The organism is Streptomyces sp. NPDC058646 (genome assembly GCF_042716875.1).
In the GTDB taxonomy this organism is placed as follows: Bacteria; Actinomycetota; Actinomycetes; order Streptomycetales; family Streptomycetaceae; genus Streptomyces.
Window position 1 is genome coordinate 1 of record NZ_JBHXRK010000003.1, and the last position, 57,358, is coordinate 57,358.

46 protein-coding genes (1 of these 46 cut by a window edge) are annotated in these 57,358 nt (G+C 73.2%); 16 read left to right on the plus strand and 30 right to left on the minus strand.

The features are described from left to right. Positions 1-98: adenosylhomocysteinase (locus ACFWUZ_RS05125; protein WP_384368050.1), on the minus strand; the 98-nt coding region annotated here is incomplete at its 3' end. Positions 99-477: 379 nt separating this feature from the next. Here ACFWUZ_RS05125 and ACFWUZ_RS05130 point away from each other — a divergent pair. Both ACFWUZ_RS05130 and lepB read left to right on the plus strand, forming a co-directional pair. After that, positions 478-2,547 carry a fructose-specific PTS transporter subunit EIIC gene (locus tag ACFWUZ_RS05130; protein WP_384367295.1) on the plus strand — a complete coding sequence of 690 codons (2,070 nt, stop codon included), beginning with the start codon at positions 478-480 and terminating at the stop codon, positions 2,545-2,547. 128 nt (positions 2,548-2,675) lie between these two features. Next, a complete protein-coding gene (lepB, locus tag ACFWUZ_RS05135; protein ID WP_384367298.1) occupies positions 2,676-3,359 on the plus strand; it encodes a signal peptidase I in 684 nt (227 codons plus the stop codon). A 69-nt stretch (positions 3,360-3,428) separates the two neighbouring features. Here the strand turns inward: lepB and ACFWUZ_RS05140 are convergent, their stop codons facing one another. The 6 genes from ACFWUZ_RS05140 to ACFWUZ_RS05165 all read right to left on the minus strand — a co-directional run bounded on the left by ACFWUZ_RS05140 (position 3,429) and on the right by ACFWUZ_RS05165 (position 9,575). Next, on the minus strand, positions 3,429-4,364 hold the full coding sequence (locus tag ACFWUZ_RS05140; protein WP_384367301.1) for a cation diffusion facilitator family transporter: 936 nt from the start codon (positions 4,362-4,364) through the stop codon (positions 3,429-3,431). A gap of 72 nt (positions 4,365-4,436) precedes the next feature. Beyond that, complete coding sequence (gene manA, locus ACFWUZ_RS05145) at positions 4,437-5,594, minus strand: mannose-6-phosphate isomerase, class I (protein WP_384367304.1); 1,158 nt, start codon at positions 5,592-5,594, stop codon at positions 4,437-4,439. A gap of 40 nt (positions 5,595-5,634) precedes the next feature. After that, positions 5,635-6,768 (minus strand): SIS domain-containing protein, encoded by a 1,134-nt coding sequence (locus ACFWUZ_RS05150; protein WP_384367307.1) that lies wholly within the window; start codon positions 6,766-6,768, stop codon positions 5,635-5,637. A gap of 76 nt (positions 6,769-6,844) precedes the next feature. Next, a complete protein-coding gene (locus ACFWUZ_RS05155) occupies positions 6,845-7,030 on the minus strand; it encodes a Trm112 family protein (RefSeq protein WP_384367310.1) in 186 nt (61 codons plus the stop codon). Between the two features lie 635 nt (positions 7,031-7,665). Beyond that, positions 7,666-9,036, minus strand: coding sequence for a phosphomannomutase/phosphoglucomutase (locus ACFWUZ_RS05160; RefSeq protein ID WP_384367313.1), 1,371 nt, complete (start codon positions 9,034-9,036; stop codon positions 7,666-7,668). A gap of 77 nt (positions 9,037-9,113) precedes the next feature. Next, a complete protein-coding gene (locus tag ACFWUZ_RS05165; RefSeq protein ID WP_384368053.1) occupies positions 9,114-9,575 on the minus strand; it encodes a DUF3499 domain-containing protein in 462 nt (153 codons plus the stop codon). 46 nt (positions 9,576-9,621) lie between these two features. On the opposite strand from ACFWUZ_RS05165, the gene ACFWUZ_RS05170 reads away from it, so the two are divergent. Further along, positions 9,622-10,104 carry a metallopeptidase family protein gene (locus ACFWUZ_RS05170; RefSeq protein ID WP_384367316.1) on the plus strand — a complete coding sequence of 161 codons (483 nt, stop codon included), beginning with the start codon at positions 9,622-9,624 and terminating at the stop codon, positions 10,102-10,104. A 74-nt stretch (positions 10,105-10,178) separates the two neighbouring features. On the opposite strand, the gene ACFWUZ_RS05175 is transcribed toward ACFWUZ_RS05170, so the two are convergent. The 3 genes from ACFWUZ_RS05175 to ACFWUZ_RS05185 form a co-directional block, all read right to left on the minus strand. Continuing rightward, on the minus strand, positions 10,179-11,669 hold the full coding sequence (locus tag ACFWUZ_RS05175) for a DUF5719 family protein (protein ID WP_384367319.1): 1,491 nt from the start codon (positions 11,667-11,669) through the stop codon (positions 10,179-10,181). After that, positions 11,666-15,286: a glycosyltransferase gene (locus ACFWUZ_RS05180; protein WP_384367322.1), complete on the minus strand. Its 3,621-nt coding sequence runs from the start codon at positions 15,284-15,286 to the stop codon at positions 11,666-11,668. Before ACFWUZ_RS05180 ends, ACFWUZ_RS05175 begins: the two co-directional genes overlap by 4 nt. Positions 15,287-15,503: 217 nt before the next feature. Next, positions 15,504-15,767 carry a WhiB family transcriptional regulator gene (locus ACFWUZ_RS05185; RefSeq protein ID WP_003983763.1) on the minus strand — a complete coding sequence of 88 codons (264 nt, stop codon included), beginning with the start codon at positions 15,765-15,767 and terminating at the stop codon, positions 15,504-15,506. Between the two features lie 628 nt (positions 15,768-16,395). Between ACFWUZ_RS05185 and ACFWUZ_RS05190 the strand changes: the two genes are divergently transcribed. The 3 genes from ACFWUZ_RS05190 to ACFWUZ_RS05200 are packed head-to-tail and all read left to right on the plus strand — an operon-like array spanning position 16,396 to position 19,217. Then, positions 16,396-16,932, plus strand: a complete 537-nt coding sequence (locus ACFWUZ_RS05190; RefSeq protein ID WP_384367325.1) for a cysteine dioxygenase — start codon at positions 16,396-16,398, stop codon at positions 16,930-16,932. Positions 16,933-16,959: 27 nt separating this feature from the next. Continuing rightward, entirely contained in the window at positions 16,960-17,919 is a 960-nt protein-coding gene (gene cofD / locus ACFWUZ_RS05195) for a 2-phospho-L-lactate transferase (RefSeq protein ID WP_384367328.1), read from the plus strand. Further along, on the plus strand, positions 17,916-19,217 hold the full coding sequence (locus ACFWUZ_RS05200; RefSeq protein WP_384367330.1) for a coenzyme F420-0:L-glutamate ligase: 1,302 nt from the start codon (positions 17,916-17,918) through the stop codon (positions 19,215-19,217). The genes cofD and ACFWUZ_RS05200 overlap by 4 nt, the downstream gene beginning before the upstream one ends. A gap of 40 nt (positions 19,218-19,257) precedes the next feature. Here the strand turns inward: ACFWUZ_RS05200 and ACFWUZ_RS05205 are convergent, their stop codons facing one another. Both ACFWUZ_RS05205 and ACFWUZ_RS05210 read right to left on the minus strand, forming a co-directional pair. After that, positions 19,258-20,265: a DNA-3-methyladenine glycosylase family protein gene (locus tag ACFWUZ_RS05205; RefSeq protein WP_384367333.1), complete on the minus strand. Its 1,008-nt coding sequence runs from the start codon at positions 20,263-20,265 to the stop codon at positions 19,258-19,260. A 441-nt stretch (positions 20,266-20,706) separates the two neighbouring features. Next, positions 20,707-22,083 carry an N-acetylmuramoyl-L-alanine amidase gene (locus ACFWUZ_RS05210; protein WP_384367336.1) on the minus strand — a complete coding sequence of 459 codons (1,377 nt, stop codon included), beginning with the start codon at positions 22,081-22,083 and terminating at the stop codon, positions 20,707-20,709. A 139-nt stretch (positions 22,084-22,222) separates the two neighbouring features. Between ACFWUZ_RS05210 and ACFWUZ_RS05215 the strand changes: the two genes are divergently transcribed. The 4 genes from ACFWUZ_RS05215 (at position 22,223) to ACFWUZ_RS05230 (ending at position 28,195) form a co-directional block, all read left to right on the plus strand. Then, entirely contained in the window at positions 22,223-22,972 is a 750-nt protein-coding gene (locus ACFWUZ_RS05215; protein ID WP_384367339.1) for a TIGR03089 family protein, read from the plus strand. Positions 22,973-23,224: 252 nt separating this feature from the next. Continuing rightward, positions 23,225-24,466, plus strand: coding sequence for an LCP family protein (locus tag ACFWUZ_RS05220; protein WP_384367342.1), 1,242 nt, complete (start codon positions 23,225-23,227; stop codon positions 24,464-24,466). 221 nt (positions 24,467-24,687) lie between these two features. Further along, positions 24,688-26,415 (plus strand): LCP family protein, encoded by a 1,728-nt coding sequence (locus ACFWUZ_RS05225; RefSeq protein ID WP_384367345.1) that lies wholly within the window; start codon positions 24,688-24,690, stop codon positions 26,413-26,415. 64 nt (positions 26,416-26,479) lie between these two features. After that, positions 26,480-28,195: an LCP family protein gene (locus tag ACFWUZ_RS05230; protein ID WP_384367348.1), complete on the plus strand. Its 1,716-nt coding sequence runs from the start codon at positions 26,480-26,482 to the stop codon at positions 28,193-28,195. Between the two features lie 81 nt (positions 28,196-28,276). Here the strand turns inward: ACFWUZ_RS05230 and ACFWUZ_RS05235 are convergent, their stop codons facing one another. Next, positions 28,277-29,302, minus strand: coding sequence for a glycosyltransferase family 2 protein (locus ACFWUZ_RS05235; RefSeq protein WP_384367351.1), 1,026 nt, complete (start codon positions 29,300-29,302; stop codon positions 28,277-28,279). A 315-nt stretch (positions 29,303-29,617) separates the two neighbouring features. Here ACFWUZ_RS05235 and ACFWUZ_RS05240 point away from each other — a divergent pair, with 315 nt between their 5' ends. Then, positions 29,618-30,997, plus strand: coding sequence for an LCP family protein (locus ACFWUZ_RS05240; RefSeq protein WP_384367354.1), 1,380 nt, complete (start codon positions 29,618-29,620; stop codon positions 30,995-30,997). 25 nt (positions 30,998-31,022) lie between these two features. Here ACFWUZ_RS05240 and ACFWUZ_RS05245 read toward each other — a convergent pair whose 3' ends face one another. Beyond that, positions 31,023-31,559: an acyl-CoA thioesterase gene (locus ACFWUZ_RS05245; protein WP_266936363.1), complete on the minus strand. Its 537-nt coding sequence runs from the start codon at positions 31,557-31,559 to the stop codon at positions 31,023-31,025. Positions 31,560-31,666: 107 nt separating this feature from the next. Here ACFWUZ_RS05245 and ACFWUZ_RS05250 point away from each other — a divergent pair, with 107 nt between their 5' ends. Beyond that, positions 31,667-33,013 (plus strand): LCP family protein, encoded by a 1,347-nt coding sequence (locus ACFWUZ_RS05250; protein ID WP_384367357.1) that lies wholly within the window; start codon positions 31,667-31,669, stop codon positions 33,011-33,013. A gap of 84 nt (positions 33,014-33,097) precedes the next feature. Here ACFWUZ_RS05250 and ACFWUZ_RS05255 read toward each other — a convergent pair whose 3' ends face one another. Together ACFWUZ_RS05255 and ACFWUZ_RS05260 are read right to left on the minus strand one after the other, a co-directional pair. After that, the gene (locus ACFWUZ_RS05255) at positions 33,098-34,180 is read right to left on the minus strand and encodes a sugar phosphate nucleotidyltransferase (RefSeq protein WP_384367360.1); all 1,083 of its coding nucleotides are present in this window, start codon (positions 34,178-34,180) and stop codon (positions 33,098-33,100) included. A gap of 109 nt (positions 34,181-34,289) precedes the next feature. After that, positions 34,290-35,462, minus strand: a complete 1,173-nt coding sequence (locus ACFWUZ_RS05260; RefSeq protein WP_384367363.1) for an acyl-CoA dehydrogenase family protein — start codon at positions 35,460-35,462, stop codon at positions 34,290-34,292. Positions 35,463-35,645: 183 nt separating this feature from the next. Here ACFWUZ_RS05260 and ACFWUZ_RS05265 point away from each other — a divergent pair, with 183 nt between their 5' ends. Next, a complete protein-coding gene (locus tag ACFWUZ_RS05265; RefSeq protein ID WP_384367366.1) occupies positions 35,646-36,989 on the plus strand; it encodes a UDP-glucose dehydrogenase family protein in 1,344 nt (447 codons plus the stop codon). A gap of 25 nt (positions 36,990-37,014) precedes the next feature. On the opposite strand, the gene ACFWUZ_RS05270 is transcribed toward ACFWUZ_RS05265, so the two are convergent. The 4 genes from ACFWUZ_RS05270 to ACFWUZ_RS05285 all read right to left on the minus strand — a co-directional run bounded on the left by ACFWUZ_RS05270 (position 37,015) and on the right by ACFWUZ_RS05285 (position 41,507). Beyond that, positions 37,015-38,097, minus strand: a complete 1,083-nt coding sequence (locus tag ACFWUZ_RS05270; protein ID WP_384367369.1) for a membrane dipeptidase — start codon at positions 38,095-38,097, stop codon at positions 37,015-37,017. A 239-nt stretch (positions 38,098-38,336) separates the two neighbouring features. Then, the gene (locus ACFWUZ_RS05275; protein WP_384367372.1) at positions 38,337-39,527 is read right to left on the minus strand and encodes a dipeptidase; all 1,191 of its coding nucleotides are present in this window, start codon (positions 39,525-39,527) and stop codon (positions 38,337-38,339) included. Beyond that, entirely contained in the window at positions 39,524-40,066 is a 543-nt protein-coding gene (purE, locus tag ACFWUZ_RS05280; protein WP_384367375.1) for a 5-(carboxyamino)imidazole ribonucleotide mutase, read from the minus strand. Before purE ends, ACFWUZ_RS05275 begins: the two co-directional genes overlap by 4 nt. Positions 40,067-40,388: 322 nt before the next feature. Beyond that, on the minus strand, positions 40,389-41,507 hold the full coding sequence (locus tag ACFWUZ_RS05285) for a 5-(carboxyamino)imidazole ribonucleotide synthase (RefSeq protein ID WP_384368056.1): 1,119 nt from the start codon (positions 41,505-41,507) through the stop codon (positions 40,389-40,391). Between the two features lie 221 nt (positions 41,508-41,728). Here ACFWUZ_RS05285 and ACFWUZ_RS05290 point away from each other — a divergent pair, with 221 nt between their 5' ends. Then, positions 41,729-42,268: a GtrA family protein gene (locus ACFWUZ_RS05290; protein ID WP_384367378.1), complete on the plus strand. Its 540-nt coding sequence runs from the start codon at positions 41,729-41,731 to the stop codon at positions 42,266-42,268. 104 nt (positions 42,269-42,372) lie between these two features. Here ACFWUZ_RS05290 and ACFWUZ_RS05295 read toward each other — a convergent pair whose 3' ends face one another. Together ACFWUZ_RS05295 and ACFWUZ_RS05300 are read right to left on the minus strand one after the other, a co-directional pair. Then, positions 42,373-43,638 carry an ATP-binding protein gene (locus ACFWUZ_RS05295; RefSeq protein ID WP_384367381.1) on the minus strand — a complete coding sequence of 422 codons (1,266 nt, stop codon included), beginning with the start codon at positions 43,636-43,638 and terminating at the stop codon, positions 42,373-42,375. A gap of 24 nt (positions 43,639-43,662) precedes the next feature. Beyond that, positions 43,663-44,340: a response regulator transcription factor gene (locus tag ACFWUZ_RS05300; protein WP_030030859.1), complete on the minus strand. Its 678-nt coding sequence runs from the start codon at positions 44,338-44,340 to the stop codon at positions 43,663-43,665. Positions 44,341-44,848: 508 nt separating this feature from the next. Here ACFWUZ_RS05300 and ACFWUZ_RS05305 point away from each other — a divergent pair. Next, the gene (locus ACFWUZ_RS05305; RefSeq protein WP_384367384.1) at positions 44,849-46,366 is read left to right on the plus strand and encodes a peptide MFS transporter; all 1,518 of its coding nucleotides are present in this window, start codon (positions 44,849-44,851) and stop codon (positions 46,364-46,366) included. A gap of 73 nt (positions 46,367-46,439) precedes the next feature. Here the strand turns inward: ACFWUZ_RS05305 and ACFWUZ_RS05310 are convergent, their stop codons facing one another. The 8 genes from ACFWUZ_RS05310 to hutU form a co-directional block, all read right to left on the minus strand. Then, entirely contained in the window at positions 46,440-47,792 is a 1,353-nt protein-coding gene (locus ACFWUZ_RS05310) for a hypothetical protein (RefSeq protein ID WP_384367387.1), read from the minus strand. Between the two features lie 14 nt (positions 47,793-47,806). Then, complete coding sequence (locus ACFWUZ_RS05315; protein WP_384367390.1) at positions 47,807-48,970, minus strand: hypothetical protein; 1,164 nt, start codon at positions 48,968-48,970, stop codon at positions 47,807-47,809. After that, positions 48,967-50,022, minus strand: a complete 1,056-nt coding sequence (locus ACFWUZ_RS05320; RefSeq protein WP_384367392.1) for a hypothetical protein — start codon at positions 50,020-50,022, stop codon at positions 48,967-48,969. Before ACFWUZ_RS05320 ends, ACFWUZ_RS05315 begins: the two co-directional genes overlap by 4 nt. 17 nt (positions 50,023-50,039) lie before the next feature. After that, positions 50,040-50,711, minus strand: coding sequence for an LPXTG cell wall anchor domain-containing protein (locus ACFWUZ_RS05325; protein ID WP_384367395.1), 672 nt, complete (start codon positions 50,709-50,711; stop codon positions 50,040-50,042). 126 nt (positions 50,712-50,837) lie between these two features. Continuing rightward, positions 50,838-52,031 (minus strand): imidazolonepropionase, encoded by a 1,194-nt coding sequence (gene hutI / locus ACFWUZ_RS05330; RefSeq protein ID WP_384367398.1) that lies wholly within the window; start codon positions 52,029-52,031, stop codon positions 50,838-50,840. Positions 52,032-52,079: 48 nt separating this feature from the next. Then, positions 52,080-53,444 (minus strand): formimidoylglutamate deiminase, encoded by a 1,365-nt coding sequence (locus ACFWUZ_RS05335; protein WP_384367401.1) that lies wholly within the window; start codon positions 53,442-53,444, stop codon positions 52,080-52,082. Then, positions 53,435-54,625 carry an allantoate amidohydrolase gene (locus ACFWUZ_RS05340; protein WP_384368059.1) on the minus strand — a complete coding sequence of 397 codons (1,191 nt, stop codon included), beginning with the start codon at positions 54,623-54,625 and terminating at the stop codon, positions 53,435-53,437. The genes ACFWUZ_RS05335 and ACFWUZ_RS05340 overlap by 10 nt, the downstream gene beginning before the upstream one ends. A gap of 23 nt (positions 54,626-54,648) precedes the next feature. Next, entirely contained in the window at positions 54,649-56,313 is a 1,665-nt protein-coding gene (gene hutU, locus ACFWUZ_RS05345; protein ID WP_384367404.1) for a urocanate hydratase, read from the minus strand. A 104-nt stretch (positions 56,314-56,417) separates the two neighbouring features. On the opposite strand from hutU, the gene ACFWUZ_RS05350 reads away from it, so the two are divergent. Then, positions 56,418-57,358 carry the 5' portion of a diaminopimelate decarboxylase gene (locus tag ACFWUZ_RS05350; RefSeq protein ID WP_384367407.1) on the plus strand. 412 nt of this gene lie beyond the right edge of the window, so 941 of the gene's 1,353 nt are visible here — the first part of the coding sequence; its start codon is at positions 56,418-56,420; its stop codon lies off the right edge, out of view.

The window sequence follows — 57,358 nt, forward strand, 5'->3', positions numbered from 1 at the left end:
CGGCGGATCGACATCAGGCCCGGCATCTCGTGCTCGGCCAGAGTGATCTCCTTGCGACCGAAAGCGGCAAGGGAAAGGTCTGCGACCTTGAAGTCCATGGGTGCTGCTCCTCATGGGTTCGGGAGGGTGGGTACGGCTGGGCGGCGCGCCGTTCGGCCGGTCGGCTGAGATCCCCCGGACACGGTTCGGGGGAAGGCGCGGAGCACACAGTCCGTCGGGGGCCCTCTCTCCCCTCGGCCGGTCACGAGGACCGCCCGACTGCCATCAGCAGCGAACGCCTGACACTGAGGACGAATCTACACCGGACGGCGGAGTGTGCCCCAGTCGGCCGAACCTCAAGGCGTGTCCTGAGTTCAGGTCCTACGGCGGCCGGTTCGGGGCCTTGAGGACTGTTGACGCAGCTCGTGCGTGGGGCAGGATGCCGGTGGATCGGAGCACCTGCGCGTTTCGCAGGACCTCGGCGTGAAGGAGATTCCAGTGACCAGTCCGGCCGGCCCTCCCGCAGGCGGGGACTCAGGGGGCACCTCCCAGGCGAAGTCCGCCGGAGGGCAGAGGCGCCTGAAGCTGCTCGCCGTCACCGCCTGTCCCACGGGCATCGCGCACACCTACATGGCGGCGGAGAAGCTCCAGCAGGCCGCCGACCGTCTCGGCGTCGACATGAAGGTGGAGACGCAGGGCTCCATCGGGGCCGGGAACGTTCTTTCTGACAACGATGTCAGGGAAGCGGACGGCATCATCATCGCCGCCGACAAGGAAGTCGACCGTGCACGCTTCGCGGGCAAGCGGGTCCTGTCCACGGGAGTCGCCGACGGCATCCACACACCGGAGGAGCTGATCGAGCGCGTGCAGAGCGCGCCCGTGCAGGCCGGGACCGCGGCGGCTGCCGGCAGTGCGGGCGGGGGCGGCCGGGAGCGCAGCGCCGCCTACAAGGCGCTGATGAACGGCGTCTCGCACATGATCCCCTTCGTGGTCGTGGGCGGTCTGCTGCTCGCCGTGTCCATCGCGCTCGGCGGGCACTCCTCCGCGGAGGGCATCACCTTCGACGAGGGCTCCTTCTGGTTCTACGTCAACGCCCTGGGCGGGCTCGGCTTCACGCTGATGCTGCCGATCTTCTCCGGTTACATCGCCTACGCCCTCGGCGACCGGCCCGCGCTGGTGCCCGGCATGATCGGCGGCTTCCTCGCGGCCGATGCCACGACCCTCTACAAGGCCGAGGCGAACGCCGGCTTCCTCGGTGCGATCGCCACCGGTTTCCTGGCGGGCTACCTGGTCCTCTGGATCAAGAAGGTCAAGGTCCCCAGGTTCGTCCAGCCCATCATGCCGATCATCGTGATCCCGATCGTGTCCACGCTGGCGCTGGGGCTGTTCTACATCTACGTGATCGGGCAGCCGATCTCCTGGGTCTTCACGCACCTGACCGACTGGCTGAACGGGATGACCGGTTCCAGTGCCGTCCTGCTGGGGGCGATCATCGGCCTGATGATCGCCTTCGACATGGGCGGCCCGGTCAACAAGACGGCCTTCCTCGTCGCGGTCGGCCTGATCGGCACCAACAACCACGTCATGGGCATGGCCGCCGCCGCGATCCCCGTCATGCCGCTCGGCCAGGGCCTGGCGACGCTGCTGCGCCGCAAGCTCTACAGCGACCAGGAACGCGAGACCGGCATCGCCGCGCTGTTCATGGGCTTCTTCGGCATCTCCGAGGGCGCCATCCCGTTCGCCGCCGCCCGGCCGGCCCAGGTCATTCCCGCGAACCTGCTCGGCGGGGCGGTGGCCGGTGCGATCGCGGGTCTGGCCGGCGTCCAGGACTCGGTGCCGCACGGCGGTCCCGTCGTCTCGCTGTTCGGCGCCGTGAGCGGGGTCGCCATGTTCTTCGTCGCGATCGCGGCGGGCACGGTCGTCACCGCGCTCACCACCAACGCGCTCATCGACATCGAGCAGCGCCGGAACGGCCGGGCCGCGGTCGCGGGCCCCTCCCCCGAGCCGGTGCCGGCCGGGGTGGGTGCCGGTACGGGGGCGGGCGCCGGGACGGCCGTACGGTCCCAGGCCGGGCCGGCCCCGGCGGCCGCCACGGGTTCCGCCGGGGAGCCGGAGGTGCTGTCCGGGTACCTCACCGGGCGGACCGTGAAGAGGGAACTGGCCGCGGATTCCAAGGAGGCGGCGATCCGGGAGATGGCGCAGATGCTGGCCGCCACCGGGAACGTCCGGGACGTGGACGAACTCGTACGGGTCGCCCTGGCCCGGGAGGCGCAGGGCACGACCGGTCTCGGCGAGTCGATCGCGATCCCGCACGCCAAGACGGACGCGGTGTCCCGGCCGACGGTGGGCTTCGCCCGGTCCGACCCGGGCATCGAGTGGGGCGCCCTGGACGGGACGAAGGCCCGGCTGGTCTTCATGATCTCGGTGCCGGAGGCCGCCGCGGGCGACGAGCACCTGCGGATCCTGGCGCTGCTGTCGCGCAAGCTGATGGACTCCGGCTTCCGGGCCAGGCTCCAGGCCGCGCCCGACGAGGCGTCGATCCTGGACGTGCTGCGCGAGATCCGGTAGCCGCTCCTGTCTCCACCCCGGCGTGCGGCCGGGTCGCGTAGCGCGGAGGTACGCGACCCGGCCGCCGTGCGGATCCGGCCCGACCGTAGTCTTCCGGCCACATGCACTGCCGGGAGGGGAACGGATCCATGGAACACAGGCCGGGACGCAGGCGGGGGATCTGGGCGGTCGTCCTGCTGGCCCTCGGGACGCTCGCCTGGGGCGGCTCCCTCGGTTACGGGGTCGCCGCCCCGCCTCCCCAGGGCCTGGACATGCTGATGATGGCCGGTGATTCGATGAGGCCCACGTACGGCCCCGGGGAGCGGGTCTGGTTCCTCAGGGGTCCCGTCCAGGACGTGCGGCGCGGCGACGTCGTATGGGTCCGGGTTCCGTGGCTCCCGGGGGAGCCGGTGCTGGAGCGGGTGGTGGCCGTCGGCGGTGACCGCATCTCCTACGCGCGCGACGAGCCGTCGCTGCGGCTCAACGGCGAGCCGCTCGACGAGCCGTACCTGAAGGACCCCGCGGTACCCGCGGTGGTCGACTTCGACGTGACCGTTCCTGACGGCCAGCTCTTCCTGATGGGGGACAACCGGTTCGACTCGGCCGACTCCTCCCTCATCGCAGCCGCGGAGGACAGCGGCACGGTCGAGGTCTCCGCGGTCCACGGCAGGACGATCGAGGCTCCCGTCGGGCTGCTGGTGATCGGCGCCGTGGGCCTCGCCGGGGTCCCGCTCGTCCTCGTCGGCGGCGGACTCGGGATCGCGGCGCTGGTGGTGCGGAGCAGGCGGCCCGCGCCGGCGCAGCCCGTCCACGGGGCCGTACACGTGGACTGAGGCGGCTGCCCCGGGACAGCCCGAAGGCCCCGCGAGTCGCTGCTCGCGGGGCCTTCGTGCGTACGGGGGCTACTTGGTGAGCGGGGTGGCCGCCTCGGCGCGGTAGATGTCCGGCTCCAGGTAGATCACGCGGGCGATCGGGACGGCCTCGCGGATCCGGGCCTCGGCGGCGTTGATGGCGTCCGCCACCTGGGTCGCGGTGTCGTGGCCCTGAACGGCGATCTTGGCGGCGACCAGCAGCTCCTCGGGGCCGAGGTGCAGGGTGCGCATGTGGATCACGCGGGTGACCACGTCCCCGTCGACGAGCGCGGCCGTGATCTTCTCGACCTCTTCGGTGCCCGCGGACTCGCCGAGGAGAAGGGACTTGGTCTCGGCCGCCAGGACGATGGCGATGACGATCAGCAGGACGCCGATGCACAGGGTGCCGATGCCGTCCCAGACGCCGTTGCCGGTCAGCAGGGCGAGGCTGACGCCGCCGAGGGCCAGGACCAGGCCGACGAGCGCGCCGAGGTCCTCCAGGAGGACGACGGGCAGCTCGGGGGCCTTGGCCCGCTTGATGAACTGGCCCCAGGTCTGCTGTCCGCGGACCTCGTTCGACTCCTTGATCGCGGTGCGGAAGGAGAAGGACTCCGCGATGATCGCGAAGATGAGGACGCCGACCGGCCAGTACCAGGCCTCGATGGCGTGGGGGTGGTTGATCTTCTCGATGCCCTCGTAGATGGCGAACATGCCACCGACGGTGAAGAGCACGATCGAGACGAGGAAGGCGTAGATGTACCGCTCACGCCCGTACCCGAAGGGGTGCTGCGGCGTCGCCTCGCGCTGGGCCTTCTTCCCGCCGAGGAGCAGCAGTCCCTGGTTACCGGAGTCGGCCAGCGAGTGGACGCTCTCCGCGAGCATGGACGAGGAACCGCTGAAGAGGAATGCCACGAATTTGGCTACAGCGATGGCGAGGTTGGCGGCGAGTGCCGCCACGATCGCCTTGGTACCGCCCGACGCGCTCATGGATGCAGGGTGTCCTTCCTAGCCGCTGATTACCGGCCGCACATTGTTGCAGCCGCCGGGACGGAGGCTACGTCAGACCACCACAGTGGCGCGGAAGACCGTACCGGTTCCTGACAGTTCGACCGTTTCGTCCGCCGGTACGAAGACCGACTCGCCGGGTGTCAGGGTCAGTTCGCCGGCCTTCGGGGCGCCCGCCGTGCAGAGCAGGATCTGCGGGGCTCCGTCCGGAAGGGTGCGGGGGGCGCCGCCGGGCGCCAGGAGGAAGCGGGAGAGCCGGAACTCGTCGATGGGGGTCTCGTAGACCTCTTCGGCGTCGCCCTCGGGGCGCAGCACCTTCGGGTCACCCGACGCGAACTTCACGATCTTCAGCAGTTCCGGTACGTCCACGTGTTTGGGCGTGAGCCCGGCGCGCAGCACGTTGTCGGAGTTGGCCAGGAGTTCGACGCCGAGGCCGTCGATGTAGGCGTGCGGGACGCCGGCACCGAGGAACATCGCTTCTCCGGGCTGGAGTTGCACGTGGTTGAGCAGCATGGCCGCGATGACCCCCGGGTCGCCCGGGTAGTCGTGGACCAGGGTGGCGTACGGCTTGTACGGGCCGCCCAGGCGTTCGGCGGCAGCGGCGGTCTCGGCGACGGTGGCGGCCATCTGCTCGCGGTCGGCGGTCAGTACGGCCGTCAGCACCTCGCGCAGCGCGGCGTCCTCGGGGTGGGCGCGCAGCAGGTCGGCGTACGGCTTGAGGGAGCCGACGCCGAGGCCCTCGAGCAGGTCGGCGGCCTCCTGGGGGGCGCGGAAGCCGCACAGCCCGTCGAACGGGGTGAGGGCGCAGATCATCTCGGGCTTGTGGTTGGGGTCCTTGTAGTTGCGGTGACCCGCGTCGACGGGGACGCCTCGGCGCTCCTCGTCCTCGTAGCCCGCCCTGGCCTGCTCCAGGTCGGGGTGAACCTGGAGGGAGAGCGGGGCGCCGGCGGCGAGGATCTTGAGGAGGAAGGGCAGCCGGGGGCCGAACTTGGCGACGGCGGCCGCGCCGAGTTCACCCTCGGGGTCGGCGCCGATGACCTCGGACAGCGTGGTCTCGCCGGAGCCGCGGTCGAGCCGGGAGGGGGCGCCGGGGTGCGCGCCCATCCACATCTCGGCCTGGGGCTCACCGGTGGGTTCGGTGCCGAGGAGCCGGGGGATGGCGGTGGTGGATCCCCAGGCGTAGGGGCGGATCGTGTTGGTCAGGCGGTCCATCGTCGTCTTCCTGGATAGAGCCGGGCAGGAGAAGTGTGCCTCAGCTGTGTCCCCCGGAAGCCAGCGCCAGGTAGGCGGTGGCGAAATCCGTGACGGCGAGGAGTTCGGCGAGCTGTTCCAGCTCACCGCCCTCCTCCGGCTCGAGCTCGCTGATGGCCGTGTCGTGGCTGAGGGCGAGCTCGCGTGCGGCAGGGGCGGCGGTCAGGCCGCCCGCCGGCCGGTCACGCAGCAGGACGACCCGGGCGTGCAGAGCCTGGGGCTCTTCGACCCGGTCACGGAAGAAGTCTTCGGGATCGGCGCCGGCGGCGAAGGCCCCCGCGAGCAGGACGCCGTGTGCGGGGAGGGCCTCGGGGAGGGCGGCGGCGAGCGCGGGGCGCCCGGCGAGCTCGGCGAGGGTCGCGGCGAATCGGCGGCCTGCGGGGCCGGCGCCGGCGCCCTCGCTCCAGATGAGCGGGAGGGAGTCGGCGAGCTCGGAGGCCAGGGTCTTGGCCGGGTTGGAGTAGGTGGCGATGGCGGGCCCGCAGCGTTCGGCGGTCCGGTCGAGGCGGTCCGCGACGAGCTGGAGGGTGCCGGGGGTGGCGGTGATCAGGCCGACCCGGTCGAGCAGCACCAGCAGGGGGGTCAGCAGGGCCCACAGGGCGCCGGGCCCGGCGGCGGCGGACTCGTCGTACTCCTGGTACGGGGCCTTGGCCATCGGTACGAGGAGCCCGTGCGCCCCGTCCACGGCCTCGCTCAGCGGGGAGCGCTCGGGGGCGACGGCGACGACGGTGCAGCCACGCCGGTAGGCCTGCTCGGCGAGGACCGCGAGCCCCGGCTCGGTGCCGTCCGTGGTGGCCAGGAGCAGCAGGTCGACCGGGCCGACCCAGCCGGGCAGGGCCCAGCGCAGGGCTCCGGCGGCGTGGGCGACGCCGGTGGGGTCGAGCCTGATGACGGGGGCGGAGCCGCCGGCGAGGGCTGCGAGCAGGTCGGCGACGCCGGTGGCGGCGGTGCCGGGCCCCGCGATGAGGACGGCGCGGGGGCGGCCGTCGGGGCGCAGGTCGGCGAGGCCCGCCTCGGCCGCGTGCCGGGCCGCGGTGCGGACCCTGGCTCCGGCCTCTGCGGCGCCGCGGAGCAGCCCGCGGCGGTCGGCGCGGGCGAGCGCGTCCGGGGCGTCGAGGAGCGACTCGTCGAGCATGGCGGCCTCCGGCTGTCGTGTGGCGGAACCAGTCTGCGTGCCCGGGCGGTGCCGGCCCGGACGCGGCCCGGGGGGGTCAGGCGGGGCGGCGGGCCTCGTCCACGAGGAGTACGGGGATGCCGTCGCGGACCGGGTAGGCGAGGCCGCAGTCCTGGCCGGTGCAGATCAGCTCGGGCGCCGTCTCGTCGGCCGACTTGTCCTCGAGGGGCGAGTGGCAGACGGGGCAGGCGAGGATCTCCAGAAGACCGGCTTCGAGCGGCATGGGGCGGTTCCCTTCGGGGATGCGGGTGGGGCGTGGTCAGCGTACCGCCGAGTCACCTGCGGTGCGCCCGAAGGTGGTCCCGGGGCTGCGCCCCGGGAGACCCCGGCTCCGCCGGGCACCGGGCTCCGCCCGGACCCGCGTCTCGGCTCCCGCGGCTGCCGCGGGGAGGTGCCCCCTGGCGGGGCGGGCTGGAGGTGACCCCGGCGAGGCTGGACCGATGTCGTCCCGACCGGGACGTGACCCCGGCGGGCTGGGGGGTGAGCCCCGGCCGGGGGGTCGTAGCCGGCCCCGGTGGGGGCGGCTACGGAATCGCTGGGTCGGTGCCGGCCCCGGTGGGGACCCGGCAGCGGGCTCACCGGATCCGTGCCGGCCCCGGTGGGGGGCGCGGCAGCGGGCTCACCGGATCCGTGCCGGCCCCTGTAGGGACCCGGCAGCGGGCTCGCGGGTCGGTGTCGGCCCCGGTGGGGGGCGGCAGCGGGCTCGCCGGATCCGTGCCGGCCCCGGTGGGGGGCGCGGCTACGGACTCGCCGGATCGGTGCCGGCCCCGGTGGGGGCGCGGCTACGGAATCGCTGGGGGCGGGGGGCGCGAGCGGGAGCCCCGGCGGGGCTGGGGGAGCTCCGCCGAGGGGGTGGGGTCAGGCGCGGATGAGGGCGAGGACCTCGTCGCGGACCTTGGTGAGGGTCGCGGCGTCGCGGGCCTCGACGTTCAGGCGCAGCAGCGGCTCGGTGTTGGAGGCGCGGACGTTGAACCACCAGTCGGCGGCGGTGACGGTCAGGCCGTCCAGTTCGTCCAGGGTGAGGTCGCCCTGGGCGCCGTACGTCTCCTTGACGGCCGCGAGGCGGGCCGCCTGGTCGGCGACGGTCGAGTTGATCTCGCCGGAGCCCGCGTAGCGGTCGTAGGAGGACACCAGGTCCGACAGGGTACCGTCCTGGCCGCCGAGGGCCGCCAGCACGTGGAGCGCGGCGAGCATGCCGGTGTCGGCGTTCCAGAAGTCCTTGAAGTAGTAGTGCGCCGAGTGCTCGCCGCCGAAGATCGCCCCGGTCGTGGCCATCTCCTCCTTGATGAAGGAGTGCCCGACGCGGGTCCGCACGGGGGTGCCGCCGTGCTCGCGGACGACCTCGGGGACCGACCAGGAGGTGATCAGGTTGTGGATCACGGTGCCGGTGTTGCCGTTGCGGTCCAGCTCGCGGGCCGCGACCAGGGCGGTGACGGCGGACGGGGAGACGCCCTCGCCGCGCTCGTCGACGATGAAGCAGCGGTCGGCGTCGCCGTCGAAGGCGATGCCGAGGTCGGCGCCCTCGGCGATGACGCGGGCCTGGAGGTCGACGATGTTCTTCGGGTCGAGGGGGTTGGCCTCGTGGTTGGGGAAGGTCCCGTCCAGCTCGAAGTACATCGGGACCAGGTCCAGCGGCAGGCCCTCGAAGACGGTGGGCACGGTGTGGCCGCCCATGCCGTTGCCCGCGTCGACGACGACCTTGAGCGGACGGATGGCCGTGAGGTCGACCAGGCCCTTGAGGTGCGCGGCGTAGCCGGTCAGGGTGTCCTGCTCGGTGACGGTGCCGGGGACGGTGCCGGGGGCGACCGCGGGGGCGCCCTCGTCGCTCCACTTCTCCGCGAGCTCCCGGATCTGGCCGAGGCCGGTGTCCTGGCCCACGGGGGCGGCGCCGGCCCGGCACATCTTGATGCCGTTGTACTGGGCCGGGTTGTGGGAGGCCGTGAACATCGCACCGGGCAGGTCCATGGAGCCCGAGGCGTAGTACAGCTGGTCGGTGGAGCACAGCCCGATGAGGGTGACGTCCACACCGCGTGCGGCCGCGCCGCGCGCGAACGCGCTCGACAGACCGGGCGAGGAGGGGCGCATGTCGTGGCCGACCACGATCGCCGTGGCGCCGGTGACCTCGACGAAGGCGGCACCGAACAGTTCGGCCAGGGGCTCGTCCCACTCGTCCGGTACGACACCACGCACGTCGTACGCCTTGACGATGTTCGAAAGATCTGCGGCCACTGCCTGCCCTCCTGAAGGTCCTGTGCGGACAGCAAACCTACCCTGAACGGGGAGCAGGTTTTCAGGCGATCGGGGCGTCAGGAGTCCGGCGAACGCAGGACGCGCAGGTGGCCGCGGCGGGTCTCGCCGGTCGACGGACCGCCCTTGCCGCCGGCCTCCGCCGCGCGTTCGGGCGGACGGGCGGCCTCGCGTACGGCGTTGGCGAGGGCTTCGAGGTCGTCGCCGCTGGGGCGGGACGGACCCGAGCCGTCGGACAGCCGGACGACGTCCCAGCCGCGCGGGGCGGTCAGGCGCTCCGAGTGCTCGGCGCACAGGTCGTAGCAGTGGGGTTCGGCGTAGGTGGCGAGCGGGCCGAGGACTGCCGTCGAATCGGCGTAGACGTACGTCAGTGTCGCGACGGCAGGGCGGCCGCACGCGGTGCGCGAACAACGACGTACAGGGCTCACGACGTTGGACGGTACCGCACTCTTGACCGGGCCGCGACGACGCTCCCGCCGCTCACTCCCCCGTGTCGTCCTCGCCGGGGCCGGCGGCGGCACGGCGGGAGTCCGGAAAAGCCGTTCCGCCAAGGGCTACCCTGCGGAGGTGACGGACAGCCCCCTGCCTCCCCGACCCACCGAGCCCCCCGCCGCCGGGGTCCCCGCCGCGCCCCGCCAGCGCAGGCGTGACCGGCACGGGCGCGGGATGCGGGGGCCGGTGGCGCCGCCCCAGGTGCCGCTGTCGGCGAGCCGGTCCGAGCTGTTCGGGGACCTCGTACGGGATTCCGTGGAGCGGCTGGAGCGGCGCTGGCCGCAGCTGGCCGAGGTGGAGTTCCTGATCGGGGACGTGCCGGGCCCGCCGGGCGGTGCGGAGACCGGCTGGAACGACGAGGCGGTGCCGCTGGGCGCGCTGTACGAGTCCCGCGAGGGGCGGCCCGCCCGGATCGTGGTGTTCCGGCGGCCGGTGGACATCCGTACGAAGTCGCGGGACGAGAAGGCTCTGCTGGTGCACGAGATCGTGGTGGAGCAGGTGGCGGAGCTGCTGGGGCTCTCGCCGGAGACCGTGGACCCGCGGTACGGCCAGGACTGAGGGCCGGCCGCCCGTCCCCGCCCGCGTCCGGGAACGGGCGGGGAGTCCGGTCAGCCGGTCAGCCGGTCAGCCGGTCAGCCGGTCAGGACCGACAGGTCCTGGACGGCGCGGGGCACGGACACCGTGGAGTGGTCGTCGGACAGGGTCTGGACCGTGAACATCGCGATGCCCTCGTGCGGGAGGGAGAGGGTGCGGGCCGCGTGGACCGGGCCGCCCGAGAGCGTTTCGACGGTGAGGGCGTAGGAACCCTTCCCGCCCGCCGGGGCGACGGTCACCGCCTGGGTCGTGCCCGCCTTGACCTCGACCTCCTGGGAGGCGGGCTCACCGCCGCCGGTGGTCGGCGAGGCCGTCACCCTGACCTTCGCGCCGGCGGCGCCGGGGACCGTCAGCGAGAGCACGGTCGCGTTCTCCTCGGCCCGGTTGTCCGCCACGGTCGCCCGCGCGCCCACCGGCCCGGTCGCCGGGACGAAGCCCAGCTCCTGCTTGGCGCCGCTGCCGCGGACCACGCGTACCGCCGCGACCACCGGGGCGGCCTTGCCCGCGTCCGCCGGGGCCAGCAGGAGGGAGCCCGCCTCGCCCCTGGTGAGGTCCTTGAGGTCGACGCTCGCCGTCATGCCGGCCTTGATGTGCAACTGCTCGTTGCCCGCCGGGCTGATGGCGCCGTTCGGTCCGGCCAGCCGGAGCTTCAGGTCCGCGTCCTCCTCGCCGGGCGCGAAGGCGACCAGCCGGACGGAGGTGGCGTCGGCCGGGATGCCGGGCAGCACCAGCGAGCCCGCGGGGTCGGTGGAGGCCGCCAGCCAGTCGGTGCCCACGCCCTCCTCGGCCACCTGCACCGTGGCGCCGACCCGGCCCGCACGGGTCGTCACATGGGCGGTGGCGTCCGCGAGCTGGGCCCCGGGGGCGAGGGAGGAGAGCAGGACGGACTTGGTGGACTTCGGGTCGATCCTGATGTTCTCGCTGGTGCCCTGGTCGGGCTTGGCGAGCCCGTCCGGGCCGAAGAGCCTGATGTCGACGACGGCCGCGGCGTCGTCGGGGTTGGTGAGGTGGACGTAGTCCTCGCGGCCCTTGGCGGTGCTGACCCCCGGGAACCAGAAATCGGTGCCCGGCGCGGTGCAGCCGGCCCCGAGGACGCCGCGCGCCCGGCCGACCGAGACCTTGGTGGTCAGCTGGGCGGTCCAGCCGGGGGCGAGGACCCCTTCGGCGCTGCCCGTCAGCGCGGGTGCGTCGGCTCCGGTGGCGGTGGCCCCCGCGGGCTTGCCGACCTCCTTGAGCTCCAGTACGGGCTTGGCGTCCTTGGTCGCGCCGAGCAGCCGGGCCGCGCCCTTGCCCTCGGCGGATGCGGCCGCACCCGGGGTGAAGGCCGTGTACGTGGTGTCGGCGATGTCCGAGGAGCTGGGAGCGGGGCACACCAGCAGGGAGCGTTCCACCGGCATCCGGGCGGCGGCCGCCCCGTCGCCGGCGGCGTCCTTGCCCTCGGCGGCGGGCGCGGTGAGGGAGGCGATCGCGGTGACCGCGGCGAGTGCCGCCGCCACGGCCGCCAGCGTCAGGGGTGCGCGCTGCTTCACTGCTGGGGGCTCCCGTCCGGACGCACGTCGTGCTGGGCGTGGGGGTCGTGCTGGGCGTGGGGGTCGTACGGCTCGTACGGGTAGGGGTACGGCTGCTGCTGCGGGTAGCCGGGGTCGTACGCCGGGGCGCCCTGCTGCGGGTAGGGGTACGGCTCGTACCCGGGCGCGGGCTCGTAGGGCTGCGCCGGCTGCTGCTCGTAGGCGTAGCCGCCCTGGTCCGCCCGGGGCTGGTAGGCGTACGCCTCCTCCCCGTACACCGGCTGTGCCGGGATCTGCGCGTACGGGTCGGCGACGGCGGCCGTGTCCACGGGTGCGGCGGGGGCGGGCTCCGCCTCGGCGCGCAGCCGGCGGGCCCGGCGGCCTTCCCCGGCCTCGCCGGGGCCGGGCTGGGACGGGATCGCGGCCTCGTCCTCGGGCAGGTCGTCGTCGAGCCTGGCCCGGCGGCCCGGGAGGGCCATGACGAGCAGCACCAGGGCGAGGAGGCCCTGGGCCCAGTGCCAGGCGGTCCTGGTGAGGGGGGTCTCGTGGACGAGGTCGAGGCGGCCGCCGGCGGCGGGGAGCTCGAAGCCCTGGGCCCAGCCGTCGAGGGTCTTGGGTGCGAGGGGCTTGCCGTCGAGGGTGGCCCGCCAGCCGGGGTCGGCGCGGTCGGCGATGCGCAGGACGCGGCCCGCCTCGCCGGCCGGGATCTTGCCGTGGGCCTCGACGGGGCCGGAGGCGACGGGGACGGGTGCCTCGCCGGGTGTGCCGGGGACGATGACGGCGCGGGGCAGCCAGGGTTCGACGCCCCACAGGGCGGTGCCGTCCTGCTGGTGGCGCCGGCTCAGGCCGGGGGTGGCGTCGAGGACCCGGCGGGTCTCCTCGGGGCCGCCGGGCCGGAACATCACGAAGCGGATGGCGTAGGCGCTGAGCTGGCTGGACTGGTCGGCGCCGGAGCCCGCGACGAGGTTGGAGACGACCTTGTCGAGGCGCGGGTCGCTGCCGGTGCGGGCGGCGGTCTCCGCGGCGCCGAGGCGTCCGCCGGAACCGCGGACGAGGCTGTAGGAGACGGTGCCGGCGGTGCCGGGGTCGAGGATCAGGGTGCGGGTCTGGTTGTCGTCGCCGCCGGCTTCGGCGACGAAGGCCGGGACCTGTACGGGGTCGCGCCGTTGCAGCGGCCCGTCGGCGCCCGCGAGCAGCCATCCGGCGCCGGCGAGCACCGGGCCCGCGGCGGCGGCGAGGGCGACGAGTGCTGCGAGCGGCTGGCGCCAGCCGAAGCTGCGGGCGGCGACGCGCTCCTTGGCTCCGTCCGCGCCGAGCACGGCGGCCGCGAGGAGGGCCAGGCCGTAGAGGAGGGTGGCGGGGCCCGCCCAGGCCGTGCGGTCGAGGAGGACGGCCAGGAGCAGGGCGGGCAGGGCGACCGCCCAGGCGGTGCGGACGGCGAACTGCCGGTCGCTGCGGAGCAGGGCGGCGAGGGCGGCCACGACGGTGCCGGCGAACAGCAGCCCGCCGGTGGTCCCGGGGCCGCCGGGGCTGGCGCCGAGCAGGTCCAGGGCGGTGGCGGAGCCGGTTGCGTAGGGCAGTCCGGCCTCGCGTAGGAAGCGGCCGGGGTGGGTGAGCAGGCCGATCGACCAGGGGGCGAGGGCGAGCAGCGGCACGGTGAGGGTGGCGAGCAGCCGGGGGGCGTACGTCTTCCACCGGGCGCGGCGCAGGACGAGCGCGGCGGTCCCCAGGACGGCGGCGAGCGGCCAGACGACGGGGGTGAAGGCGGTGGCCAGGGTCAGCAGCAGGGTGTACGTCCACACGGCGCGCCGGCCGCCCTTGGCCGGCTGGGGGGCTTCGTCCCGGCCGAGGGCGAAGGCGGAGACCGCGGCGCGGGCGATGAGCGGAAGGAGCACGGCGAGGACGGCGGTGCCGAGGCGGCCGCCGGCGAGGGCTCCGGTCACGGCGGGGAGGAAGGCGTAGGCGACGGCGGCCCAGGCGCGCAGCAGGCGGGACGTGACGAGCGGCCGGGACGCGAAGTAGGCGGTGAGTCCGGCGAGCGGGACGGAGCCGACGAGCAGCAGGGTCAGGGCGGCCCGGGTGGAGTCGAACAGCAGGGTGGAGAGCGCGCCGAGGACGGCGAGGTAGGGGGGTGCGTCGGCGGTGGAGCCGGTGCCGACGGGCTGCCAGGTGTCGGTGTAGGCGCGCCAGAGGTCGAGGCCGCTGCCGGGGGCGGGGAGGAGGGCGCCGCCCATCAGGGAGCCGCCGCCGATCAGGGAGCGGCAGGCGACGAGGGAGACGAACAGCAGCAGGCCGAGGACGGCGGGGGCGGGGTTGCGGGCGATCCGCTTGAGGCGGGCGAACCGCTCGGTCGTCCCGGGGTGGTCGCCGTCCTCGTCGGGTGCGGTCAGGACGCTGGCCCCGCCGTGGCGTCCCGCGGCGGCGGACTCGGTGTCGCGGTCGCCGCCGAAGTAGCCGGCGAGCTGTTCGGCGTTGGCCCGCAGCGAGGCGCCGGGCGGCGGGAAGAGGGGGCGCAGTTCGGCCGCGGGGACGACGGGGCGGCGGCGGGCGCGGCGGGCGGCGAGGACGCGGCCGGGCCGGAGCAGGGTGGCGAGGAGGCCGGTGAACTCGTCCACGGCCTGGCCGGGGGCCTTGCCGACGAGGTAGGCGAGGGTGCGCAGCAGGGTGCCGAGCAGGAGGCGCAGCAGGACGTAGGGCAGGGCGCGGCCGGAGCTGTTGGCGAGCATCGTGTAGACGGCACCGGCCTTGTCGACGCGGTGCGGGCCGGCTGCGGTGCGGCCGGCGCAGTCGACGGTGCGGCGCTCGCGGGAGGCGGCTTCGGCGTGGCGCAGGACGGCGTCGGGGGCGACGAGGACGGTGTGGCCGGCGCTCTGGGCGCGCCAGCAGAGGTCGACGTCGTCGCGCATGAGGGGCAGCCGTCTGTCGAAGCCGCCGAGGGCGTCGTAGACGTCGCGGCGCACGAGCATGCCCGCGGTGGAGACGGACAGGACGGGGCGGACCTGGTCGTGCTGGCCCTGGTCCTGTTCGCGGCGGTCGAGCCCGGTCCAGCGGCGTCCGCTGCGGGCGATGCTGACGCCTGCTTCGAGGAGCTGCTTCTTGTCGTACCAGCCGCGCAGTTTGGGGCCGATGACGGCGGCGTCGGGGTTCTCCTCGGCGACGCGCAGGAGTTCGGTGAGGGCGTCGGGTTCGGGGGCGCTGTCGTCGTGGAGGAGCCAGAGCCACTGGACGGGTTCGCCGTGGGGCAGTTCGGGGAGGTCGTAGGCGTCGTCGCGCCAGGTGCGGCTGACGGGATCCCAGCCGCTGGGGCGCTTGAGGTAGGGGAGGTCCTCGGGGGTCAGCGTGCCCGCGGTGCGGGCGGCTTCCTCGACGGCCGTGCCGAATCCGGTGCGTCGGGCGAGGTGGAGGACGCGGCCGTCCCCGAAGGCTTCGGTGAGCAGCCTGGCGGAGTCGTCGGCGCTGCCGGTGTCGGCGGCGACGTGGTTCTGCGCGGGGCGTTCCTGGCCGAGGAGGCCGGCGAGCGTCCGGGGCAGCCAGCGGGCGCCGTCGTGGGCGACGAGGACCGCGGTGACGACGTGCCGGGGGAACTCGGGGGTGGCGGAGGCCTGCTGGGAGGCCGTCGACTGGCTGTGCAGGGACATCGCGGTACGGGCCCTCCGGCCGGGGGTCCGGGGGTGGTGTGCCCTCGGAGGCTGCTGGACAGCGCCCCACACTAACGGCTGGCAGCAGAGCGGTCCGCCTCCTGCGGGGAAGGTGCAGGAGGCGGACCGTTTGCTCCAGCCGGTGCTCCGTCGGAGGTGCGGCTCGATATGTCGTGCGCGGTGCGGCGGCTGCCCGGCGGGGAGTGCCTCGGGCGGGTCAGACCGCGGCCTTTTTCAGGCGGCGCCGTTCGCGCTCGGACAGGCCGCCCCAGATGCCGAATCGCTCGTCGTTGGCGAGTGCGTACTCAAGGCATTCGGAGCGGACTTCACAGGCCAGGCAGACCTTCTTGGCCTCGCGGGTGGAGCCGCCCTTCTCGGGAAAGAAGGATTCGGGGTCGGTCTGGGCGCAAAGAGCGCGCTCCTGCCATCCGAGCTCCTCGTCCGCCTCCTCGACCAGCAGTTCCTGAAACAGCTCGGTCATGTGCGCCCCTCGCTCTGTCTGTGCGTCCCCGTGATGTTGTCGTCACCGATCGCTACGTAACGACACGAGTGAAATTACAAGTGCGTGGCTCCGGACCAGTCAAGCCGAGGTCTGCTATTGGGCCCCTTATTCACTCTGCGGAACCAAGCGTATGCAGAAAGTGTTCAAATCGCCAAAAATCGTGACACATGCCGCGGGCGCCTGCGATGCCGTCTTCACCCGTAATCCACGTGTGCCCCACAGATGCGGTTGCGATCACGCCGGCAAAGCGGCGTAGATCACATTCCGGTCACGAGATGACGGATCAGGTTTGGACCGGCTACCGCGCCACATCCCCTGGCTTGGACTGCACAAACCTTTCTCCGGACACAGCAACCGGATGAGGTGAAACTTTCACCCCAAACCAGACATTGGGTTGACAGTCCGACCTCCGAACCGTTCTCCTTGTTCGCATGTCAGTGACCGCAGCCATCTCCGGGACCCCCATTCGTGGGTTCCTGTGTGCTGCCCAGGTCCACTGTTGCTGTTGCAGCTGTTGATGCCCGTGGAGCCCCGGCTCCCCTGAGCTCCGGCCCGCCCCCCACAGCAACCGCCAGCACCACTGACATCCGTCGAGGTAACCCCCACGATGAACAGCACCAGCAGCGCCACCGTCACCGCCCCCGCCCCCGCGGGCGGCGAGAGCGACCTCCAGATCGCCGGCGACATCCTCGCCGTCCAGCACCTCCTCCAGCCCGCCCGCGAACACCCGGCCACCGTCGCCGAGTTCGCCGGCCTCGCCCGCTCCGTCGCCGAGGACCGCGCCTCCTGGGAGCACCTGGTCCGGTACGACGCCACCACCCGCTGGTACCACCGGCTGCGCACCGGCCCCGGCTACGAGGTCTGGCTCCTCAGCTGGGTCCCCGGCCAGGGCAGCGGCCTGCACGGCCACGGGGACTCCTCCGGGGTCCTGACCGTCCTCGACGGGGAGCTGACCGAGCACACCTCCCGCGGCAGGATCGCCCTGCGCCCCGGCTCCCAGCGCGTCTTCGCCCCCGGCTACGCCCACGAGGTCGTCAACGACACCCTCGACGGGGCGGTCAGCCTGCACGTCTACTTCCCCGGCCTCACCGAGATGCCGATGCACAGCTGCTCCCCCGCCGAGCCCGAGGCCGTCTCCGCCTGAGTCCCGCGGCCTGACAGACTTCGGTGCATGCGCATCGTAGTTCTGGCCGGCGGTATAGGCGGCGCCCGGTTCCTCCGCGGACTCAAGTCGGCTGTGCCCGACGCGGACATCACGGTCATCGGCAACACCGGTGACGACATTCACCTGTTCGGGCTCAAGGTGTGCCCCGATCTGGACACGGTGATGTACACCCTCGGCGGTGGCATCAACGAGGACCAGGGCTGGGGACGCCTCGACGAGTCCTTCACCGTCAAGGAGGAACTCGCGGCGTACGGGGTCGGGCCCACCTGGTTCGGCCTCGGCGACCGCGACTTCGCCACTCACATCGTCCGCACCCAGATGCTGGGCGCCGGCTATCCGCTGAGCGCCGTCACCGAGGCCCTCTGCGACCGCTGGCAGCCCGGGGTCCGGCTGCTCCCCATGACCGACGACCGGGTCGAGACCCACGTCGCGGTCACCGACGCCGAGACGGGAGAGCGGCGGGTCATCCACTTCCAGGAGTACTGGGTCCGGCTGCGCGCCTCGGTGGACGCGGAGGCCGTCGTACCCGTGGGCGCCGAGCAGGCCGAGCCCGCGCCCGGCGTGCTGGAGGCCCTCGCCGCCGCCGACGTGATCCTCTTCCCGCCCTCCAACCCGGTGGTGTCGGTGGGGACCATCCTCGCCGTGCCCGGCATCCGCGAGGCCGTGGCCGCCTCCCCGGCGCCCGTCGTGGGCCTCTCCCCCATCGTCGGCGGCGCCCCCGTCCGCGGCATGGCCGACAAGGTGCTGGCCGCGGTGGGCGTGGAGTCCACCGCCTCGGCGGTCGCCCTGCACTACGGCACCGAGCTGCTCGACGGCTGGCTCGTCGACACCGCGGACGCGGACGCCGTGACCCCGGTGGAGGCCGCCGGGATCACCTGCCGCGCCGTGCCCCTGATGATGACCGGCCTCGAAGCGACCGCCGCCATGGCCCGGGCCGCGCTGGACCTGGCTGAGGCCTCCCGGTGAGCGGCGCCCGCGTTCCGTCGTACGAGGTACGGGCCGTCGAGGGGATCCCCGAGATCAGGCCCGGGGACGACCTGGCGAAGCTGATCACGGAGGCCGCGCCCGACCTGCGGGACGGCGACGTCCTGCTGGTCACCTCGAAGATCGTCTCCAAGGCGGAGGGCCGGATCACCCGGGCCGGCTCCCGCGAGGAGGCCATAGACGCCGAGACGGTGCGCGTGGTCGCGCGCCGCGGTGCGCTGCGGATCGTCGAGAACCGGCAGGGGCTGGTGATGGCGGCCGCCGGGGTGGACGCCTCCAACACCGCCCCCGGCACGGTGCTCCTGCTGCCCGAGGACCCGGACGCCTCGGCCGCCGCCGTCCGCGCGGGGATCCGCGACGCGCTCGGCGTGGACGTGGGCGTGATCGTGACCGACACCTTCGGGCGGCCCTGGCGCACCGGGCTCACCGACGTGGCGATCGGCTCGGCCGGCGTACGCGTCCTGGACGACCTGCGGGGCGGCACCGACGCGCACGGCAACCCGCTGAGCGCGACGGTGGTGGCGACCGCCGACGAACTGGCCGCCGCGGGCGACCTGGTCAAGGGCAAGGCGGCCGGGCTGCCGGTGGCCGTCGTACGCGGGCTGGGCCACCTGCTGGGCGAGGGCTCCGCGCGGGAGCTGGTCCGCTCCCCCCACGAGGACATGTTCCGGCTGGGCACCTCGGAGGCGGTACGGGAAGCCGTGACGCAGCGCCGCACCGTACGGGCCTTCACCGCGGAGCCGGTGGACCCGGGCGCGGTGCGCCGGGCGGTCGCGGCGGCCGTGACGGCCCCCGCACCCCACCACACGACGCCCTGGCGGTTCGTCCTGCTGGAGTCGCAGGCCTCCCGGGTGCGGCTGCTGGACGCCATGCGGGACGCGTGGATCGCCGACCTGCGCGCGGACGGAAAGTCCGAGGAGTCCGTCGCCAAGCGGGTACGGCGCGGCGAGGTGCTGCGGGCCGCCCCGTACCTGGTGGTGCCCTGTCTGGTGACGGACGGCGCGCACCACTACGGGGACGCCCGGCGCGACGGCGCCGAGCGGGAGATGTTCGTGGTCGCGATGGGCGCGGGCGTCCAGAACCTCCTGGTCGCACTGGCCGGGGAGCGGCTCGGCTCCGCGTGGGTGTCCTCGACGATGTTCTGCCGGGACGTCGTGCGCGAGGTGCTGGACCTGCCGGACGGCTGGGACCCGATGGGGGCGGTGGCCGTCGGGCACCCCGCGGCGGCCCCCGCGGAGCGGCCGGCGCGGTCCCCCGAAGCCTTCGTCGAGGTCCGCTAGCCGGCCGGGAGCCGTCGTGCCGGGGCCGGCCGAGCCCGGCTCAGAGCAGGCCGATGTCCCCGCGCGGCATGCGCGGGGTGCGGCGTGGCGGGGTGCGCCCGGCCAGGAGGATCAGGCGGGCGGCCCGGTGGCGCTGGCCCGCGTACGGGGCGAGGAGTTCCAGCATGGCGGCGTCGTCGGCGTCCCGGTCCCCGGCGAGGGCGTAGCCGACGATGCCCGGCAGGTGCAGGTCGCCGGTGGTCACGGCGTCGGGGTCGCCGTTGCTGCGCTGGAGGGTTTCGGCGGAAGTCCAGGGGCCGATGCCGGGGACGGCCTCCAGCCGGGCGGCGGCCTGGGCCGGCGGCATCCCCGCGGCCTCCTCCAGCCGGTGCGCCACGCGGGCGGCCCGCACGATGGTGTCCGAACGCTTGGCGTCGACGCCTGCCCTGTGCCAGTCCCAGGACGGGATCGTGGCCCAGCCGCGGGCGCTCGGCATGACGAAGAGGTCCTGCGGCCCCGGGGCGGGCTCGCCGTACCACCGCACCAGGCGGCGCCAGGCGCGGTAGGCCTCGTCGGCGGTGACCTTCTGCTCCAGGACCGTGGGGACCAGGGTCTCCAGGACCAGCCCGGTCCGGGTGAGGCGCAGGCCCGGGCGGCGGCGGTGGCTGGCGTGCACGAGGCGGTGGCGCGGGACGAAGGCGGCCGGGTCGTCGCCGGCGCCGAGGAGCGCGGGCAGCCGGTCCAGGATCCACTCGGCGCCGGGGCCCCACGCCTCGGCGTGGATCTCCTCCCCCGCCGCGGCGGCCACGCGGAGGGTGGCCGGGCCCTGCGGGGTCCGGGTGGCGCGCCAGACCGAGCCGTCGGGGGTGGTGCGGAAGGTGGGGTCGGCGGGGCCGCGGCGGAGCGGGCCGAGGGTGAGGCCGAGGTCGACCGGGCCGCCGGGGCGCCAGCCGCGGGTCAGGGACCCTGTGCTGGGCGCGGTGCCGGTGCCGGTGGTCCGGCCGGGGGGTACGTCGGTGCGGCCGCCGCGGACGGCGGCGCGGGTGAGCGGATCGAAGCGGCCGGCCATGCCTCGAGCGTAGCCCGCGCCCCGGCCCCCGCACGAAGCCCGGCTCCGCCCCGGGGCTCCGCCCCGGACCCCGCGCCTCAAACGCCGGCGGGGCTGAATTCAACGAGGCCGTCCGCCCGGCACGGGGCTGAAGTACCGGGGGCGGCGCCCGCAGACCGGGGAGTGCGGTGCGTGGCGCGAAGCGGCCCGTAAGGCCCGGGGCAGGGCGCACAGCCGCACAATGACAGCCTCGCCGACGATTGAGGCGCGGGCGCGAAGCGCCCGCAAGGGCCGGGGCCGCGCCCCGTGGGGAGCGAAGCCCGCCCCCCACGGCGGGGACGCACAGCCGCGCCATCACAGCCCCGCCGGCGATTGAGGCGCGCGGCGCGAAGCGCCCGTAAGGCCCGGGGCCGCGCCGCGAGGGGAGCGGAGCCCGGCCCGGGGGCTGCTCACCGCCGGAGGCTACGGGCGGCCCTGGAGCTTGGCCGACGAGGTGCGGGTCGTGCCGAGCTTGCCGTACAGCTGCTTGCCCGGGCATTCCGTGGCGAAGCCGTCGCGGTGGCCCGAGATGACGTTCATCGACACGTTCCTGCCCTTGGGGTAGCGGTTGCCGCCGCCCGAGGTCAGGGTCGTCCTGGCGCGCGGGTCCCGGCCGAAGAGGCCGAGCTTCCAGGCCGTGAGGCGGGCGACCGCGTCGACCGCCGCCGCGGGCGGGGTCGTGGAGGTGTAGGTGCCCAGGACCGCGATGCCCATGCTGTTGGAGTTGAAGCCCAGGGTGTGGGCGCCGAGCACCGCCTTGGAGACGCCGCCCGCACGGCCCTCGTACACGGTGCCGCACTTGTCGACGGCGAAGTTGTAGCCGATGTCGCGCCAGCCGCTGCTGAGCACGTGGTAGCGGTACAGGCTGCGCAGGACCGCCGGGGCGTCCTTGCAGGCGTAGTTGTTGCCGGAGGCGCTGTGGTGGACGAAGGCCGCCTTGACGGTGCTGGTGTAGACGAAGCCCGACTCGCGCAGCGACTCGTCCGCGCCCCATCCCTTGCGTGTGACGATCCGCGGGCGCGGCCCGATGAAGGGGGCGGCCGCCGCGGTCAGCTCGCCGTCACTGGCGAACACCGCGTCGGCGGTGGAGTCCGCCTTGTCGAGCGCGGTGATCTCGTCGGCGCCGAGGGAGGCGTGCGGCACGTTCGCCGCGGAGGACTCGGCCGTCCCCATCGACATGGCCGGCACGACCGCCTCGCCCTTGTCGTCACCCTCCGGGCTGCTGTTCTTTCCGTCCGGCGCGCCGGGCAGGTCCGCGCCGGGGTCGACGAGCTCGATCCGCAGGCCGGAGGGCAGCCGGGCGGCGGCGCGGGTGGCGGGTTCCGCCTGGACGCGGACCTCCACCCCGTCGGACTCGCCGACCCACAGCGGGGCGGTGGCGCCGCGGACCCGCCCGGAGCCGCGTTCGACGGCGTCCGGGTCGGCGGCGTGCTCGCTGTTGTGCGTCTCGACGTCCTGCCAGTCGGACCAGGCGGCGGTCCGCACGGAGCGGGTGCGCACCTGGACCCGGCCGTGGAGCTCGCTGCTGACGTCGTCCCACACGACGCCGACGAGCGAGAACGTCTTGACCTCGCGCGCAGGGAGGCCCTGCGTCTCGGGCACCTGCGGTGAGGCGCTCATTCCGGGGACGCCCGGGGTCCGGTTGACCGCGGGCCCCAGGGGGACGAGCGGCAGGGACTGGGTGGACCCGGCCGGGACCGCGGGGGCCGACTCGGCCAGGGCAGGGGTGGGGAGCGCGAGGGGCAGGGCCAGTACGGCGGCCGTCGCGACGCCGATCGAGGAAGCAAGGAATCCACGCATGAAAAGGATGGTGGGCAGGCTCATCGCGCGGCGCCATCCGAGAACTGACTGTCCGTCCGACGCGGCCCGCGCACCCCTCCCCCGTACGGTGGATCCGGCGGCCCCCGTACGAGGGACGGGCCCGCGTACCCTGTGCCGGGTGAACGCCACTGACCGCACCCCTGCCGACCTGCTGCGATCCGCGCTCGCCGCGGATCCCGGCCGCCCGCTCGTCACCTTCTACGACGACGCCACGGGCGAGCGCGTCGAATTGTCCGTCGCCACCTTCGCCAATTGGGTGGCCAAGACCGCCAATCTGCTCCAGGGCGACCTGGGCGCCGAACCGGGCGACCGGCTCGCGCTGATGCTCCCCGCGCACTGGCAGAGCGCCGTCTGGCTGCTCGCCTGCGCCTCGGTGGGGGTCGTCGCCGAGGTGGGCGGGGACCCGGCCGGTGCCGATCTCGTCGTCAGCGGGCCGGATTCGCTGGAGGAGGCCCGGGCCTGTTCCGGGGAGCGGGTGGCGCTGGCGCTGCGGCCGCTGGGCGGCCGGTTCCCGCAGCCCCCGGCCGGGTTCGTGGACTACGCCGTGGAGGTGCCGGGGCAGGGCGACCGGTTCGCCCCCTTCGTCCCGGTGGACGCGGACGGGCCGGGGCTGGTCGTCGGCGGTGCGGAGCTCTCGTACGCGGAGCTGACCGGGCGGGCCCGCGAGGACGCGGCGAAGCTCGGCCTCGGGGAGGGCTCGCGGGTGCTGACCGGGCTCGGCTACGACACCTGGGAGGGGCTCTCGGCGGGGCTCTTCGCGGCCCTGGCCTCGGGCGGGTCGGTGGTGCTGTGCCGCAACCTCGACCGGCTGCCGGAGCAGGCGCGGGCACAGCGGATCGAGAGCGAGCGCGTCACCCACACCGTCTGACCGGCGGGCCTGCCGCGCCCGCCCCGTGACCGTCCCCGGTCACGCGTCACCCGCACACGTCACCCGCACCCGTCACCCGCACCCGTCACCGGTCACCCGGACTGCTCAACTCCGGGAAAGGGCGATTTGTCACCCGGACGGCCCTAGACAGGACCCTGCCCCCGGGCTGCCCGCAGACCCCGGGGGCAGGATCGGCAGTGGCCGTGCTCACCCGTACGGCTTGTTGTCGCAGCGGCGAGGGGACGGACGCGCGTGACCGACAGTGCAGGCATACCGGGTGGCACCGATGCGGCCGGAGGCAGTCCCAGGCCTCCGCTCAGCCGCCGGCACCGCCTGCTGCGCTGGATCGGGCTCGGGGCGGTCCTGCTGGTCCTCGGCGGCAGCGCCACCGGCTGGTGGCTCTACAACAAGCTCGACGGGAACATCACGGAGGACGCCTCCGCGGCGGCCGAACTGCGACGCTACGAACGGGAGCGTCCCGCGCACCTCGCCACGGGGGCCCAGAACGTCCTGCTGATCGGCTCGGACTCGCGCTCCGGCGAGGAGAACGCCCGCTACGGGCAGGACCGCGGCACCCAGCGCTCGGACACCACGATCCTGCTGCACCTCCCGGCGGACCGGAAGAGCGCGACCGCCGTCTCGATACCCCGGGACCTGATGGCGCGGATCCCGGCCTGCCTGAAGGCGGACGGGAGCCGCACCACCGAGCAGCTCGCCCAGTTCAACTGGGCCTTCCAGTGGGGCGGGGCCGCCTGCACCATCCGTACGGTGGAGCGGCTCACCGGGATCCGGATCGACCACCACATGGTCATCGACTTCGGCGGCTTCAAGAAGATGGTCGACGCCATCGGCGGGGTGGAGGTCTGCCTCAAGGCGCCGGTGAACGACACCGAGGCGAAGCTGAAACTGCCCTCCGGGCGGCAGCTCCTGGCCGGGGAGCAGGCGCTGGGCTACGTCCGCGCCCGCTACAGCCTGGGCAACGGCAGCGACACCGAACGGATGGAGCGCCAGCAGCAGTTCCTCGGCTCGCTCGTCAAGAAGGTGCAGAGCAACGGTGTCCTCCTCAACCCGGCGCGGCTGTACCCGCTGCTGGACGCGGCGACCTCCTCGGTGACCACGGACCCGGAGCTGGCCTCGCTGCGGGGCCTGTACGAACTCGTCCGGGGCGCACGGAACATACCGACCGACCAGGTCAAGTTCCTGACGGTGCCCCGCAAGCCGTACGCGGCCGACCCGAACCGGGACGAGCTGGTGGAGCCGGACGCCGAGCGGCTGTTCGAGCAACTGCGGACGGACAGGCCGGTGACGGTGACGCCGCCCGCGCCGGATACCGGGACGGGAACGGCGCGGGCCGAGGCCACCCCCGAGGCGGACGGCGGGCAGGACCGGGAACGGGACGAGGAGGGTGGGACGGCTGGTCAGGGAACCGGCACGCCCTCCGCTCCCGTCCCCACTTTCACCGGTACGACGGCCGGCACCGCCGACTGCCGGTAAAGCAATCCCAAAAGCCGGTGACCGAACCGAGCGGGATGGGCGGTTCGCCCCGTTATAAGGGGAGTGAATTTGTCACCAGCATGGTTTGCAGCCGAACCTGGCGGATAAGGTGAGCGATCCGGTGCCCGGCCGTCCAGGAGGCCGCGCACCAGCAGCCGGATCGTTGACCGTGCGCCTGGGGGAGGCGCGTCGCGAGGCACCGACGGAGGATTCGAGCAACCGTGGACGCGCAAAGCCGTGGGCGGGCAGACGAGATCGACCCCGCAGACCAGTGGGTGATCAACCCCCGCACCGGCCACTACGAGCTGCGACTGAGCCAATCCGCTCCGCAGCCGGGCCTTTCCGTCGCCGCCCCGCGCAGACCGGAGTCGACGCGCACGACCCCCGCTCCCACCGCCCCCTCGCCCGCGGTCCCCAAGCCGCGGCGCGGCGACGGCCCGCCCGGCGGCAGGCGCGGCGGGCGCTCGCGCAAGGTCGGCGGCGGAAGCCGTCGCAAGGCCCTGGTCATCACCGGCGGAACCCTCGCGTTCCTGCTGGTCGGCGGCTCGTTGGCGGCGTACCTCTACTACGACCACCTCAACGGCAACCTGAGCGTCACCGACATCGCGGGCGCGGGCACCGGCGGCTTCAAGAAGAACCAGGCCATCAACATCCTGGTCATCGGCACCGACAAGCGCAGCGGTGCGGGCAACGAGGGGTACGGGGACGCGGCGAGCCTCGGCCACGCGGACACCACGATCCTCTTCCACGTCTCGAAGGACCGCAGCAACGCCACCGCGCTGTCCATCCCGCGTGACCTGATCGCCGACATCCCGGTCTGCCCGACGAAGCAGCCGGACGGGACGACGAAGAACATCCCCGCCTCCAAGGGCACCCGCTTCAACAACAGCCTGGGCCAGGAGGGGCGTGACCCGGGCTGCACGATGCGCACCGTCACCGGGCTCACCGGCATCGAGATCGACAACTTCATGATGGTCGACTTCAACGCGGTGAAGAACCTGAGCACGGCGGTCGGCGGCGTGCCGGTCTGCGTGGAGAAGGCCGTCAAGGACCCGGACTCCAAGCTGGACCTGCCGGCGGGCGAGAGCCGGCTGGCGGGCGAGCAGGCACTGGCCTTCGTACGGACCCGGCACGCCTTCGGCAACGAGAGCGACCTGGACCGGATCAAGACCCAGCAGCAGTTCCTCAGCTCGATGATGCGCGAGATGAAGTCGAAGGAGACGCTGACCAGCCCGAAGAAGTTCTTCTCGCTGGCGGAGGCGGCCACCAAGTCGCTGACGGTCGACCAGGGCCTGGGGTCCATCGACAAACTCACCGACCTCGCGGGCGAGCTGAAGGACATAAACCTCAAGAACGTCACCTTCACCACGCTCCCGGTGCTCGACAACCCGGCCGAGAAGGTCAAGGCGACCGTCGTGCTCAACCAGGCCCAGGCCGACCCGCTGTTGCAGATGATCCGGGGGGACGTCTCGCTCACGGAGGTCGAGAAGAAGGAGCAGGCCGCGAAGGAGGCGGCCGACGCGGAGACCAAGAGCAAGCAGGACGCGCTGCTCCAGGGCAACCGGGCCGCGCCGGGCGACGTACGGGTGAACGTCTTCAACGGCGGCGGACCCAAGGGCTCCGCCTCCACCACGCTGAACTGGCTGCAGAACACCAAGGGCTTCGCCCGGGCCAGCAACCTCGGCAACGCCCCCGCCAAGGTCGGGGCCACGCAGCTGGAGTACGCGCCCAACCAGGCCGACCAGGCCCGCGCCCTGGCGGACGTCATGGGGCTGTCCGCCTCCGCCCTCAAGATGGGGACCGCGGACGCGGGGGCGAAGACCCCGATGAAGCTGACGCTCGGTCCGGACTTCAAGGAGGCGGGGACTCCGCTGACGGCGCCGGCGCCGCAGGAGCTGCCCGAGGACGTCCAGCGCGTGGAGGCGGACAAGTCCGTCTGCGTGAAGTGACGGACCGCAGCCGGTAGGACCGGCACGAAGTAGACCACATGGGGATTTTTCAAGGGGGGTACGTGTGAGGCACGGCAACGTGCGCGAAGAGGGGGCGCCCGCCCGGGCCGCCGGGGAGATATCCGGCGGCGCGGACGCGTCCGCTGCGGTACCCCCGCAGCAGGGCGGCGCCCGGGCGGCCCGCCGCGCGGCCGGCCGGGCGAACAACCGGCGGGGCCGGCGCCGCGCCCTGCGCTGGGTGGCCTCGGTGCTGTCCCTGCTCATACTCGGGACGGCGGCGGCCGGTTACCTGTACTACCGCCACCTCAACGGCAGCATCCACACGGACGTACTGAACCTGGGCGAGAACAAACTGGGCGGCTCCAAGCCCAACGCCTTCGGGCAGACCCCGCTGAACATCCTGCTCATCGGTTCGGACGCACGCGACGACGAGGCGAACCAGGCCCTCGGCGGGGCCTCGGACACCTTCGACGGGCCGCCCCTCGCAGACGTGCAGATGCTGCTGCACCTGTCCGCGGACCGCACCAACATGTCGGTCGTGTCGATGCCGCGCGACACGCTGCTGATGATGCCCAAGTGCACGGAGCCGAACGGCAAGGTGCACCCCGCCAGCAAGGGGCTCGTACAGACCAACGAGTCGCTCCAGCGCGGCGGTCCGGGCTGCACGGTCGCCGCATGGACCGAGCTGACCAAGATCCCCATCGATCACTTCATGATGATCGACTTCAAGGGCGTGGTCTCGATGGCGGACGCCATCGGCGGCGTCCCGGTCTGCGTGCAGCAGAACGTGCACTCGCGCAACAGCAAGGGCGAGGGCTCCGGTCTGAAACTGCCGGCGGGCACGAGCGTCATCCAGGGCGAGCAGGCCCTGCAGTGGCTGCGCACCCGCTACGGGTTCGAGGACGGCACCGACATCGGCCGCACCCACGCCCAGCACCAGTACATGAACTCGATGGCCCGCGAGTTCCGCAAGAACGCCAAGCTCAGCAACCCGGTGAAGCTCAACAGCCTGGCACAGGCCGCCATCGACGCCATGGTCGTGGACACCGGCCTGAACAAGATCGACAAGCTGTACGACCTCAGCATGGAGCTGAAGAAGGTCCCGCCGGGCCGGATCACCATGACGACCATGCCGTGGGTGTACAGCACGCGGCCCGGCATGGGCGGCCGGGTGGAGCCCAAGGAGGGAGAGGCCGAGGCCCTCTTCCGGATGGTCCGCGAGGACATCCCCCTCGACGGCCAGGGCCCCGCGTCCCCCGCGGGCGCCGCCTCCCCGTCCACCGACCCCGCCGCCTCGGCTCCTACGTCCCAGCAGCCGGCCACGCCCCCGGCCGGTGCGACCACCGCCCCGGCCCCGGCCTCGCCCCCCTCGAAGATCACCTTCAGCGTCCGCAACGCCACCGGCGGCAAGGACGGCGCCGAGCCCAGGACCAAGGCCCGGGCGACCGACGTCACCGCCCTGCTGTCCGGCAAGGGCTTCACCGGCGCCACCGCCGACAACCGGACGGGCGCCGAGGACACCACGGTGGTCCGGTTCGCCCGCGCGGACCAGGAGGCCAACGCGAACGCCCTGGCCACCGCGCTCGGCCTGCCCCCCTCCTCGGTGCAGAAGTCCGAAGAGGTCCCCGGGATCGTCCTGTTCGTCGGCAAGGACTGGCGCACGGGCGACCTCCCCGCCCCGCCGCCGGCCGCCCCGACCAAGGCCCCGGACTCGGCGAACCCGCTCAACGGCGACAACGACAAGGCCTGCATGGCGATCCAGCCGGGCTTCACCTGGTAGGGCCGCGGGCGGGCAACGCGAAGGGGGCCCGGCAGCGGAGGTGTCGGCCACCACCGCTGCCGGGCCCCCTGCGCGTACCTCTCAGATCGGCGAGGCGTCGCGGTGGACCGCCGGGCGGCGGCTCGCGATGACCTTGTCCGCGAGGGCGCGCGGGCTGGTCAGAAAGCCGAAGCCCCAGCTCAGGTGCATGGTCGCGAGGGCGACGGGAATCTGCGCCCGCGCCTTCAGCGACAGTCCCTTGCCCGCCGGGACCGAGCCCGCAGTGATCGCCGCGAGGTATCCGGCCGGCACGGCGAAGCCCCACGGGGTGACGGCCGCGCCCACGACCACGCCGGCCGCGACCGCGCACACGAGGGTCGGCGGGGCCAGGTACCGGAGGTTGATGGAGCCCGCGTGGTAGCGGGCCACCACGTGCCGCCACCGGCCGTAGTCCTTGTACTGCTTGGCCAGGGCCCGCACCGAGCGCCTCGGGCGGTACTGGACCTTCAGCTCCGGCGAGAACCAGATCAGCCCGCCGGCCTCGCGGATACGGAAGTTCAGCTCCCAGTCCTGGGCGCGGATGAACTCCTCGTTGTAGCCGCCCTGCTGCTCCAGCGCCTCGCGGCGGAAGACGCCGAGGTAGACGGTGTCGGCGGCTCCGGCCTGGCCGCCGGTGTGGAAGGGCGCGTTGCCGACGCCGATCCGGGAGGTCATCGCGGCCGCGACGGCCTCCTCCCAGGCGTTCTCGCCCTCGGCGTGCATGATGCCGCCGACGTTCTGCGCGCCCGTCTCCTCCAGGAGGCGGACGGCGGTGGCGATGTAGTTCGGCGAGAGCATGCCGTGGCCGTCGACGCGTACCACGATCGGGTGACGCGAGGCCTTGATGGCGGCGTTGAGTGCCGCCGGGGTCCGGCCGGTGGGGTTCGGGACGGTGTGGACGCGGGGATCCTCGGCGACGAGCTCTGCGGCGATCTCGTCGGTGCGGTCCGTGGACGGCCCCAGCGCGATCACCACCTCCATCTCGCCCGCGTACTCCTGTTCCAGGATGTGGCGGACGGAGTCGCGGAGGTAGTGCTCCTCGTCGAGCACCGGCATGATCACCGAGACTGCGGGCTGCTGGGCGGGCATGTGGTCCTTCAAGGTCGGGTATCGGTGTCACGTTACCGCGTACGGGGGAACCGGGTGCGCGCCGAGTGAGCAGTACGGACAGCGACTGATCGTATGGGCCTACTGTTCAGACGAATCCGATGATTCTGGCCCATCTGTCGAACGGCCTGCCGGCCGATCCCCGCGGAGGTGTCCACCGTGCCCCAGCCGCACCGTCCCACCCGTCCCGCCAGGCCACCCCAGCCGCAGCGCCCGCGACGCGGCGGCAACGGTGCCCGCGGCGGGAGCGGCGGAGCCGGTCCCGCACGGCACGGGAGCGGACGGCCCCGGTGGGGAGTGCGGATCGCGGCCGGGCTGTCGCTGGCGGTCCTGGGCTGCGGGGCCGTCGGACACGCGGTGATGACCGGCCTGGACACGGGGATCCAGCGCGTGGACCCCTTCAAGGACATGAAGAACCGGCCGCAGGCCGGGCACGGGCTGAACTTCCTGCTGGTCGGCACCGACGGCCGGGAGAAGGTCAGCCCGGAGGAGAAGCGCGAGTACCGCCTCGGCGGGGCCCCCTGCCGCTGCACCGACACGATCATGCTGGTGCACCTGTCGGCCGACCGGGAGCGGGCGAGCGTGATCAGCCTGCCCCGCGACAGCTACGCCCAGGTGCCGGCGCACCACGACCTGGTCACCGGCAAGGCGCACAAGGCACACCCCCTGAAGCTCAACGCCGCGTACGCGGAGGGCGGCCCCGGCCTGACCGTGCGGACCGTCGAGAACATGACCCGGGTGAAGATCGACCACTACCTGGAGGTCGATTTCACCAGCTTCATGAAGACCGTCGACGCCGTGGGCGGCGTCGAGATCTGCACCGCCAAGACCATGCGCGACCGCAACACCGGCCTCGACCTGCTGCCCGGCACCCACCGGCTCAGCGGCGGACAGGCCCTGCAGTACGTGCGTTCGCGCCAGGTCGACGGCGCCTCCGACCTCGGCCGGATGCAGCGCCAGCAGCGGTTCGTCGCCGCCCTGATCAAACAGGCCACGGGCAGCGGGGTCCTGCTGAACCCCGTGAAGTTCAAGCAGGTCAGCTCCACCCTCCTCGGCTCGGTACGGGCCGACGAGGGCTTCGGCTCCGAGCAGATGCTCGCCCTCGGCCAGGCGATGCGGGAGTTCACCCCGACCTCCTCCGAGTTCGCCTCCGTGCCCGTCGGCAACCCCTCGTACCGGGTCAAGGGCATCGGCTCCACCGTGAAGTGGGACGAGCCGAAGGCCGCCGAGCTGTTCGAGGCCGTGCGGGAGGACCGGCCGCTGGCCCCCGCCCCGCCCGGCCGGCCGGCCGGGCGGCCCGCGGCCGTGCCCGTGGACGTGCCCCCGCAGCAGGTCCGGGTCCAGGTGGAGAACGGGACGCGGATCGACGGGCTGGGCGGGCGGGTCGACGCGGCCCTGCGCGCCACCGGTTTCGACACCACCGGGGCCCCGGGCAACGGCGCCAGCCGCGAGGTCAAGCGCACGGTGGTCTCGTACGACCCGCGCTGGGACCGCTCGGCCCGGTCGGTGGCGACCGCGCTGCCGGGCAGCGAGCTGCGGGCGGTCGCGGGCCAGGGGCGGACCGTGCTGGTGACGGCGGGCGCCGACTACCGCAAGGTGGTGCCCGTGCGGGCCGAGGACCCCCACCAGGGCAAGTTCGGGGTGGTCACCGGCGACCAGGTGGTCTGCGGGCAGTAGCGCGCCGCGGGACCGGCGGCGCGGGTCAGTCGTCGAAGCCCTGCGCCGCCCGCTCCTCGCGCAGCGCCATGATCGCCTGGCGGCGGGCGAGGCGGTGGGTGCGGCGGATCTGTGCCTCCTGGTAGCGGCGCTCGTCCTGCTCCGTCTCGGGGAGGACCGGCGGGACCGTGCGGGGCTTGCCCTCCGCGTCCACGGCCGCGAAGACGAGGTAGGCGCTGCCGACCTGGGTGGCGGGGGTGGACTCGTTCCACCGCTCCGCGAGGACCCGTACGCCGATCTCCATCGAGGAGCGGCCGGTCCAGTTGCACTGGGCCTTCACGTGGACGAGGTCCCCCACGCGCACCGGGGCGAGGAAGGCCATCTCGTCCATGGAGGCGGTGACCGCCGGGCCGCCGGAGTGGCGGCCGGCCACGGCGCCGGCCGCGTCGTCCACCAGCTTCATGATCACACCGCCGTGCACGGTGCCGAGGAGGTTGGTGTCGTTGGCGGTCATGATGTGGCTGAGGGTGGTCCGGGAGGCCGAGGTCGGCTTCCCCGGCAGCTCGCCCGCTATCTGTGTCATACAGACACCTTAGAGGCGCCGGGCAGGCATCAGCTCTGCAACAGCACCGGTACGAAACCCCCCACCGGGCTGTCGGACGACACGCCCGGCCAGGCATCCTTGTGCGCATGAATGACTGGCCAGAGGGGTGGAGCGGCGACCGCGACGAGCGCGGCCGCCGTGACGACGGATACGGGCGCGGCAGCGCGGGAGCGCAGCCCGAGGGCCCGCAGCGGATGCGGCACGTCCAGCGGCAGCAGCCGCCGCAGCCGCCGCAGCGGCGTCCCGGACAGCCTGCGGTCCCGCCTCCCGGCCGGCCCCCGGCGGACCGGCCCGCGTACGGAGTGCCCGCGCAGCAGACGCCGGGCCACGACACGTACGGGGGCTACGACAGCGGCTACAACACCGGCCAGGTCTACGGAGCCCCGGCGGGCCCCGGCGGGCCCGCACAGCCGCCCTCGGGACCCGGCCGCCCCGGGCGGGCCCCCGGCCCCGCCCCGGACTGGCGCAAGCGGATCAAGGTCGGCTCGATCGTGCTGGTGTCCGCGCTGGTGGTGACCACGGTCTCCACCTACTTCTGGGCCGACTCCAAGGTGCGCCGCGAGGTGGACCTGTCCAAGGTCATCGAGCGGCCGAAGGAGGGCGACTGCACGACGTACCTGATCGTGGGCTCCGACAGCCGCGAGGGCATGTCCGACGAGGAGAAGAAGAAGCTCCACACGGGCTCGGCCGAGGGCAAGCGGACCGACTCGATGATGATCCTGGCGAAGTGCTCCAGCGGGAACACGATGATCTCGCTGCCGCGCGACTCGGACGTGGAGATCCCGTCCTTCGTGGGGTCCCAGTCCGGCAAGAAGTTCCCCGCCCAGGGCCGCCGGGTCAAGCTCAACGCGGCGTACGCGGAGGACGGCCCCGAGCTGCTGGTGCGCACGGTGGAGCACAACACGGGTCTGCGCATCGACCACTACGCGGAGATCGGCTTCGCCGGCTTCGCGAACATCGTGGACGCGCTGGGCGGCGTGGAGCTGGACATCGAAGAGGCCTTCAAGGACGAGAAGTCGGGCGCCGACTTCAAGGCCGGCAAGCAGACGCTGAACGGGGAGCAGTCGCTGGCCTTCGTCCGCACCCGGTACGCCTTCGCCGATTCGGACCTCCAGCGGACCAAGAACCAGCAGAAGTTCCTGTCGGCGCTGGCCAGTCAGGCGGCGACCCCGTCCACGGTCCTCAACCCGTTCGACCTGTACCCGCTGCTCGGCGCCGGCCTGGACACGCTCGTCGTGGACAAGGACATGGGCATGTACGACATGGGCCAGATGTTCTTCGCGATGAAGGGCGTCAACGGCGGTGACGGCGTGTCGATGAACATGCCGATCTCCGGGCAGCGCGGCGGCAACCTCGTCTGGGACAAGGCCAAGGTGCAGCAGCTGGTGAAGGAGATCCAGAACGACGAGAAGGTCACCGTCCGCGGGAACTGACCGTTCCCGCGGCCGGCCGGCGGCGCGCGCGGTGCCTCGTACGGCAGGCGCGCGCCGGCAGCCGGGCGCGGCGGTGACCCGGGGTCAGGAGTCCGAGGAGAAGCGGATCGCGGCGTCGGGCAGCCGGGCCTCGCACCAGACCCGCGCGCCGGTGCGCAGCTCGTTGTCGGCGCCGACGACCGCGCCGTCGCCGACGACGGCGCCCTCCAGCACGGTGCGCGCGCCGACCTCGGCGCGGGCGCCGACGAGGCTGGCGTTCACCTGGGCGTCCGGGCCGATGACCGCGTCGGCCAGCACGATGGAGCCCTGGACGACCGCGCCGGCCTCGATGCGGGCACCGGCGCCCACGACGGTGCCCCCCGACAGCTTGGCTCCGGCCGCCACCTGGGCGCCGGGCAGTACGAGGGATTCGCCGCGGCGTCCGGGGACGGCCGGGGAGGGGACGACGCCGCGGACCAGGTCGGCGGAGGCCTGGATGATGGACTCCGGCTTGCCGAGGTCCATCCAGTACGTGTTCTCGGTGACGCCGTGCAGCCGGGCGCCGGAGGCGAGCAGGCCGGGGAAGGTCTCGCGCTCGACGGAGACGGGGCGGCCGGCCGGGATGGAGTCGATCACGCTGCGGCGGAAGACGTAGCAGCCGGCGTTGATCTGGTCGGTGATGATCTCCTCGGGGGTCTGCGGCTTCTCGGTGAAGGCCAGCACCCGCCCCTCGGAGTCGGTGGGGACCAGGCCGAAGGCGCGCGGGTCCTCGACCCGCACCAGGTGCAGGGAGACGTCGGCGTCGGCCGCCTGGTGGGACTCGACCAGGCCGCGGATGTCCAGGCCGGTGAGGATGTCGCCGTTGAAGACGAGGACGGCGGAGTCCGGGCCTCCGGTCAGGCGCTCCGCGGCGTTGCGGATGGCGCCTCCGGTGCCCAGGGGCTCGTCCTCGACCACGTACTCCAGGGTGAGGCCGAAGTCGGATCCGTCGCCGAAGTAGGGCTCGAAGACCTCGGCGAGGTAGCAGGTGGCCATCACGATGTGGGTGACACCGGCGGCTGCGGCCCTGGCTATCTGGTGGGCGAGGAAGGGGACTCCGGCTGTGGGGACCATCGGCTTGGGGGTGTTCACCGTCACGGGCCGCAGGCGCGTCCCCTGTCCGCCGACCAGCAGGATCGCTTCCGTCATTACGTTCTCCCCAACCGGTTCTGGCGTACGAAGGTTCAAATTTAGCCCATCCGGGGGCATGAAAAGGCCGGAGGCGGGTGACGGGATCCGCCTCCGGCCGGGGACCCGCTTACGGCAGGTTGCGCGCCATGACGATGCGCTGGACCTGGTTCGTTCCTTCATAGATCTGAGTGATCTTGGCGTCGCGCATCATGCGCTCCACCGGGTAGTCACGGGTGTAGCCGTAGCCGCCCAGGAGTTGGACGGCGTCGGTGGTGACCTCCATGGCCACGTCGGAGGCGAAGCACTTGGCCGCGGCGCCGAAGAAGGTCAGGTCCTCGTGGGCTCCGCCGGCGGAGACGCGCTCCGAGCGGGCGGCCGCCGCGTAGGTGAGCTGGCGGGCGGCCTCGATCTTCATGGCCATGTCCGCGAGCATGAACTGCACGCCCTGGAAGTCGCCGATCGGCTTGCCGAACTGCTTGCGCTCCTGGACGTAGCCCTTGGCGTAGTCCAGGGCGCCCTGCGCGATGCCGAGGGCCTGGGCGGCGATCGTGATGCGGGTGTGGTCGAGGGTCTTCATCGCGGTGGCGAATCCGGTGCCCTCGGCGCCGATCATGCGGTCGGCGGGGATGCGGACGTTGTCGAGGTAGACCTCGCGCGTCGGGGAGCCCTTGATGCCGAGCTTCTTCTCCGGGGCGCCGAAGGAGACGCCCTCGTCGCCCTTCTCCACGACGAAGGCGCTGATGCCCTTGGAGCGCTTCTCGGGGTCGGTCACGGCCATGACCGTGTAGTACTCGGAGACTCCCGCGTTGGTGATCCAGCGCTTGACGCCGTTGAGGACCCAGAAGTCCCCGTCGCGCACGGCGCGGGTCTTCATGCCCGCGGCGTCGGAGCCCGCGTCCGGCTCGGAGAGCGCGTACGAGAACATCGCGTCGCCCTTGGCCAGCGGGCCGAGGTACTTGGCCTTGAGCTCCTCGGAGCCGGAGAGGATCACCGGGAGCGAGCCGAGCTTGTTGACGGCCGGGATGAGGGAGGAGGAGGCGCAGACGCGGGCCACCTCCTCGATCACGATCACGGTGGCGAGGGCGTCGGCGCCCGCGCCGCCGTAGGTCTCGGGCACGTGGACCGCGTGCAGGTCGCTGGAGACCAGGGCGTCCAGGGCCTCCTGGGGGAAGCGGGACTCCTCGTCGACCGCGGCGGCGAACGGCAGGATCTTCGCCTCGGCGAGCGAGCGGACCGACTCGCGGAGCATGTCGTGCTCCTCGGCCGGACGGTACAGGTCGAAGTCGGCAGAACCCGCCAAGATCTCTCACTCCCCAAGATGATGCGTGATGCTAACTACCGTTAAGTAACCCAAATCTTAGTGTCCGGCGTCCCGGCAGCGATATGTACGGCGTACGTGAGCTGCGTGACAGCGGAGAACGTCCCCCTTACGGGCCCGACTATGCTCAGTGGCCGCAAACGGCCCCGCACCTCTGGAGCACCCATGGCCCCCCTCAGGATCACTGTGATCGGCACCGGTTACCTCGGCGCGACCCACGCCGCGGCGATGGCGGAGCTGGGGTTCGAGGTGCTGGGGCTCGACGTGGTGCCCGAGAAGATCGAGATGCTCGCCTCGGGCCGGGTGCCCATGTACGAGCCCGGGCTGGAGGAGCTGCTGGCCGCGCACGTGGCCGGACTGCCGGGTTCGACCGGGCGGCTGCGGTTCACCACCTCCTGGGAGGAGGTCGGCGCCTTCGGCGACGTCCACTTCGTGTGCGTGAACACGCCGCAGAAGCACGGCGAGTACGCCTGTGACATGTCCTACGTGGACTCCGCGATCTCCTCGCTGGCCCCGCACCTGACCCGGCCGGTGCTGGTCGTCGGCAAGTCGACGGTCCCGGTCGGCTCGGCGGAGCGGCTCGCGCGGAAGCTGGCCTCGCTGGCCCCGGCGGGCGCGGACGTGGAACTGGCCTGGAACCCCGAGTTCCTGCGGGAGGGCTTCGCCGTGCAGGACACCCTGCACCCCGACCGGATCGTGGTCGGCGTACAGGGCGACCGCGGCGAGAAGGTGCTGCGGGAGGTGTACGAGACCCCGATGTCGGAGGGGACCCCGCTGGTCGTCACCGACTTCCCGACCGCCGAGCTGGTGAAGACCGCCGCGAACTCCTTCCTGGCCACCAAGATCTCCTTCATCAACGCGATGGCCGAGGTGTGCGAGGCAGCCGGCGGCGACGTGGTCAAGCTGGCCGAGGCCATCGGCTACGACGAGCGGATCGGCTCGAAGTTCCTGCGGGCCGGGATCGGCTTCGGCGGCGGCTGCCTGCCCAAGGACATCCGGGCCTTCATGGCGCGCGCGGGCGAGCTGGGCGCCGACCAGGCCCTGACCTTCCTGCGCGAGGTCGACTCCATCAACATGCGCCGCCGCGGACACATGGTGGAGCTGGCCCGGGAGGCGGTGGGCGGGTCCTTCCTCGGCAAGCGGGTCGCCGTGCTCGGCGCGACCTTCAAGCCGGACTCGGACGACGTCCGCGACTCCCCCGCGCTGAACGTGGCGGGCCAGATCCACCTGCAGGGCGGCCAGGTCACCGTCTACGACCCCAAGGGCATGGACAACGCCCGGCGGGTCTTCCCGACCCTGGGGTACGCGGACTCCGCGCTGGAGGCGGCCCGCGGTGCGGAGGTCGTCCTGCACCTGACCGAGTGGCGGGAGTTCCGCGACCTCGACCCGGCGGCACTGGCCGCCGTGGTCACCGACCGCCTCGTCCTGGACGGCCGCAACGCCCTCGATCCGCTCCGGTGGCGGGCGGCGGGCTGGACCTACCGGGCGATGGGCCGCCCGCGGGCCTGAACCGGGACGCGGCCGGCGGAGCCCGTCAGGCAGGACTGGCGCGGCGGTGCTGGGCCGCGCGGGCGGTGAATTCCGCATCGCGGATCACCCGCTGCGCGTTGCCCCAGGTCAGCAGGGCCAGGTCGGCCTCCGACCAGCCCCGGTCGATCAGCTCCGCGATCAGCCGGGGGTAGCCCGAGGGGTCGGTGAGGCCGGCCGGGCGAGGACGGCCGGGCTCGGTGCCGAAGGCGGCGCCGAGGCCGACGCCGTGCGGGCCCGCGACGGCCCGTACGTGCTCCACGTGGTCCGCGACCGCGTGCAGGGAGTCCCCGGTCCGGGCCGTGTCGAAGGTGACCATGGCCAGGCCGTTCGCCGCCCGCAGCGCGAGCAGCACCTCGTCGGTCGCGTTCCCCGGGAACGGGTTCAGCGCCTCCGCGGCCGTGTTCGAGATGATCACCGGGGCCTTGGACGCCCCCGCGAGCTGACAGGCCGCCAGCGGCGGGCAGCCGGCCAGGTCCAGGAGGATCGAGAGCCGGTTCGCCTCCCGCACCACCTCGTGGCCGAAGGCCGTCAGGCCCTGCTGGGCCCAGGGCGCTCCCGCGGGCGCGAGGATCCGGACGCCCAGCGCGTGGAAGGCCCGCAGCGCGCCCAGCGAGTCGATGAGGGTGCGGCCGGGCACGGGACCGAGGAACGAGGCGATCCGGCCCCGGTTGCGGGCGTCGGCCAGGTCGTCGGCGCTCAGCGCCAGGCACAGGCCGTCGGGGTAGCGGCGCATCAGGGCCAGCGCCACGTCGATCTGTTCGAGCGTGTCCGACACCACCTGGTCGGCGGCCGCGGCCTCGCGCGGGGGCATCAGCGACCAGAACTGGGCCCCCACCCCGCCGGCGCGCAACCGGGGGATGTCGGTGTCCACCCCGCTGTCCGGGGTGTCGATGTCGTGGTACGGGCTCTGGCGCAAGGTCCACACCAGGGTGTTGCACCCGTCCGCGACGGGATGGACGCCGAGCAGCGCGGCGGCCCGGTCGAGGGACCCGGCCGGCGTCGCGGCAGGGGTGTCCTCGGCGCCGACGGAGGCGGGGCCGACGGGGACGTGGCCCTCGTCCGGTCGTTCGTCCTGCAGGTCGGCCATGGCATTCGCTCCGGTCTCGGCGGCAGCAGGGAGAGATGCTGCCACCGTGACACGGGGGACGCGCTTGCTGCCCGGCAGGTGTGGCGTTCGGGTGGCGGCCGTGCCGCTTCGGGGCGGGCGGCACGGATGCCGCGGGGCGGGGCCGCCCCCTGCCCGCCCGTCCCCCGCTCCCCGGGGCTCCGCGCCCTGACCCCGCCTGACCCCGCCGGGGCGGCGGGGTCAGGGGAAACGGATCCGGTCTACCGCGCCGCGTGCAGTACGGCGTTCGACGGGCCCTGGGCGGCCGAGAGGTCCCGTGCCACCGCTTCCGCGTCGCGCAGCGCCCGTACCGCGTTCGACCAGGTCAGCTTCGCCAGGTCGGGGCGCGACCAGCCGCGGGCGAGCAGCTCCGCGATCAGGTTCGGGTAGCCCGCGACGTCGTCGAGCCCGGCCGGGGTGAAGGCCGTGCCGTCGTAGTCCCCGCCGATCCCGATGTGGTCGACGCCCGCGACCTCGCGCATGTGGTCGAGGTGGTCGGCGACGGTGGCGGCCGTGGCCACCGGCCGCGGGCGCTCCGCCTCGAAGGCCCGGTGCAGGGCCATCGCCTCGGGGGTGGTGTCGAGGTGGTGGAAGCCGTGCCGGCGCAGGTTCTCGTCGGCGGCCAGGGTCCACTCGACGGCCGACGGCAGGATGAACTTCGGCACGAACGTGGCCATCGCCACCCCGCCGTTGGCGGCGAGCAGCTCCAGTACGTCGTCCGGCACGTTGCGCGGGTGCTCGCACACCGCCCGGGCGGAGGAGTGGGAGAAGATCACCGGCGCCTCGGAGACCGCGAGCGCGTCCCGCATCGTCGTCGCGGCGACGTGCGAGAGGTCCACGAGCATGCCGATGCGGTTCATCTCGCGGACGACCTCGCGGCCGAAGTCCGTCAGGCCGCCGTGGCGCGGTTCGTCGGTCGCCGAATCCGCCCAGTCGATCGTGTCGTTGTGCGTGAGCGTCATGTACCGCACGCCCAGCCGGTGCAGGGCGCGCAGGGTGGCGAGGGAGTTGTTGATGGAGTGGCCGCCCTCGGCGCCCATCAGCGAGGCGATCCGGCCGTCGGCGCGGGCCGCCTCCATGTCGTCCGCCGTCAGGGCACGCACCAGGTCGCCGGGGTAACGGTCGATCAGCTGGGCCACGGCGTCGATCTGCTCCAGGGTGGCGCTGACCGCCTCGTCGCCCGCGTAGTCGGAGCGGACGTAGACCGACCAGAACTGCGCGCCGACCCCGCCGGCCCGCAGCCGCGGGATGTCGGTGTGCAGACGGCCGCTCTGGTCCGCGGAGATGTCCCGCCGGCCGAGGTCGTAGCGCACCTGCTCGCGCAGCGCCCAGGGCAGGTCGTTGTGGCCGTCCACGACGGGGTGCTCGGCCAGCAGCTCACGCGCCTCGGCCAGGCGCTGCGCGGCGCTCACTTGCCGAACCCGAAGGACTCCGCGCCCGCGACCTTCGTCCGCAGCCGCTTGCCCTTCTCGGTGGCCTGGTCGTTCAGCTCCTGCTGGAAGTCCCGCATCCGGGCCAGCAGCTCCTGGTCGTGGGCGGCCAGCATGCGTACGGCCAGCAGCCCCGCGTTGCGCGCCCCGGCGACCGAGACGGTGGCGACGGGCACCCCGGCGGGCATCTGGACGATCGACATCAGGGAATCCATGCCGTCGAGGTACTTCAGCGGCACGGGCACGCCGATGACGGGCAGCGGGGTCACCGAGGCGAGCATGCCGGGCAGGTGGGCGGCCCCGCCCGCGCCGGCGATGATCGCCTTCAGCCCGCGGCCGGCGGCCTGTTCGCCGTACGCGATCATCTCGCGCGGCATCCGGTGCGCCGAGACCACGTCGACCTCGTACGGGATCTCGAACTCGTCCAGGGCCTGGGCGGCGGCCTCCATGACCGGCCAGTCGGAGTCCGACCCCATGACGATGCCGACGACGGGACCTGCGGAGGGGGCAGTGGTGCTCATCAAATCTCCTTGCATGGAATTCCCAGCTCGGGACTGGGAAGGAAACGCGTTGCCGGTCCGGAGCTCTGTGGCGGCACCATCCCGCTGCGCGACGCCCTGGCCCGGGCTGAGTGATCGGGTCTCGGTCGGTCATGCCGTCCGGGACGTGGGGTCCGGGACGTGGGGTCCGTCCGGACATCGGCGATGTCCCGGTACGCGGCGGCCTCGGTCCGTGGAGACGGCGCAAGACCTCGACGGAACACCCCTGAGAGGCACCGGTCGGTGAAGCAGAGGATCCGACCCGCGAGGGTAGGAGTCCCCCTCCGTGAGGAGGGGGACCGGGTCACTCGGTGATCGTTCCTCTGAGGTAGCCGGCAGCGTGACGGGCGCGCTCCAGCACATCGTCCAGGTCGTCACCGTAGGTATTGACGTGGCCGACCTTGCGGCCGTGCTTCACGTCCTTGCCGTACATGTGGATCTTCAGCTGCGGGTCGTGGGCCATGCAGTGCAGGTACGCCGCGTACATGTCGGGGTAGTCCCCGCCCAGCACGTTGGCCATGACCGTCCAGCGGGCCCGCGGGCGCGGGTCGCCCAGCGGCAGGTCCAGGACGGCACGCACGTGGTTGGCGAACTGGGAGGTGATCGCCCCGTCCTGGGTCCAGTGGCCGCTGTTGTGCGGGCGCATGGCCAGCTCGTTGACGAGGATGCGCCCGTCGGTGGTCTCGAACAGTTCCACGGCCAGGTGGCCGGTCACGCCGAGTTCCCCGGCGATGCGCAGGGCGAGGGCCTGGGCCTCGCCCGCCAGCTCCTCCGAGAGGTCCGGGGCGGGGGCGATCACCGTGTCGCAGACCCCGTTCACCTGGACGGACTCGACGACGGGGTAGGCCACCGCCTGGCCGTGGGGCGAGCGGACGATGTTGGCCGCGAGTTCGCGGACGTACTCGACCTTCTCCTCCGCGAGGACCGGGACGCCCGCCTTGAACGGGGCCGCCGCGTCCTCGGGTGTGCGGACGAACCACACGCCCTTGCCGTCGTATCCGCCGCGCACCGTCTTGAGGATGACCGGGAAACCGCCCACCTCTTCCGCGAAGGCCGCCACGTCCGCCGGATCGCGCACGATCCGGTGGCGGGGGCTGGGCGCGCCGATCTCGTCGAGCTTGGCGCGCATCACCCCCTTGTCCTGGGCGTGCACCAACGCGTCGGGCCCCGGCCGGACGGGGATGCCGTCCGCTTCCAGGGCCCGGAGGTGTTCGGTGGGCACGTGCTCGTGATCGAAGGTGATCACGTCACAGCCCCGCGCGAAAGCGCGCAGGGTCTCCAGGTCGCGATAGTCGCCGATGACGACGTCGCTCACGACCTGGGCCGCCGAGTCCTCGGGGGTGTCACTGAGGATCTTGAATCTGATGCCGAGGGGGATACCCGCCTCGTGGGTCATGCGGGCGAGCTGTCCGCCGCCGACCATGCCGACTACCGGGAACGTCACTCCTCCAGGGTATCCGGCGGTATTCGGCCACCGGGACCCGCATGGGCGCGGCCCCTGACGCGGAGCCGCCCGTGTGCCGTGCGTCGCAAGGGACCCCGAGGCACAGACGGACCACAGGGGGGACACTTACGATGGGTGGGTTGACGAAGATCCGGACGCTCCCGCTCGGGGGCGGCGACCGACAGGGACTGAACCATCAGATGAGCACTCCGGGGAACGGATCCGCCGTCGAACGCGTACGCGGCCTCATGCGGGAGGTCGCCAAGTTCGGGGCGGTGGGTGGCCTGGGCGTGCTGGTCAACCTCGGCGTCTTCAACCTGATCCGGCACACGACCGACCTGCAGGTGGTGCGCGCGAGCGTGATAGCCACCGTCGTGGCCATCGCCACGAACTACCTCGGTTTCCGGTACTTCGCCTACCGGGACCGGGCGCAGAGCGGCCGTACCCGCGAGCTGGCCCTGTTCGCCGCCTTCAGCGCGATCGGCCTGGTCATCGAGAACGGCGTGCTGTACACCGCCACGTACGGCTTCGGGTGGGACGGCCCGGTCGCGAGCAACGTGTTCAAGTTCGTCGGCATCGGCACCGCCACCGTCTTCCGCTTCTGGTCCTACCGGACCTGGGTCTTCAAGGCGCTGCCCGTCCCCGCCGCCGGTTCGGAGCCGATACCCGAGCCGGCCCCCGTGCCGCGGCCCGAGCCCAGGCCGCAGCCCGTGCCCGAGCCGGCGCCCGCGAACAACTAGCACGACCCGCCCCCGGCACCGGGGCGCGGCCCCGCATTTCCCGGCACCCCGACCCGTCGATGCCCTTGCGCCCCGATGCCCTGATGCCCTGATGCCCTGATGCTTCAGCGGACCGTGGACTGCGGTTCGCTCCGGTCCGGCGCGGTGCGGCTGAGGAAGAGGGCGAAGACCGGCGGTTCCGCCTGGAGCAGTTCGAGACGCCCTCCGTCGGCCTCCGCCAGGTCCCGTGCGACCGCCAGGCCGATGCCCGTGGAGTTGCGGCCGCTGATGGCCCGCTCGAAGATCCGGTTTCCGAGGTCCGGCGGGACTCCCGGCCCCTCGTCCGTGACCTCCAGCACCGCCTGGTTCCCGATGACCCGGGTCCGCAGCGCGACCGTGCCGCCGCCGTGCATGAGGGCGTTCTCCACCAGGGTCGCCAGCACCTGCGCGACCGCGCCGGGCGTGCCCACGGCCCGCACGCCCTGCTTGCCGGAGCGCACGATGGCCCGGCCCGCACTGCGGTAGGCCGGGCGCCACTCCTCCACCTGCTGCTTGACGACCTCGTCGAGGTCGAAGGAGACCGCGGAGCCGGTGCGCGGGTCCCGGGAGTTCGTCAGCAGCCGCTGCACCACGTCCGTGAGCCGCTCCACCTGGGTCAGGGCGATCGTCGCCTCCTCCCGTACGGTCTCCAGGTCCTCGGTGACCGTGATCTCCTCCAGCCGCATCGACAGCGCCGTGAGGGGGGTGCGCAGCTGGTGCGAGGCGTCCGCGGCCAGGCGCCGCTCGGCGGTGAGCATCCTGGCGATCCGCTCGGCGCTGGAGTCCAGGACGTCCGCGACGCGGTCCAGCTCGGGGACCCCGTACCGCCGGTGCCGGGGCCGGGGGTCGCCCGATCCGAGCCGTTCCGCTGTCTCGGCGAGGTCGGTGAGCGGGGAGGTCAGCCGGTTCGCCTGCCGTACGGCGAGCAGGACGGCGGCCACGACGGCCAGCAGTGCCACCGCGCCGACCACCGCGAGGGTCCGCCCCACTTCCCGGGTGACCGTGGAGCGGGACTCCTCGACGATCACGATCTCGCCCTGTTCGCCGCGGGCGGTGCCGCGCACGACGCTGCCGTCGATCCGGTGCCCGACCTCCACGGCCGGCCGGCCGGGGACGACGACGCGGGCGTAGTGCCCGGCGTCGAGCTGCTCGGCGAGGGTGCCGGCGACGACCGGCTTCTTCTCCAGCACGTTCGCCTCGACGATGCCGACGAGCCGCAGAGCTTCGGAGTCGATCCGGTCCTGGGCGCTGCTGGTGATCGTCCGGGTCTCCACGATGACGAGGGAGACCCCGAAGACGGCGATCACGACGAGCACCACGGCGAGCGTGGAGTTGATGAGGCGGCGGCGCATGCCTAAGAGGATGCCTTAGGGGTGTCAGCTCTTCTCGAAGCGGAAGCCGACGCCCCGGACGGTGGCGATGTAGCGGGGGTTCGCGGCGTCGTCGCCGAGCTTCTTGCGCAGCCAGGAGATGTGCATGTCGAGGGTCTTGGTGGAGGACCACCAGGTGGTGTCCCAGACCTCGCGCATCAGCTGGTCGCGGGTGACGACCCGGCCGGCGTCCCGGACCAGGACCCGCAGCAGGTCGAACTCCTTGGCCGTGAGCTGGAGCTCCTCCTCGCCCATCCAGGCGCGGTGGGACTCGACGTCGATCCGTACGCCGTGGGTGGCGGGGGGCTGGGCCGTCTCGTTGGCGCCGCGCCGGAGCAGGGCCCGGACCCGGGCCAGCAGCTCGGCGAGCCGGAAGGGCTTGGTCACGTAGTCGTCGGCGCCCGCGTCGAGGCCGACGACCGTGTCCACCTCGTCCGCGCGGGCGGTCAGCACCAGGATCGGGAAGCCGTGTCCCTCCGCGCGCAGCCGGCGGGCGACTTCCAGCCCGTCCATGCCCGGCAGGCCCAGGTCCAGGACGACGAGGTCGACGCCTCCCTGCAGTCCCGCGTCCAGGGCGGCGGGGCCGTCCTCCCGGACCTCGACCTCGTACCCCTCCCGGCGCAGGGCGCGGGCCAGGGGCTCCGAGATGGATGCGTCGTCCTCGGCGAGCAGTACACGCGTCATGTGGGTGATGGTAGTCCGCAGGAGGTGAAAGGAGGGGTGTCCCTGCATACCCCTCTCGATCTGGGGTTATGAACTACCGACGACCTTCGATTAGCGCCGAACGGTTCCCCGGAATCCTGTGATCCATATCTCAAGTCCTTCCATATGCCGCCGTGTCGTGTCGTATGGTGGCGAGACGCCTGATGCACTACGCAGGGACCTTTGTGCCGAAAAGCGAGCCGAAGGTCTCTGTTTTCTGTCCGAGCCGGTTCGGCAGTCTTGACGGACTGACGCGACGGACCGCCGGTCCGGCTCGATGACAGTGAATGACCTGTGGGCCGGGCCCTGCGCGCGATGGTGCGCGTCAGGGCGTGGACCCGGGTGCGACCGAACCTTCGCCACCGACGCACACGCCGGGGCGAGACCCCGGGGCGTGGGGTTGCGGGACGGCCGTTGCCGGTACCGGCCACCCCCACCGGGCGCGGATGAGCTCACGAAGCCAAGCGTCCCGAGCAAGCAAGGATCGACCATGGCTTCCAGCCTGACGAAGGACTCGGCGGATCCGTCCGCGGAGAAGACCTTCTTCGGCCACCCCCGTGGCCTGGCCACGCTGTTCATGACCGAGATGTGGGAGCGCTTCTCCTACTACGGCATGCGCGCCCTCCTCGTCCTCTACCTGGTGTCCGGAGGCACAGAGGCCGCGACCGGCAGCCAGGGCGGCGGCCTCGCCTTCACGATGGCCACGGCGACGGCGATCTACTCCGTCTACGTGGCGATGGTCTACCTCATGGCCATGCCGGGCGGCTGGTTCGGTGACCGCGTCTGGGGCGCCCGCAAGACGGTCGCCATCGCCGGTGGCGTGATCATGGCCGGCCACGTGTCGCTGGCCCTTCCCGGCCAGGCGATGTTCTTCGTCGGCCTGGCGCTGGTGGCCGCCGGTTCGGGGCTGCTGAAGGCCAACATCTCGACGATGGTCGGCCACCTCTACGAGGGGCCGGACGACCCGCGTCGTGACGGCGGCTTCACGATCTTCTACATCGGCATCAACCTCGGTGCCTTCGTCGCCCCGTTCGTCGTCGGCACCGTCGGCGAGAAGGTCAACTGGCACCTGGGCTTCCTGCTCGCCGCTCTCGGCATGGGCCTGGGCCTGGTCCAGTTCCTCCTGGGCACCAAGAACCTGGCCCCCCGCAGCAGCGTCGTCCCGAACCCGCTGTCGGACGACGAGCGCAAGAGCGTGATCGTCAAGGTCGTCGGTGTCGTCGCCGTCGTCGGTGTCTTCTACGGCATCGTCGCCGCCCTCGGCATGTACACCCTGAACTGGGCACTGGTCCCGATCACCCTGGCCGGTCTGATCATCCCGGTGGCCGTACTGGTCCGCATCAAGCGCGACAAGGACCTGTCGGGCACCGAGCAGTCGAAGATGACCGCGTACATCTGGTTCTTCGTCGCCGCCGCCGTGTTCTGGATGATCTACGACCAGGGTGGTTCGACCCTGTCGCTGTTCGCCGACGGCAAGACCGCGGACACCGTCTTCGGCCTCGGCTTCCCGGCCACCTGGTACCAGTCGCTGAACCCGCTGTTCGTCATGGGTCTGGCGCCGGTCTTCGCCTGGCTGTGGCTCTGGCTGGCCCGTAAGAACCAGGAGCCGAACACCATCGTGAAGTTCGCGATGGGCCTGGTCCTGGTCGGCGCGTCCTTCTTCGTCTTCATCGTCCCGATGAACATGGCGGGCGACGGCACCAAGGTCTCCCCGATGTGGCTGGTCTCGATCTACATGATCCAGACCATCGGCGAGCTGTGCCTCTCCCCGGTCGGCCTCTCGGTCACGACGAAGATGGCCCCGCAGAAGTACGCCTCCCAGATGATGGGTGTCTGGTTCCTCGCGGTCACCGCGGGCGACTGCACCACCGGCATGCTGTCCATCGCCGGTGTGGACCTGAACGGCACGGGGGTGATCGCCTTCGAGGCGACCGCCGCGGTGCTCGCGGGCTTCGCGGTCTACTCGTACCGCAAGAAGGTCCAGTCGCTCATGGGCACGGTGCACTGACGCACCCCTGACGCAGCGGAGCGGCCCGGCACACCGGAAGGTGTGCCGGGCCGTTTCGTTGCGCCGGGCCGGTCTACCTCGTGCCGCGCAGACGGCGCCACGGGGTGAAGGTGAAGACCGCGCCGCCGAGCAGGACGACCGTGCCCGCCACCAGGGCCAGGGCCTTGATGCCGCCCTCGTCCTCGGCGCCGGTCTCGGCGAGGCCGCCCGAGGTGGTGGGGGCGCCGGCGGTGGTGTTGCCCGTGGTGGTGGGCGATCCGGAGCCGCCCGGCTGGGCGGCGGTGTCGAGCTCCAGCGAGACGCCGCTGCTGGCCGCCTTGCAGGGAACGTTGATCGGTGTGGCACCCGGGGCCATCGTGACGTCGATCGTCAGCTGGTCCGGGCTCAGCGTCACCTTGCCGGTCTTTCCGGGCGTGTAGGTGCCGGTCATGTCGCTGAGGCTGACCGGGCCCTTGTCCGGGATCGGTTCCGCGTTGGCCGGGCCGGAGACCTTGACCTTGCCGCTGTCGGCGCCGCCGAGCCGGACGTCCATCGAGGGCTTGAGGGCCCCCGCGGGCAGGGCCATGGGCGCGGCCATGGCGCCCTTCGCGGTCTTGACCGTGAGGTCGTACTTGCCGCCGTTCTTCTTCGCGTTGATGGTGACCGGGGTCTTGATGCCCCCGGGGACGACCGGGCCGCAGTCGAAGGCGACCTCGACGGCCTTGCCCGGGAAGTCGGTCCGGCCGCCGCCTCCGCCGCTGGTGGAGCCACCGGTGGACGTGGCGCCGCCCGAGGTGGTGGAGCCCCCGGAGGAGGTGGTGGAGCCCGTCGTGCCGGCGGAGCCGGTGGAGCCGCCGGTCGTGCCGGCGGTGCCCGTGGTGCCTCCGTTCGTGGTGCCGCCGTTGGTGGTGCCGCCGCTGGAGCCCGCCGACACGTCGATGGTGGCCCCGGCGCTCACGGCGCCCTGCGGGGCGCATTTGGTGACGAACGTGCCGAAGGAGAAGGTGACGGCGACGTCGTACTTGCCGGGGGTCAGGGTGATCTTGCCGGCCTTGGTGAGCTTCAGCTTGCCCTTCATGGGCGACATGACCATGGGGGCCTTCTTGGGGATCGGCGGGTTCTTCTTCTCCCCGACGACCTTCAGCTCGCCCATTCCCCCGCCCAGCGCGATCCAGCCGGTGGGCTGGACGGCGTCCTGAGGGATGTCCATCAGGTCCGTGTTGTTCGAGGCGGGCTTGACGGTCTCCCAGACCACGTCGACCTCGTCGCCGACCTTGGCCGTGGCCGGGGCGGTGATCTTGGCGGTGGTCTCGCCCTCGACCGGGCTGCCACCGCCCGCCGGGGGAACGCACTTGACCTTGTACGTGGCCTCTCCGGCCAGGGCGGGTGAAGCCGAGATGGCGATACCCGCGCCGCCGAGCAGCAGCGCGACCGCGGCCGCGCTCACCCTCCGTTGGGTTTTCACGAATGTCCCTTCGTCGTCGAACGGTTCTCAGACGGTGCGGACGTCTGTGGTGCTGACTCCGGCGCGCTGTCCGGGGTGAACCACGGCAGGACCGCCGTGGGGGTCTCGGGGGGCGCCGCCGGGGGTGCGGAGCGGGCCGGCGCGGATCCCCGTACGCCGGGGCCCGCGGACAGGACGCGCGGCAGGCGGGCCGTGACCGCGGCTGCCGCGGCCGGGAGCCGGACGCCGCGGTGGCGTCCGCCGGCGGGCGCCGGGCGGCGCGGGCGGACCTTGTCGACGACGGCCATGCCGATGCGGAAGAGCGCGGCCGGGACGACCACCAGGAGCAGGCCCCGGAAGAGCAGGACCCCGTACGGGCGGTCCACGCCCCAGGGCTGGGTGGCCACGACCGTCTCGCCGTACTTGAGGGAGATCGTGTAGTCCCCGTACGCGCCCGCCGTGAGAGCCACGTCCAGCGCGATCTCGGCCTTGCCGCCCGGGGGGACGGTGCCCTTCCAGCGGACCTCCTCCCACAGCGGGGCGAACACCCCGTGCGCGGTGCCGAGCTGGAAGACCGGGTCCTTGACGGGGGCGGAGCCGAGGTTGCCGACGGTGACCGTGAACTTCCGGGCGGGCGGGGCGCCGAACCAGGTCAGCACCCCGTCCTCGCCCTCGAGCCGGACGCCGGTGAGCAGCGCGAGGCGCGGGGTGCCGGATTCGGCGGGCAGTTCGGCGACGGGGTGGCCGGTGATCTTCAGGGGTGCGGCGACGGTGGACTGGTCGCCGTTGACCGAGGTGACGTTGACGACGCAGGGGCAGGGCTTGGGCGGCTCGACCACGGGCAGCTGGGCGGCGAAGCGCCCGTCGTCGGCGACCGAGACGGCGGCTCCGTCGGCGTTGGCGCAGCTGTTGGTGCCGCCGATCATGTTCTGGCCGCAGATCAGCAGCATCACCAGGGTCTTGGCCCGCCAGCCGGTGCCGGTGACGGTGATCTCGGTGCCCTTGGCGGCCTCCTGGAGGGAGAGGGTCACGGCGGGCTCGGCCTCGTCGGACGCGGCCGGGGCGGCCGGGAGCAGGGCGAGGGCCAGGGCCAGGGCGCACACCGCCAGCCCTGCCGCGAGGAGGGCTCCGGGCCTTCCGGTGGCTCCGGGTCGGACGCCGGCGCGGGCCTTGGCACTCACCTGGATGCTCCCGTCGGTTCGTGTTCCGGTGCGCGGCTGTGCGCGGGGTCCGGCGCCGGGTCCGGCGGCGGGTCCGTACGGGCCGCCCGTCTGCGTACGAGGAGCAGCGCGGCCAGGGTGGTCCCGCCGAGGACGAGCAGCCCGGCGCCCGTCCAGCCCGCGATCCGCCACGGCACGAACCAGGCGGAGGCGGCGGCGGAGGCCCGGGCGCCGCCGGGGGCGGTGACGGTGAGGGTGAGGTCGACGCGGTCGAGGACCGGGGCTCCGGGCCAGGGTTCGGTGAGCCGGACCCGCTGGCCCGGGAGCAGTTCGAGGGGCAGGGTGCGGGGGCCGCGGCCGGGCACGTCGCCGAGCAGGCCCTCCGCGCGGATCCCCAGCTCCGGGGAGAGGGCCACGTTGCCCCGGTTGACCAGGGTGTAGGTGACCTCCGCGGCGGAGCCCCGGCCCCGGACGGCGAGGTCCTCGACGGTGAGGGCCGCCAGGGCGGGGCCGCCGACGCGCAGGTGGATCCGTACGCCCGCCTCGCGGCCGCCCTCGGTGGCGACCACCGCGGCGGGGTGGTCGCCGGGCGGGGCGGCGGGGGGCACGGTGACGGTGAAGGGGACCACGGCCCGGGTGCGGGGCGGGATCTTCACGCTCGTACCGGTCCCGAAGCTGATCCAGGACCCGGCCCCGGCGGCGGTGCCGGCCGGGGGCGCGGCGGGGCGCACCGCGAGGGCGCCGTCGGCGGTGTTGTAGGCGTCGGCCCCGCGCAGGCTGACGGTCCGCTCCCGGTCGGTGGTGTTGGCCAGGGCGAGGCGGTCCTCCAGTACGGAGCCGGCGGTGCCCGCGAGGTAGAAGTACGGGCGGGCGCCGCCGGACCGGGATGCCGTGCTCCCGGCAGCGGGCTCGGCGCTCCAGCCGGGCTCGGCGGCGGCGGGCTGCGCGGAGCCGGCCAGCAGGGCGGCCGCGGTGAGCAGCGGCGCGAGGATGCGTACGCGCAGGCGCAGGTGCGCGCGAAGGCGCGGCACGCGGGGGCGCGCGTGCCGGTCGGGGGCGTGGAGCACGGGCATGGCCGGGGGTGCTCCGTTCAGGGCCGGGCCCGCCCGCCGCGCCGGGTCAGCCAGAGCACGCCGGCCGCGCCGGAGAGCAGCACGGTGGCGCCGAGGGTGCCGAGGGCGAGGGCGGAGTCGGTGGGTCCGGTCTGCGGGAGGGTGTCGGAGCCCCCGGCGGGCGGCGGGGCGCTGCCGCCGGGCGCGGTGACGTCCAGTTCCAGGGCCGGGCCGGGGCTGTTGCCGGGGGTGCAGGTGGTCGTGGTGCCCATGGCCTTGATGGTGAGCACCCCGGCGGTGAAGGTGACCTTGCCGCTCTTCTTGGGCGTGTAGGTGCCCGAGAGGTCGGTGATCTTGATGGGGGTGTCGGCGGGCGCGGCCTCCGGGTTGGGCGGGCCCGACACCGGCACGGTCGCCTGTTCGGCGCCGCCGACGACGATGACCGCGCTGGGGCTCATCGCGCCCTTGCCGAGCTCGATGGGGCTGGACGAGACGCCCTTCTGGAAGGACATCGTCAGCTTGTAGCCGTCCCCCTCCTGGACGGCCTTGATGTCGATGGGCGAAACCGCCGACTTGTCCCCGATCGGGGTCTTGCAGTCGTAGGCCACGTCGACGACGGTGGCGTGCGCCGCGGGGGCGGCCAGCAGGACCGCCGATCCGGCCAGCGCGGCGGCCAGCGCGAGCGCGGTGGAGCGTTTCCGGTCGGACACCTTCGTCTTCCCCTCGGGCCACAAGTTACTGACGACACATCAGATCGGTGGCTCAAGGTACGCCCGGGGCCTTGCGGAGGGAAGACAAAGGACAGCCCGGATCAGCGGCCCGCCGGCCGCCCCGTTTCAGCCGTTTCCACCCGCCCGGACCACCTGGACGCCCCGCTGCCAGACGGCGGAGACGAGCGGGACGCCGGGCCGGTAGGCGAGGTGCACGTGGCTGGGGGCGTCGAGGAGGGCCAGGTCGGCGCGGGCCCCGGGGCTGAGGACGCCGATGTCGCCGCGGCGCAGGGCGCGCGCTCCGCCGGCGGTGGCCGACCAGAGGGCCTCGTCGGGGGTCATCCCCATGTCCCGGACGGCGAGGGCGATGCAGAAGGGCATCGAACTCGTGTAGGACGAGCCGGGGTTGCAGTCCGTGGACAGGGCGACGGTGGCGCCCGCGTCGATCAGGCGGCGGGCGTCGGGCCACGGGGCGCGGGTGGAGAACTCGGCGCCGGGCAGCAGGGTGGCGACGGTGGTCGCGGCGGCCTGCGCGAGGGCGTCCACGTCGGCGTCGGTGAGGTGGGTGCAGTGGTCGGCCGAGGCGGCCTCCAGCTCCACGGCCAGCTGCACGCCGGGGCCGTGGGAGAGCTGGTTGGCGTGGACGCGCGGGATCAGCCCGGCGGCGGCGCCCGCGGCGAGGATCGCGCGGGCCTGGTCCCCGTCGAAGGCGCCCTTCTCGCAGAAGACGTCCACCCAGCGGGCGTACGGGGCGCAGGCCTCCAGCATCTCGCCGGTCACCAGGGCCACGTAGGCCGCCGGGTCCTCGGCGTAGTCCGGGGAGACGATGTGTGCGCCGAGGTAGGTGACCTCCTCGGTGTGCGCGGCGGCGATCCGCAGCGCCCGGGCCTCGTCGGCGACGGTGAGGCCGTAACCGGACTTGGTCTCGAAGGTGGTGGTGCCCTGGCGGCGGGCCTCGTCGAGGTGGCGCACCAGGTTGGCCTCCAGCTCGGCGTCGGTGGCGGCGCGGGTGGCGGCGACGGTGGTGCGGATGCCTCCGGCGGAGTAGCTGCGGCCGGACATGCGGGCGTTGAACTCGGCGGTGCGGTCGCCGGCGAAGACCAGGTGCGAGTGGGAGTCGACGAAGCCGGGGACGACGGCGCGGCCGGCGGCGTCGTACGCCTCGTCCGCCGCCGGGGCCTCCGCCGTGGGGCCGACCCAGGCGATCTTGTCGTCCTCGATGACGACGGCCGCGTTCTGGACGAGGCCGAGGGGGCCTTCGCCGAGGGCGGGGTCGTTGGTGACGAGGCTGCCGATGTTCGTGATGGCGGTGGTGGTCATGGTTCCTCTCGGGGCTTGGTTGTCCCCCGCCCCGCCGCAGGCGTCCCGTCAGGTGCGGAGGGCGGCGATGGACTCGGACAGGGCGGACGGGACGTCCGGTACGAGGGTGTGGTGGCCGTCGCGGACGACGTGCCGGCCGCCCACCACCGTGTGCCGGACGTCCGCGGCCGAGGCGGCGAAGACGGCCGTCTCGGCGCCGAGGCGCGGCAGGGGACCGGCCGTCCGTACGGAGTCCAGCGCGACCGTGGTGAAGTCCGCGAGCGCGCCCGCCTCCAGGCGCCCTGCGTCGGCCCGGCCGAGCGCGGCATGCCCGTCGGCCGTGGCGGCTGTGAGCAGCGCGTTCGCCGTCCAGTGGCCGCGGGTGCGGCTGCGCAGGCGCTCGTTCAGCTCCATGGCCCGTGCCTCCTCCAGCAGGTCGATGACCGCGTGGCTGTCGCTGCCGAGGGACAGCGGGCTGCCCGCCTGCTGCAGGCGGACCGCGGGGCCGGTCCCGTCGGCGAGGTCGCGTTCGGTCGTCGGGCACATGCAGGTGCCGGTGCTCGTGCCGCCGAGGAGGGCGATGTCGGCGTCGGTGAGGTGGGTGTTGTGGACGCCGGTGGTGCGCGGGCCGAGCACCCCGTGGTCGGCGAGCAGCCGGGTCGGGGTACGGCCGTGCGCGGCCTGGCAGGCCTCGTTCTCGGCGGTCTGCTCGGAGAGGTGGACGTGCAGCGGGGCCCGCTGTTCCCCGGCCCAGCGGGCCACGGTGGCGAGCTGCTCGGCGGGCACGGCGCGCACCGAGTGGATCGCGGCGCCGATCAGGGCGTGCTCGCGGGGCTTGAGGGCGCTCACCCGCTCGGCCCAGGCGTCGGCGGTGCCGTCGGAGAAGCGCAGCTGGTGCGGGTTCGGGGCCTCCCCGAACCCGGCCGACAGGTAGGCCGTGTCCAGCAGGGTGATCCGGATGCCGGCCGCGGCGGCCGCCTCGATCAGGGCTTCGCCCATGGCGTTCGGGTCCGCGTAGGCGGCGCCGCCGGGGGCGTGGTGGACGTAGTGGAACTCGCCGACGTTCGTGATGCCGGCCAGGGCCATCTCGGCGTAGACGGCGCGGGCGAGCGCGAAGTACGTGTCGGGGGTGAGGTTCTGGGCGACCTTGTACATCACGTCGCGCCAGGTCCAGAAGGTGCCCGAGCCGACCTGGACGGTGGAGCGCAGGGCCCGGTGGAAGGCGTGGCTGTGCGCATTGGCGAGGCCCGGCAGGGTCAGGCCGCGCAAGACCTCCGCGCCCGGGGGCGGGGTGTCCACGCCGGTGCGCAGGGCCCCGATCCGGCCGTCGGCGGTCACCTCCAGGGCGACGCCCGGCTCGACGTGGGTGCCGAGCCAGGCGTGCTCCAGCCAGTACGTCTTGTGCGCGGTCACCCCGTGCCCCGTCACCTGCATGCGAGTCCTTCCAGTACGTCGGCGAGGGCCAGCACCCCGGCCACGCAGTCGTCCTCGGCGGCGAACTCCCGTGGGGAATGGGAGACGCCGGTCGGATTCCGTACGAACAGCATCGCGGTCGGGACGGCCGCGGAGAGGATTCCGGCGTCGTGTCCCGCCCCGGTGCCGAGGACGGGGACGGCGCCGCCCAGGATCCGGTTCAGCTCGTCCCGCAGGGCGTGCTCGAATTCGACGACCGGGGTGAAGGACTCCCGGACGACCGCGAGGTCGATGCCGTCCTGGTCGGCGCGCTCGCGGGCGGCCTTCTCGACGGCCGTGACGACCGTGTCCAGGGTGGCCTGGTCGGCTGCGCGCGAGTCGAGCCAGCCGCGCACCAGGGACGGGATCGCGTTGACCCCGTTGGGCTCGACCGCGATCTTCCCGAAGGTGGCGACGGCCCCGGCGAGGGCCGCCTCGGTACGGGCGGCCAGCACGGTCGCCGCGTACGTCAGCATCGGGTCGCGGCGGTCCACGAGACGGGTGGTGCCCGCGTGGTTGGCCTCGCCGCGGAAGTCGAACCGCCAGCGGCCGTGCGGCCAGATCGCCGAGGCGATGCCGACGCGGTCCCCCGACAGGTCCAGGGCCCGTCCCTGTTCCACGTGCAGTTCGACGAAGGCCCCGATGCGGGCGAGGCGTTCGGGGTCGGCCCCGATGGTCTCGGGGTCGTACCCGGCGGCCTCCATGGCCTGGGGCAGGGCGATGCCGTCGGCGTCGCGGAGCGCGTACGCCTTCTCCTTGGTCAGCTGCCCGGCGGCGAGCCGGGAGCCGACGCAGGCGAGGCCGAAGCGGGCCCCTTCCTCGTCACCGAAGTTGGTGATGGCAAGTGGCCTGGAGAACTCCGCGCCCCTCCTGCGGAGTTCGTCCAGGGCCGCGAAGGAGGACACCACCCCGAGGGGGCCGTCGAAGGCCCCGCCGTCGGGGACGGAGTCGAGGTGCGAGCCGGTGACCACGGCGTCGCCCGCGAGGGGGTCGCCGAGCCAGGCCCACTGGTTGCCGTTGCGGTCGGTCTCGTAGGTCAGGCCGCGCGCCAGTGCCTGCTCCTGGAACCAGGTCCGGCAGTCGGCGTCCGCCCCGGTCCAGGCGTAGCGGCGGTAGCCGCCGGACTCCGCGTGGCGGCCGAGGGGCACGAGATCCGCCCACATGGTGTGGAAGGAAGCGGCCTCGCTCACGCGTCGTCGCCCTCGCGCATCGGGACGCGCACGCCGCGCTCGTCCGCCACGGACTCGGCGATGTCGTAGCCCGCGTCGACGTGCCGGATGACGCCCATGCCGGGGTCGTTGGTGAGCACGCGGCGGATCTTCTCGCCCGCGAGCGGGGTGCCGTCGGCGACCGTGACCTGGCCCGCGTGGATGGAGCGGCCCATGCCGACGCCGCCGCCGTGGTGCAGGGAGACCCAGGAGGCGCCGGAGGCGACGTTGACCATGGCGTTCAGCAGCGGCCAGTCGGCGATGGCGTCCGAGCCGTCGAGCATGGCCTCGGTCTCGCGGTACGGGGAGGCCACCGAACCGCAGTCGAGGTGGTCGCGGCCGATGACCAGCGGGGCGGCCAGCTCGCCGCTCGCGACCATGTCGTTGAAGCGCTCGCCGGCCTTGTCGCGCTCGCCGTAGCCGAGCCAGCAGATGCGCGCGGGCAGACCCTGGAAGTGGACGCGCTCGCCCGCCATCTTGATCCAGCGGTGCAGGGACTCGTTCTCCGGGAAGAGTTCGAGCATCGCCTTGTCGGTCTTGTGGATGTCGGAGGCCTCGCCGGACAGGGCGGCCCAGCGGAAGGGGCCCTTGCCCTCGCAGAACAGCGGCCGGATGTAGGCGGGGACGAAGCCGGGGAAGGCGAAGGCGCGGTCGTAACCGGCCAGCTGGGCCTCGCCGCGGATGGAGTTGCCGTAGTCGAAGACCTCGGCGCCCGCGTCCATGAAGCCGACCATGGCCTCGACGTGCCGGGCCATGGACTCGCGGGCCCGGGTGGTGAAGCCCGCCGGGTCCTTGGCCGCGTAGGAGGCCATGTCCTCGAAGTCGACGCCCGTCGGCAGGTAGGCGAGCGGGTCGTGCGCCGAGGTCTGGTCCGTGACGATGTCGATCGGCGCGCCCTCGGCGAGCATCTGCGGGAGCAGGTCGGCGGCGTTGCCGAGCAGGCCGATGGAGAGGGGCCTGCGGGCGTCACGGGCCTCGACGGCCAGCTGGAGGGCGTGCTGGAGGCTGTCGGCCTTCACGTCGAGGTAGCGGTGCTCGATGCGGCGCTCGATGGCGCGCGGGTCGACGTCGATGCAGATCGCGACGCCGTCGTTCATGGTCACGGCGAGCGGCTGGGCGCCGCCCATGCCGCCGAGGCCGGCGGTGAGGGTGATGGTGCCGGCGAGGGTCCCGCCGAACTTCTTGGCCGCGACGGCCGCGAAGGTCTCGTAGGTGCCCTGGAGGATGCCCTGGGTGCCGATGTAGATCCACGACCCGGCGGTCATCTGGCCGTACATGGTCAGGCCCAGCTGCTCCAGACGGCGGAACTCCTCCCAGTTGGCCCAGTCGCCGACGAGGTTGGAGTTGGCGAGCAGGACGCGCGGCGCCCACTCGTGGGTCTGCATCACGCCGACCGGGCGGCCGGACTGGACGAGCATCGTCTCGTCCTGCTTGAGGGTCTGCAGGGTGCGGACCATCGCGTCGTACGAGCGCCAGTCGCGCGCGGCCTTGCCGGTGCCGCCGTAGACGACCAGCTTGTCGGGGTGCTCGGCGACCTCGGGGTCGAGGTTGTTCTGGAGCATCCGCAGCGCGGCCTCCTGCTGCCATCCCAGGGTGCTGAGCCCGGTGCCTCGCGCTGCCCGTACGGGGCGGGGTCCTGACATGGCGGTGCCTCCTCCGATGTTGGTCAATCCATTCACATCCTCGCCCCCTGAATAGATTCAGTCAACAGCTGCGGCCGGCGCCTTCGGATGATGGGATGGCGGGCATGGCTGCCGACACGCACGGGCCCACGGACGCGGAAGGCGCCGCCGCGCGCCGGGACCTGGCCGTACGCGCCGCGGTCGAGCAGGGCCTGCTGGACTCGGAGCCGCTGGCCTGCCTGCTGGACGTCGCCGGAATCCGTGCCTCGGCCGCCGCCCTGACCGCCGCCTTCGCGGCCGCGCTTCCGCCCGGCACCCCCGTCCTGCACGCCTTCGCCGTCAAGGCCGCCCCGCTCGTGCCGGTGCTGTCGCTGCTCGCCGACGCCGGGCTCGGCTGCGAGGTGGCCGGCCCCGGCGAGCTGGCGCTGGCCCGGGCGGCCGGGGTGGAACCGGGGCGGACGGTCCTGGACTCCCCCGCCAAGACCGCCGCCGAGCTACGCGAGGCCCTCCGCCTGGGGATCGCCGTCAACGCCGACAGCCGGCAGGAGCTGGAACGCCTCGACGCGCTCGTCGCCGCCGCACCCACCCGGTCCCCGATCGGGATCCGGATCAACCCGCAGACCGGGGCGGGCGCCATCGACGCCCTGTCCACCGCCACGGCGACCTCGAAGTTCGGCGTCCCGCTGCGCGATCCCGGCGCGCGCGAATGGCTGGTACGGGCCTGCCTCGAGCGGCCGTGGCTGACCCGCCTGCACGTCCACTCGGGCTCCCAGGGCGTCCCGCTCCATCTGATCGCGGAAGGCGTACGGGAGCTGCACGCCCTGGCCGAGGAGATCAACGCGGCCGCCGGGCGCCGCCAGGTCGACACCCTCGACATCGGCGGCGGCCTCCCGGTGAACTTCGCCTCCGACGCCCACACCCCGGGCTACCCGGAGTACGTGGCCGCCCTGCGCGCGGCCGCCCCGGCCCTCTTCGACGGCTCGTACGGCCTCGTGACGGAGTTCGGCCGGTCCCTGCTGGCCAAGCACGGCCTGGTCCTGGCCCGGGTCGAGTACACCAAGACCAC

Bases quoted from the DNA above. Each gene is read 5' to 3' on its own strand.
- lepB (WP_384367298.1), top strand. From the start codon at position 2,676: ATGGAACACAGGCCGGGACGCAGGCGGGGGATCTGGGCGGTCGTCCTG.
- ACFWUZ_RS05140 (WP_384367301.1), bottom strand. From the start codon at position 4,364: ATGAGCGCGTCGGGCGGTACCAAGGCGATCGTGGCGGCACTCGCCGCC.
- manA (WP_384367304.1), bottom strand. From the start codon at position 5,594: ATGGACCGCCTGACCAACACGATCCGCCCCTACGCCTGGGGATCCACC.
- ACFWUZ_RS05150 (WP_384367307.1), bottom strand. From the start codon at position 6,768: ATGCTCGACGAGTCGCTCCTCGACGCCCCGGACGCGCTCGCCCGCGCC.
- ACFWUZ_RS05155 (WP_384367310.1), bottom strand. From the start codon at position 7,030: ATGCCGCTCGAAGCCGGTCTTCTGGAGATCCTCGCCTGCCCCGTCTGC.
- ACFWUZ_RS05180 (WP_384367322.1), bottom strand. From the start codon at position 15,286: ATGTCCCTGCACAGCCAGTCGACGGCCTCCCAGCAGGCCTCCGCCACC.
- ACFWUZ_RS05185 (WP_003983763.1), bottom strand. From the start codon at position 15,767: ATGACCGAGCTGTTTCAGGAACTGCTGGTCGAGGAGGCGGACGAGGAG.
- ACFWUZ_RS05190 (WP_384367325.1), top strand. From the start codon at position 16,396: ATGAACAGCACCAGCAGCGCCACCGTCACCGCCCCCGCCCCCGCGGGC.
- cofD (WP_384367328.1), top strand. From the start codon at position 16,960: ATGCGCATCGTAGTTCTGGCCGGCGGTATAGGCGGCGCCCGGTTCCTC.
- ACFWUZ_RS05205 (WP_384367333.1), bottom strand. From the start codon at position 20,265: ATGGCCGGCCGCTTCGATCCGCTCACCCGCGCCGCCGTCCGCGGCGGC.
- ACFWUZ_RS05210 (WP_384367336.1), bottom strand. From the start codon at position 22,083: ATGCGTGGATTCCTTGCTTCCTCGATCGGCGTCGCGACGGCCGCCGTA.
- ACFWUZ_RS05235 (WP_384367351.1), bottom strand. From the start codon at position 29,302: ATGCCCGCCCAGCAGCCCGCAGTCTCGGTGATCATGCCGGTGCTCGAC.
- ACFWUZ_RS05245 (WP_266936363.1), bottom strand. From the start codon at position 31,559: ATGACACAGATAGCGGGCGAGCTGCCGGGGAAGCCGACCTCGGCCTCC.
- ACFWUZ_RS05250 (WP_384367357.1), top strand. From the start codon at position 31,667: ATGAATGACTGGCCAGAGGGGTGGAGCGGCGACCGCGACGAGCGCGGC.
- ACFWUZ_RS05255 (WP_384367360.1), bottom strand. From the start codon at position 34,180: ATGACGGAAGCGATCCTGCTGGTCGGCGGACAGGGGACGCGCCTGCGG.
- ACFWUZ_RS05265 (WP_384367366.1), top strand. From the start codon at position 35,646: ATGGCCCCCCTCAGGATCACTGTGATCGGCACCGGTTACCTCGGCGCG.
- ACFWUZ_RS05270 (WP_384367369.1), bottom strand. From the start codon at position 38,097: ATGGCCGACCTGCAGGACGAACGACCGGACGAGGGCCACGTCCCCGTC.
- purE (WP_384367375.1), bottom strand. From the start codon at position 40,066: ATGAGCACCACTGCCCCCTCCGCAGGTCCCGTCGTCGGCATCGTCATG.
- ACFWUZ_RS05285 (WP_384368056.1), bottom strand. From the start codon at position 41,507: ATGGTCGGCGGCGGACAGCTCGCCCGCATGACCCACGAGGCGGGTATC.
- ACFWUZ_RS05290 (WP_384367378.1), top strand. From the start codon at position 41,729: ATGAGCACTCCGGGGAACGGATCCGCCGTCGAACGCGTACGCGGCCTC.
- ACFWUZ_RS05295 (WP_384367381.1), bottom strand. From the start codon at position 43,638: ATGCGCCGCCGCCTCATCAACTCCACGCTCGCCGTGGTGCTCGTCGTG.
- ACFWUZ_RS05300 (WP_030030859.1), bottom strand. From the start codon at position 44,340: ATGACGCGTGTACTGCTCGCCGAGGACGACGCATCCATCTCGGAGCCC.
- ACFWUZ_RS05305 (WP_384367384.1), top strand. From the start codon at position 44,849: ATGGCTTCCAGCCTGACGAAGGACTCGGCGGATCCGTCCGCGGAGAAG.
- ACFWUZ_RS05320 (WP_384367392.1), bottom strand. From the start codon at position 50,022: ATGCCCGTGCTCCACGCCCCCGACCGGCACGCGCGCCCCCGCGTGCCG.
- hutI (WP_384367398.1), bottom strand. From the start codon at position 52,031: ATGACCACCACCGCCATCACGAACATCGGCAGCCTCGTCACCAACGAC.
- ACFWUZ_RS05335 (WP_384367401.1), bottom strand. From the start codon at position 53,444: ATGCAGGTGACGGGGCACGGGGTGACCGCGCACAAGACGTACTGGCTG.
- ACFWUZ_RS05340 (WP_384368059.1), bottom strand. From the start codon at position 54,625: ATGTGGGCGGATCTCGTGCCCCTCGGCCGCCACGCGGAGTCCGGCGGC.
- hutU (WP_384367404.1), bottom strand. From the start codon at position 56,313: ATGTCAGGACCCCGCCCCGTACGGGCAGCGCGAGGCACCGGGCTCAGC.